The sequence below is a fragment of the Streptomyces sp. NPDC055103 genome (assembly GCF_053607625.1).
Genome location: NZ_JBSGTX010000014.1, coordinates 69,969 through 124,573, shown reverse-complemented (window position 1 = coordinate 124,573; position 54,605 = coordinate 69,969). Strand labels below are relative to the sequence as shown.

62 protein-coding genes and 3 pseudogenes (2 of these 65 cut by a window edge) are annotated in these 54,605 nt (G+C 70.3%); 13 read left to right on the top strand and 52 right to left on the bottom strand.

The features are described from left to right. The 8 genes from ACWFR1_RS12345 to ACWFR1_RS12310 form a co-directional block, all read right to left on the bottom strand. On the bottom strand, positions 1 to 328 hold the beginning of the coding sequence (locus tag ACWFR1_RS12345; protein ID WP_453549610.1) for a radical SAM/SPASM domain-containing protein. It extends 788 nt beyond the left edge of the window; 328 of the gene's 1,116 nt are visible here — the first part of the coding sequence; it begins with the start codon at positions 326 to 328; its stop codon lies beyond the left edge, outside the window. An 80-nt stretch (positions 329 to 408) separates the two neighbouring features. Then, positions 409 to 618: a hypothetical protein gene (locus tag ACWFR1_RS12340; protein WP_453549608.1), complete on the bottom strand. Its 210-nt coding sequence runs from the start codon at positions 616 to 618 to the stop codon at positions 409 to 411. Next, positions 615 to 788 carry a hypothetical protein gene (locus tag ACWFR1_RS12335; RefSeq protein WP_453549606.1) on the bottom strand — a complete coding sequence of 58 codons (174 nt, stop codon included), beginning with the start codon at positions 786 to 788 and terminating at the stop codon, positions 615 to 617. Before ACWFR1_RS12335 ends, ACWFR1_RS12340 begins: the two co-directional genes overlap by 4 nt. Continuing rightward, a complete protein-coding gene (locus ACWFR1_RS12330) occupies positions 785 to 1,336 on the bottom strand; it encodes a hypothetical protein (RefSeq protein ID WP_453549603.1) in 552 nt (183 codons plus the stop codon). Before ACWFR1_RS12330 ends, ACWFR1_RS12335 begins: the two co-directional genes overlap by 4 nt. Continuing rightward, positions 1,333 to 2,025: a hypothetical protein gene (locus tag ACWFR1_RS12325; protein ID WP_453549601.1), complete on the bottom strand. Its 693-nt coding sequence runs from the start codon at positions 2,023 to 2,025 to the stop codon at positions 1,333 to 1,335. Before ACWFR1_RS12325 ends, ACWFR1_RS12330 begins: the two co-directional genes overlap by 4 nt. Before the next feature lie 253 nt (positions 2,026 to 2,278). After that, positions 2,279 to 2,773: a hypothetical protein gene (locus tag ACWFR1_RS12320; RefSeq protein WP_453549598.1), complete on the bottom strand. Its 495-nt coding sequence runs from the start codon at positions 2,771 to 2,773 to the stop codon at positions 2,279 to 2,281. After that, on the bottom strand, positions 2,770 to 2,976 hold the full coding sequence (locus ACWFR1_RS12315; protein WP_453549595.1) for a DUF7848 domain-containing protein: 207 nt from the start codon (positions 2,974 to 2,976) through the stop codon (positions 2,770 to 2,772). The genes ACWFR1_RS12320 and ACWFR1_RS12315 overlap by 4 nt, the downstream gene beginning before the upstream one ends. A gap of 53 nt (positions 2,977 to 3,029) precedes the next feature. Continuing rightward, complete coding sequence (locus ACWFR1_RS12310) at positions 3,030 to 3,419, bottom strand: hypothetical protein (protein ID WP_453549592.1); 390 nt, start codon at positions 3,417 to 3,419, stop codon at positions 3,030 to 3,032. A gap of 185 nt (positions 3,420 to 3,604) precedes the next feature. On the opposite strand from ACWFR1_RS12310, the gene ACWFR1_RS12305 reads away from it, so the two are divergent. Next, entirely contained in the window at positions 3,605 to 4,825 is a 1,221-nt protein-coding gene (locus ACWFR1_RS12305; RefSeq protein WP_453549590.1) for a transcriptional regulator, read from the top strand. On the opposite strand, the gene ACWFR1_RS12300 is transcribed toward ACWFR1_RS12305, so the two are convergent. Beyond that, the gene (locus ACWFR1_RS12300) at positions 4,806 to 5,468 is read right to left on the bottom strand and encodes an HAD family hydrolase (protein ID WP_453549588.1); all 663 of its coding nucleotides are present in this window, start codon (positions 5,466 to 5,468) and stop codon (positions 4,806 to 4,808) included. The two genes, ACWFR1_RS12305 and ACWFR1_RS12300, sit on opposite strands and share 20 nt — an antisense overlap. Before the next feature lie 155 nt (positions 5,469 to 5,623). Between ACWFR1_RS12300 and ACWFR1_RS12295 the strand changes: the two genes are divergently transcribed. The 9 genes from ACWFR1_RS12295 to ACWFR1_RS12255 all read left to right on the top strand — a co-directional run bounded on the left by ACWFR1_RS12295 (position 5,624) and on the right by ACWFR1_RS12255 (position 10,818). Beyond that, positions 5,624 to 5,908 (top strand): DUF6233 domain-containing protein, encoded by a 285-nt coding sequence (locus ACWFR1_RS12295; protein WP_453549586.1) that lies wholly within the window; start codon positions 5,624 to 5,626, stop codon positions 5,906 to 5,908. 19 nt (positions 5,909 to 5,927) lie between these two features. Continuing rightward, positions 5,928 to 6,143 (top strand): hypothetical protein, encoded by a 216-nt coding sequence (locus ACWFR1_RS12290; RefSeq protein WP_453549583.1) that lies wholly within the window; start codon positions 5,928 to 5,930, stop codon positions 6,141 to 6,143. A gap of 541 nt (positions 6,144 to 6,684) precedes the next feature. Further along, positions 6,685 to 6,939, top strand: a complete 255-nt coding sequence (locus ACWFR1_RS12285; RefSeq protein WP_453549580.1) for a hypothetical protein — start codon at positions 6,685 to 6,687, stop codon at positions 6,937 to 6,939. Between the two features lie 147 nt (positions 6,940 to 7,086). Further along, positions 7,087 to 7,320: a DUF4158 domain-containing protein gene (locus tag ACWFR1_RS12280; protein WP_453549578.1), complete on the top strand. Its 234-nt coding sequence runs from the start codon at positions 7,087 to 7,089 to the stop codon at positions 7,318 to 7,320. Further along, positions 7,310 to 7,696: a Tn3 family transposase gene (locus ACWFR1_RS12275; protein ID WP_453549620.1), complete on the top strand. Its 387-nt coding sequence runs from the start codon at positions 7,310 to 7,312 to the stop codon at positions 7,694 to 7,696. Before ACWFR1_RS12280 ends, ACWFR1_RS12275 begins: the two co-directional genes overlap by 11 nt. A gap of 111 nt (positions 7,697 to 7,807) precedes the next feature. Further along, entirely contained in the window at positions 7,808 to 8,125 is a 318-nt protein-coding gene (locus tag ACWFR1_RS12270) for a hypothetical protein (RefSeq protein WP_453549576.1), read from the top strand. Next, complete coding sequence (locus ACWFR1_RS12265) at positions 8,122 to 9,024, top strand: tetratricopeptide repeat protein (RefSeq protein WP_453549574.1); 903 nt, start codon at positions 8,122 to 8,124, stop codon at positions 9,022 to 9,024. Before ACWFR1_RS12270 ends, ACWFR1_RS12265 begins: the two co-directional genes overlap by 4 nt. 86 nt (positions 9,025 to 9,110) lie before the next feature. Next, on the top strand, positions 9,111 to 10,043 hold the full coding sequence (gene hemC, locus ACWFR1_RS12260; protein WP_453549573.1) for a hydroxymethylbilane synthase: 933 nt from the start codon (positions 9,111 to 9,113) through the stop codon (positions 10,041 to 10,043). Between the two features lie 175 nt (positions 10,044 to 10,218). After that, positions 10,219 to 10,818 (top strand): SMI1/KNR4 family protein, encoded by a 600-nt coding sequence (locus tag ACWFR1_RS12255; RefSeq protein ID WP_453549571.1) that lies wholly within the window; start codon positions 10,219 to 10,221, stop codon positions 10,816 to 10,818. 18 nt (positions 10,819 to 10,836) lie between these two features. Here the strand turns inward: ACWFR1_RS12255 and ACWFR1_RS12250 are convergent, their stop codons facing one another. Further along, positions 10,837 to 11,712, bottom strand: a complete 876-nt coding sequence (locus tag ACWFR1_RS12250; RefSeq protein ID WP_453549569.1) for an IS5 family transposase — start codon at positions 11,710 to 11,712, stop codon at positions 10,837 to 10,839. Positions 11,713 to 11,756: 44 nt separating this feature from the next. Continuing rightward, on the bottom strand, positions 11,757 to 12,182 hold the full coding sequence (locus tag ACWFR1_RS12245; RefSeq protein ID WP_453549566.1) for a hypothetical protein: 426 nt from the start codon (positions 12,180 to 12,182) through the stop codon (positions 11,757 to 11,759). Positions 12,183 to 12,305: 123 nt separating this feature from the next. Here ACWFR1_RS12245 and ACWFR1_RS12240 point away from each other — a divergent pair, with 123 nt between their 5' ends. From ACWFR1_RS12240 to ACWFR1_RS12230, 3 genes and pseudogenes are all read left to right on the top strand, one after another. Further along, positions 12,306 to 12,521: a DUF6207 family protein gene (locus tag ACWFR1_RS12240; RefSeq protein WP_453549563.1), complete on the top strand. Its 216-nt coding sequence runs from the start codon at positions 12,306 to 12,308 to the stop codon at positions 12,519 to 12,521. Positions 12,522 to 12,535: 14 nt separating this feature from the next. Then, positions 12,536 to 12,756 (top strand): annotated as a pseudogene (locus tag ACWFR1_RS12235) (hypothetical protein). Positions 12,757 to 13,107: 351 nt separating this feature from the next. Beyond that, on the top strand, positions 13,108 to 14,214 hold the full coding sequence (locus tag ACWFR1_RS12230; RefSeq protein ID WP_453549561.1) for a hypothetical protein: 1,107 nt from the start codon (positions 13,108 to 13,110) through the stop codon (positions 14,212 to 14,214). Positions 14,215 to 14,227: 13 nt separating this feature from the next. Here the strand turns inward: ACWFR1_RS12230 and ACWFR1_RS12225 are convergent, their stop codons facing one another. The 41 genes and pseudogenes from ACWFR1_RS12225 to ACWFR1_RS12025 form a co-directional block, all read right to left on the bottom strand. After that, on the bottom strand, positions 14,228 to 14,602 hold the full coding sequence (locus tag ACWFR1_RS12225) for a hypothetical protein (RefSeq protein ID WP_453549558.1): 375 nt from the start codon (positions 14,600 to 14,602) through the stop codon (positions 14,228 to 14,230). Continuing rightward, positions 14,599 to 14,826 carry a holin gene (locus tag ACWFR1_RS12220; RefSeq protein WP_453549555.1) on the bottom strand — a complete coding sequence of 76 codons (228 nt, stop codon included), beginning with the start codon at positions 14,824 to 14,826 and terminating at the stop codon, positions 14,599 to 14,601. The genes ACWFR1_RS12225 and ACWFR1_RS12220 overlap by 4 nt, the downstream gene beginning before the upstream one ends. A 13-nt stretch (positions 14,827 to 14,839) precedes the next feature. Beyond that, complete coding sequence (locus tag ACWFR1_RS12215) at positions 14,840 to 15,760, bottom strand: N-acetylmuramoyl-L-alanine amidase (protein ID WP_453549553.1); 921 nt, start codon at positions 15,758 to 15,760, stop codon at positions 14,840 to 14,842. Then, positions 15,760 to 16,026: a hypothetical protein gene (locus ACWFR1_RS12210; RefSeq protein ID WP_453549551.1), complete on the bottom strand. Its 267-nt coding sequence runs from the start codon at positions 16,024 to 16,026 to the stop codon at positions 15,760 to 15,762. The genes ACWFR1_RS12215 and ACWFR1_RS12210 overlap by 1 nt, the downstream gene beginning before the upstream one ends. 177 nt (positions 16,027 to 16,203) lie before the next feature. Then, positions 16,204 to 17,139: a glycine-rich domain-containing protein gene (locus ACWFR1_RS12205; RefSeq protein WP_453549548.1), complete on the bottom strand. Its 936-nt coding sequence runs from the start codon at positions 17,137 to 17,139 to the stop codon at positions 16,204 to 16,206. Between the two features lie 41 nt (positions 17,140 to 17,180). Next, the gene (locus ACWFR1_RS12200; protein ID WP_453549546.1) at positions 17,181 to 17,456 is read right to left on the bottom strand and encodes a hypothetical protein; all 276 of its coding nucleotides are present in this window, start codon (positions 17,454 to 17,456) and stop codon (positions 17,181 to 17,183) included. Next, positions 17,453 to 18,604 carry a hypothetical protein gene (locus ACWFR1_RS12195; RefSeq protein WP_453549544.1) on the bottom strand — a complete coding sequence of 384 codons (1,152 nt, stop codon included), beginning with the start codon at positions 18,602 to 18,604 and terminating at the stop codon, positions 17,453 to 17,455. Before ACWFR1_RS12195 ends, ACWFR1_RS12200 begins: the two co-directional genes overlap by 4 nt. Further along, positions 18,604 to 19,845 carry a hypothetical protein gene (locus ACWFR1_RS12190; protein WP_453549541.1) on the bottom strand — a complete coding sequence of 414 codons (1,242 nt, stop codon included), beginning with the start codon at positions 19,843 to 19,845 and terminating at the stop codon, positions 18,604 to 18,606. The genes ACWFR1_RS12195 and ACWFR1_RS12190 overlap by 1 nt, the downstream gene beginning before the upstream one ends. Before the next feature lies 1 nt (position 19,846). Next, positions 19,847 to 23,098, bottom strand: a complete 3,252-nt coding sequence (locus tag ACWFR1_RS12185) for a phage tail protein (protein WP_453549539.1) — start codon at positions 23,096 to 23,098, stop codon at positions 19,847 to 19,849. Positions 23,099 to 23,193: 95 nt separating this feature from the next. Then, positions 23,194 to 24,267: a hypothetical protein gene (locus ACWFR1_RS12180; RefSeq protein ID WP_453549537.1), complete on the bottom strand. Its 1,074-nt coding sequence runs from the start codon at positions 24,265 to 24,267 to the stop codon at positions 23,194 to 23,196. Positions 24,268 to 24,403: 136 nt separating this feature from the next. Then, positions 24,404 to 24,613: a hypothetical protein gene (locus ACWFR1_RS12175; protein ID WP_453549534.1), complete on the bottom strand. Its 210-nt coding sequence runs from the start codon at positions 24,611 to 24,613 to the stop codon at positions 24,404 to 24,406. Between the two features lie 5 nt (positions 24,614 to 24,618). Next, entirely contained in the window at positions 24,619 to 25,158 is a 540-nt protein-coding gene (locus ACWFR1_RS12170; protein WP_453549531.1) for a hypothetical protein, read from the bottom strand. Positions 25,159 to 25,244: 86 nt separating this feature from the next. Further along, positions 25,245 to 25,622 (bottom strand): hypothetical protein, encoded by a 378-nt coding sequence (locus tag ACWFR1_RS12165; RefSeq protein WP_453549528.1) that lies wholly within the window; start codon positions 25,620 to 25,622, stop codon positions 25,245 to 25,247. A gap of 9 nt (positions 25,623 to 25,631) precedes the next feature. Next, positions 25,632 to 25,796 (bottom strand): hypothetical protein, encoded by a 165-nt coding sequence (locus ACWFR1_RS12160; RefSeq protein ID WP_453549526.1) that lies wholly within the window; start codon positions 25,794 to 25,796, stop codon positions 25,632 to 25,634. Beyond that, the gene (locus ACWFR1_RS12155) at positions 25,793 to 26,389 is read right to left on the bottom strand and encodes a hypothetical protein (protein WP_453549523.1); all 597 of its coding nucleotides are present in this window, start codon (positions 26,387 to 26,389) and stop codon (positions 25,793 to 25,795) included. Before ACWFR1_RS12155 ends, ACWFR1_RS12160 begins: the two co-directional genes overlap by 4 nt. Next, positions 26,380 to 27,189 carry a hypothetical protein gene (locus tag ACWFR1_RS12150; RefSeq protein ID WP_453549521.1) on the bottom strand — a complete coding sequence of 270 codons (810 nt, stop codon included), beginning with the start codon at positions 27,187 to 27,189 and terminating at the stop codon, positions 26,380 to 26,382. The genes ACWFR1_RS12155 and ACWFR1_RS12150 overlap by 10 nt, the downstream gene beginning before the upstream one ends. Continuing rightward, a complete protein-coding gene (locus tag ACWFR1_RS12145; protein WP_453549519.1) occupies positions 27,189 to 27,899 on the bottom strand; it encodes a hypothetical protein in 711 nt (236 codons plus the stop codon). Before ACWFR1_RS12145 ends, ACWFR1_RS12150 begins: the two co-directional genes overlap by 1 nt. Further along, positions 27,899 to 28,597, bottom strand: a complete 699-nt coding sequence (locus tag ACWFR1_RS12140; protein ID WP_453549516.1) for a hypothetical protein — start codon at positions 28,595 to 28,597, stop codon at positions 27,899 to 27,901. The genes ACWFR1_RS12145 and ACWFR1_RS12140 overlap by 1 nt, the downstream gene beginning before the upstream one ends. A 136-nt stretch (positions 28,598 to 28,733) precedes the next feature. Then, complete coding sequence (locus tag ACWFR1_RS12135; RefSeq protein WP_453549513.1) at positions 28,734 to 28,949, bottom strand: hypothetical protein; 216 nt, start codon at positions 28,947 to 28,949, stop codon at positions 28,734 to 28,736. A gap of 10 nt (positions 28,950 to 28,959) precedes the next feature. Next, complete coding sequence (locus ACWFR1_RS12130) at positions 28,960 to 30,030, bottom strand: hypothetical protein (RefSeq protein ID WP_453549511.1); 1,071 nt, start codon at positions 30,028 to 30,030, stop codon at positions 28,960 to 28,962. A 57-nt stretch (positions 30,031 to 30,087) separates the two neighbouring features. Continuing rightward, positions 30,088 to 31,077, bottom strand: a complete 990-nt coding sequence (locus tag ACWFR1_RS12125) for a glycosyltransferase family 4 protein (protein WP_453549509.1) — start codon at positions 31,075 to 31,077, stop codon at positions 30,088 to 30,090. A gap of 9 nt (positions 31,078 to 31,086) precedes the next feature. Next, on the bottom strand, positions 31,087 to 31,311 hold the full coding sequence (locus ACWFR1_RS12120; RefSeq protein WP_453549507.1) for a hypothetical protein: 225 nt from the start codon (positions 31,309 to 31,311) through the stop codon (positions 31,087 to 31,089). Between the two features lie 187 nt (positions 31,312 to 31,498). Beyond that, entirely contained in the window at positions 31,499 to 32,134 is a 636-nt protein-coding gene (locus ACWFR1_RS12115) for a hypothetical protein (protein ID WP_453549505.1), read from the bottom strand. Then, on the bottom strand, positions 32,134 to 38,043 hold the full coding sequence (locus ACWFR1_RS12110) for a hypothetical protein (protein WP_453549503.1): 5,910 nt from the start codon (positions 38,041 to 38,043) through the stop codon (positions 32,134 to 32,136). The genes ACWFR1_RS12115 and ACWFR1_RS12110 overlap by 1 nt, the downstream gene beginning before the upstream one ends. A 3-nt stretch (positions 38,044 to 38,046) precedes the next feature. Further along, positions 38,047 to 38,457 (bottom strand): hypothetical protein, encoded by a 411-nt coding sequence (locus ACWFR1_RS12105; protein WP_453549501.1) that lies wholly within the window; start codon positions 38,455 to 38,457, stop codon positions 38,047 to 38,049. Continuing rightward, on the bottom strand, positions 38,457 to 39,299 hold the full coding sequence (locus ACWFR1_RS12100; RefSeq protein WP_453549498.1) for a cupin: 843 nt from the start codon (positions 39,297 to 39,299) through the stop codon (positions 38,457 to 38,459). The genes ACWFR1_RS12105 and ACWFR1_RS12100 overlap by 1 nt, the downstream gene beginning before the upstream one ends. A gap of 79 nt (positions 39,300 to 39,378) precedes the next feature. Next, positions 39,379 to 41,013, bottom strand: coding sequence for a major capsid protein (locus tag ACWFR1_RS12095; protein ID WP_453549496.1), 1,635 nt, complete (start codon positions 41,011 to 41,013; stop codon positions 39,379 to 39,381). 110 nt (positions 41,014 to 41,123) lie between these two features. After that, a complete protein-coding gene (locus ACWFR1_RS12090) occupies positions 41,124 to 41,300 on the bottom strand; it encodes a hypothetical protein (protein WP_453549494.1) in 177 nt (58 codons plus the stop codon). A 34-nt stretch (positions 41,301 to 41,334) separates the two neighbouring features. Further along, positions 41,335 to 44,793 carry a phage minor head protein gene (locus ACWFR1_RS12085; RefSeq protein ID WP_453549491.1) on the bottom strand — a complete coding sequence of 1,153 codons (3,459 nt, stop codon included), beginning with the start codon at positions 44,791 to 44,793 and terminating at the stop codon, positions 41,335 to 41,337. Beyond that, on the bottom strand, positions 44,786 to 45,031 hold the full coding sequence (locus ACWFR1_RS12080; protein ID WP_453549489.1) for a hypothetical protein: 246 nt from the start codon (positions 45,029 to 45,031) through the stop codon (positions 44,786 to 44,788). The genes ACWFR1_RS12085 and ACWFR1_RS12080 overlap by 8 nt, the downstream gene beginning before the upstream one ends. Further along, the gene (locus ACWFR1_RS12075; RefSeq protein WP_453549487.1) at positions 45,024 to 45,248 is read right to left on the bottom strand and encodes a hypothetical protein; all 225 of its coding nucleotides are present in this window, start codon (positions 45,246 to 45,248) and stop codon (positions 45,024 to 45,026) included. The genes ACWFR1_RS12080 and ACWFR1_RS12075 overlap by 8 nt, the downstream gene beginning before the upstream one ends. Further along, positions 45,245 to 46,999, bottom strand: a complete 1,755-nt coding sequence (locus ACWFR1_RS12070; protein WP_453549485.1) for a hypothetical protein — start codon at positions 46,997 to 46,999, stop codon at positions 45,245 to 45,247. The genes ACWFR1_RS12075 and ACWFR1_RS12070 overlap by 4 nt, the downstream gene beginning before the upstream one ends. Then, positions 46,999 to 47,337: a DUF1360 domain-containing protein gene (locus tag ACWFR1_RS12065; protein ID WP_453549483.1), complete on the bottom strand. Its 339-nt coding sequence runs from the start codon at positions 47,335 to 47,337 to the stop codon at positions 46,999 to 47,001. Before ACWFR1_RS12065 ends, ACWFR1_RS12070 begins: the two co-directional genes overlap by 1 nt. Before the next feature lie 125 nt (positions 47,338 to 47,462). Continuing rightward, positions 47,463 to 47,714, bottom strand: coding sequence for a hypothetical protein (locus ACWFR1_RS12060; RefSeq protein ID WP_453549480.1), 252 nt, complete (start codon positions 47,712 to 47,714; stop codon positions 47,463 to 47,465). Between the two features lie 72 nt (positions 47,715 to 47,786). Then, positions 47,787 to 48,824: a hypothetical protein gene (locus ACWFR1_RS12055; RefSeq protein WP_453549478.1), complete on the bottom strand. Its 1,038-nt coding sequence runs from the start codon at positions 48,822 to 48,824 to the stop codon at positions 47,787 to 47,789. A 123-nt stretch (positions 48,825 to 48,947) separates the two neighbouring features. Beyond that, a complete protein-coding gene (locus ACWFR1_RS12050; RefSeq protein ID WP_453549476.1) occupies positions 48,948 to 49,871 on the bottom strand; it encodes a transposase family protein in 924 nt (307 codons plus the stop codon). 276 nt (positions 49,872 to 50,147) lie between these two features. After that, positions 50,148 to 50,903: pseudogene (locus ACWFR1_RS12045) on the bottom strand (IS256 family transposase); the annotation flags it as partial. 18 nt (positions 50,904 to 50,921) lie between these two features. Further along, on the bottom strand, positions 50,922 to 52,082 hold the full coding sequence (locus ACWFR1_RS12040; protein ID WP_453549473.1) for an IS30 family transposase: 1,161 nt from the start codon (positions 52,080 to 52,082) through the stop codon (positions 50,922 to 50,924). A 51-nt stretch (positions 52,083 to 52,133) separates the two neighbouring features. Beyond that, positions 52,134 to 52,676: pseudogene (locus ACWFR1_RS12035) on the bottom strand (transposase); the annotation flags it as partial. Positions 52,677 to 52,852: 176 nt separating this feature from the next. After that, positions 52,853 to 53,374 carry a hypothetical protein gene (locus tag ACWFR1_RS12030; RefSeq protein ID WP_453549470.1) on the bottom strand — a complete coding sequence of 174 codons (522 nt, stop codon included), beginning with the start codon at positions 53,372 to 53,374 and terminating at the stop codon, positions 52,853 to 52,855. Between the two features lie 15 nt (positions 53,375 to 53,389). Then, a protein-coding gene (locus ACWFR1_RS12025) for a polymorphic toxin-type HINT domain-containing protein (protein ID WP_453549468.1) crosses the window boundary here: on the bottom strand, positions 53,390 to 54,605 show its final stretch. It continues 5,810 nt past the right edge of the window; the window shows 1,216 of its 7,026 coding nt (coding positions 5,811-7,026); its start codon lies off the right edge, out of view; the stop codon is at positions 53,390 to 53,392.

The window sequence follows — 54,605 nt, the reverse complement described above, 5'->3', positions numbered from 1 at the left end:
TGGTGCCGTTGGTGCACACGCCCACGGACATGCCGGCCGCGCGGAACAGGCTGATGACCTCGATCAGGTCCGGGTGCATGAACGGCTCCCCGCCCGTGATCGTCACCTTCGTGACGCGGGCCTGGGCGAGCTGCGGGACCAGGCGGTCGCGGACGTCGTCCACGGCCATGTACTTTCCGCGCTTCGTCGCCACCACGAAGCAGTGGTCGCACAAGGCGTTGCACGGCTCGCAGATCTGGATGAGCGCTTTCCTGTTGGGGGCATCCACGGTCGTCCGGAAGTAGCAGGATGCGGCCTGCTCCCCGGTGATGATGGCGCGTCCGGTCACGAAGGACCTCCACAGGTCGAAGGGGGTGTGCATGACCCGCCCCGGCCGAGCGAGCAACAACGCGGCCAGGGGCGGGAGTCTCAGGTGTCGCGCCGCGCGCCGTACTCCGCGACCAGCTCCTCGAGGCGCCGGATGCACGGGTCGCACGCGGAGAACGGGCCGTGCCCGTGGTCCTCGCTGGAGACTGGGCCGAGCCACATGACCGGGAGGCCGGCGACGTCGCAGCGCCAGCACCGCCCGATGACCCACACCCGCCGCGTATCGGTGGTCGGCTGCTCCGGGAGCCTCACCGCAGGATTCCGAAGGCGAGGGAGCCCCCGAGCACGGTCAGGACGACCAGGTAGACGATGACGTCGCGCCGGGCTCGCGCGACGGCGGCCTCCGGGCCGGGCTCCTCGGGGACGGGCGGCACGAGGTCCTCGGCCCACCGGGGCGGCAGCGTCTCCTTCGGGCTGCTCACCGTGTCACTTCTTCCAGGCCGTGACGGTGGGTGCACTCCTGGCAGGCGTACCAGCTCCAGCCCGCGCCGCTCTCCTGCTGGCCCCAGGCCACCAGCAGGGCGCCGGCCGTCACCGCGTCGCACCAGTGGCACACGTCCACCGGCCCCCTTGCCGCGGCCTCCTCCAGCGGACCGATCAGCGTCTCGATCGCGGACCGAAGGCGGGCCGGGTCGATGAACTCCGGCCCGTCCTCCACTGGCCAGATCCAGCACATCCCCGCCGAGAGCGTGTGTCCCGCCCGGGGCACGAGGAGTTCGTCACCGGCCACGTACCGGACGATCCCAATCTCCGTGAGGTCCGGCCAGTCGGCAGCGGCGTCCGGCGGCAGCGGCCACACCACGTGTCGCAGGCCGGGGTCTTCGAAGACCGGCCCGCCCAGGTCGCCCAGGACCACCGGGACGCGGCGCCCCCAGTCCATGGGCACGCCGAGCGCGCTCCACCGGTCGTCCAGCGTCATCGCGGCGTAAGTGCCCTCGGGCGGCAGGTACGGGGGCCTCTCGTCGGTCATCGTGCCGCCCCCTCGCAGAGCCCGGCCCGCGCCGCCTCGGCGACCAGGTCGACCGGGCGGACACCATTCAGCTCCAGGACCGTCTGCCCGGCCAGCAGCAGCGGAAGGCGCGGGTCCTCGTAGGCGAGCCGCGCCGCGCCGTCCACCGCGACCGCGAGCTCGCCGGCAGCCGTACGCCGCCCCCAGGGCGCGTGGAGGATGCCGTACAGGCCCCACGGGCGAGCGGCCGACACCCGGGCCGCCGCGTACCCGCCCAGCAGGTGCGGGCAGTGCCGTACGGACTCCCACGCGCACGCGAGGTGAACCGGTGGGTGCAACGTCAGCTCCCCCTCCTCGACGGGGTCGCGCCCGGCCGCCTCCCCGGCGCCGACGAGGACGAGCTGCCCGCCCTCGGCCGCGGCCTCCTCGACCGTGGACAGCTCGCAGACCTGGCACAGGAAGCGGGTCATCATGCGCCGCTGCCGGGCCGGGTGCAGGTTGGCCAGCAGGGGCTCGCCCTTGCCCCGGGCCAGGGACCACACGCGCCACAGGGCGCCCTGCTGCGTGCACGCGCGGGTCAGCAGCGGGTCGGCGTAGACCAGCCGACCGCCCTGGAGAAGGACGAGCGGGGTGATGTCCTGCTCCGCTGACCAGCGCGCGACGCGCGGAACGCGGAGGCCTCGGTAGACGGGAAGGGTGTCCAGACTCATCGGGTCAGATCCATCGGGTCAGGGCCCTCCGCCCCGGGGCCACGGCGTGGCACGGGGGGAACCTGCGCCTGGTCGTCCAGGGCGGAGGGCGGATCGAGGGGGTGGGGCCAGCCGCCGCCTGTCACGGACGGGACCTGTCGGCGGCCGGGGTGCGAGCCGGTCGGCGTCGGTGTCGCACCGCTCCCTGGTGGAAAAGGGAGCCCCCTGGGCCCTGCCCGTGCCCTGCCGACGCGCACGGGCACGGACGGGACGTCTAGGGGAGGTCGAGCCAGGAGGCTGGGATCGAGCGGCGCCACGCGGTCACGCCGCTCCACAGCTCCCCGGCCCGGGTCTGCCGGTCCATGTAGGCGTGCACTCCGCCCAGGCCGGCGCCGAGTTCGCGCAGGGCCAGGCCGACGGCGACGTGGACCCGGCCGCGCCGCTGGGCGAGGGCGTACCAGGTGCGGGGGTAGGGGACGTTCAACGTGGTGGTGGGGTGGCCGTAGTCCAGGGACGCGACGCCCTGGACCAGGAGGAGGCCGAGCCCGAGCCGGTACGGCTCCTCCCCTCGCCCCAGGCCGAGGCCCTGGGCGATGCCGAGGAGGCCGGGCCGGTAGTGGTCCACGCTCTCGGCCAGACGCGGCACGGCCGGGGTGAGCAGCACGTGACACTCCGGGCCGAGGAACCCGTTCTTCACCCAGGCCGCGACCGAGACGCGGTCTGCGAACTCCGGGCCGGGCGGAGCGAACCCGTGGGCAAGGGCGGTCACCGGACCACCTCCGCCGGTACCGGGGCGCCGACCGCAGCCGGGTCGTCCACCAGGGACGCGCGCAGGGAAGCGGTCGTGATCTCCTCGAACTCGCTGTGTCCGGTGCGGGAGGCGTGGTCCATGCCCCACTTCCCGACGACGACCAGGTCCGTGCCCGGCTCGGACCGCTCCGGACACCCCTTGCACGCCATGATCCGCGTCATAGGGACCCCTGTGGGGTCCAGACGCCAGCGGGCGAAAGTGAACAGACGCCGCGTCATCTGGCCTGCCCCCCTACTGGGCTGTAGGCGTCCTCAACTGCGGCGCGTAGGGCATCTGCGGGGGTGAGGTGGTTGTCCTCTCCAGGGCAGATGCGCCAGTGAGGTCCGGGGCCGATGGTCCGTCGGGCGGGGGGGATCGAAAGCGTTTCGCCGTCGCGGAGAACGCGGGTGCCGACGATGTCCCACTGGGACGCCGAGCGGAGCGGGAGCAGCCAGTACAGGGCCATGCCGTCGTCGATGACGGCGCCGCTGCGGTGGCCGAGGATGCCGACGGCGATCAGGCCGATGCTGCGCGGGACGCGGACGGCGTCCCACGAGACGCCGACCGCGACGGACTCGCATCCAGTCGCACTCAGCAGGTCGCTACGGGCTTGTGGCGTGACCATCCCTGTCCCCCTCGCTCGGTGGGCTGATGGGTCACAACCCTGGCCCTCACCTGCGCGTCGAACGAGGACTTTTAGAGGACTCTTCCGACCAATTACCGGACTTACGTTCACCTGTTGGGCGGAATCCTGGCGTTCATGAGGGCTTTTCCCCACACTGGTCTGCGACGCACACATGGAGGTGAAGCGTGGAACAGAGCGAAGGCAACACCCGACTCAAGGCAGCCCGGATCGCCGCCGGTTACCGCACGCAGGAGGCCTTCGCCTCAGCACTGGGGGTCGGCATCCGGCAGGTCCGCCGCTGGGAGTCGGCAGACCCGCCGTGGCCCAGGGCGGACGTGCAGCAGCAGCTGATCGCTCTCCTCGGCCAGGACATGGAGTCCCTCGGCTTCATCAGACCCGCCGGTGTCCCGCAGCCCCGGGACGGCCAGGCTCGCACCCTACCGAGATCCCAGGGCATGGTGTCTGTACCTGTGCCCGGGCTCTCCCTGCAACCGGCGTCGGTCGCCGCCGATTTCGCCGACATCACCCGTCGCCACCGGCGCCTGTACTGGACGGTGGCGCCGGCCACGCTTCACCCGGCGGCCGTCGCGCACGCCAACCTCGGATGTGCGCTCCTCCAGGAGACGGCCGGCGCCACCCGGCGGACCGTCGCGGCCGCGCTCGCCGAGACCTATCTCCTCGCCGGACGAATCGAGTTCTTCGACATCCAGCAGCCGGATGCCGCCAGGGACACGTGGATGCGGGCGCTCCAGGCGGCCGGGCAGGCGGATGACCAGCTCCTTGGGGCGGCGATCCTCGCGCACACCGCGTTCATCCCGGGGTGGGTGGGGCAGCGCGAGGAGGCCGCGGAGAGGATGGTCGCGGCCCGGACCTACGCCCGCCGGGGCCCGGCCTCGGCCTCGCTGCTGGCCTGGCTCGATGCCGTCGAGGCGGAATGCGAGACCCGGTGTGGCAACACCCGGACCGCACTGAACCTGCTCCGGCACGCCGAGGAAGTCCTCGCCGCCGGGAGCGAGCACGCCTCTCCGGAGTGGCTGGACTGGTTCAGCCAGGTACGGCTCGCCGCGTTCAAGGGGAACACCCAGCTCAAGGCCGGTCACCTCCCCCAGGCTCGCGAGACCCTGCTCCAGGTCCTTGCTGACCTCCAGCCGAGCGAGGACAAGCAGCGCACCGTGATCCTCGGCGACCTCGCCGCCGTCGAGGCGGCGGACCGGAACCCGGAGGCGGCGTGCTCGTACGCCGTCGCCGCGCTCGACCAGCTCAGCACCACCTGGTACGCGACTGGCATGGACCGGATCCGGGAGGTGCGGCGCTCGCTCGCACCGTGGCAGCACGAGCGTTGCGTCCGGGACCTCGACGACCGGCTGTACGGGTGGGAGACGACGGTCAGCGCCCTCGGGCGTTGAACTGGACGATGTTCCCGGACAGCTCCAAGAGGCTCTCGACCCGGAAGGTCGGGAGCTTCTCGGCTTCCTCGGTGTTCCACTGGATCGTGCCCCACGGGCCCCGACGTACGAGCGCGGACTCCATCCCGGCGGCGACGGCAGGGCGCAGGTCGTTGTCGACACGGTCGCCGACGTAGAGGATCTCGTCGTTCTCGAAGGGGACGACCTCGGCGACGCGGTGGAAGAAGTCGGGGTCGGGCTTGCTCGCGCCCCAGTCGTCGGAGGTGCCGATAAGGTCGACGTCCTCGGAGAACAGGGAGCGCAGGATCTTCCCGGCCCGCACGGTCTGGTTCCCGGCGATGCCGAGCCAGAGTCCGTCAGCTCGGAGCTGGGCGAGCGCCGGGCGGACGTCCGGGTAGAGGTCATCCTCGCCGAAGTGCTCAGGCTGGCCGGCAGCCGCGCGGGCCTCGCGCTGTTCGTAGAGGTCGAAGCCCGGCTGAAACTCCTGAAACACCTCCCGGTAGTCCCGGCCCTGCGCGATCACTGCGCCGAACATGGCGGCGAACGTGTGCCGGGGCACTCCGAGCCAGTCAGCCCACGTGCCGTACTCCCTCGTCTCGTCCACGAGGCACTCACCGACGTCGAAAACCACTGCGCGAATCATGGGCGCGATCCTACGTACCGCCTGACGGCGCCGTCAGGGGGACGAGGGTGGCTTCCCCGCGCCATGGCGATGCAACGCCAACTAGAATCGAACACGTGCACGAAGATTTGTCGTCGCCCGCGCTGGAGAAGCTTCAGTTTCTACACAGAGTGCAGGTGCGGAACCTGGAACAGACGGAGCGCTGGATCGACGCGGAGCTCGCCCGCCTTCGCGAGAGGGCTGCGCGCCGCCCCCTGCCGGAAGGGCCGACGATGGTCCTCTCCTACCTACGGGAGGGCGGCCGGGCCGTAGCGGACAGCATTCACCTCGGCGACTGCCGCATGGCGGCCAAGCACACCAAGCCACTCACCGAGGAGCAGGCCCGCCGGGCCCTGGCCGTCGACGGGCTCCGCGCGTGCGAGATCTGCCGACCGGATGCCGAGCTCGGCATCCTCGGCTGACTCGATGCACCCTGGAGGCATGGACGGCGCCCCGATAGTGGTCCACCCGCCCTCACCCAGCGGAGGCCGGCGAGTCACCGTGCACGGCGGCACCATCCTGGGCCTCGCGCACAGCGACAGGGATGTCGTCGAGTTCCTCCGGCGCGCTGGACTCCCAGAAGCCGACGACCTGCTCGATGACCCCGCCTGGGTGAAATGGAGGGGCGGCCGCGCGCACGAGTACGAGGCAGCTTGAACTGATCACCGCCGCATGTCAGACCCGACCCCTACCGTGATGGGCATGCCTCCGCGCTCCCGGCCCCGCAGCCCTCTGCGGCCTGCCGCCGACGAGATCAACTCGTCCATCCGCCAGCTGATGGACGAGGAGCCCGACGGGGAGCCGCGCTCCGAGAAGTACAGGCGACTCCTGGTCCAGTGGGCCGCGGCCACACGGAGCCCTCAGAGCGCCCGGACGCCCCGACGGACACCCTGTCCGGCCAGTGCCCGCGCAGGTCAGAAGCAGAGGGCGGGGTCGCGGAGCACACCGTGTCCGGACAGCCGGACGACCGGCGCGGACGCACTGTCCGGACACAGCAGTGCGCCCCGCCCGGGTTCCACCGCCGGACGAGGCGCACAAGGGCCCGAGTAGCGCGGACAGCACCGAAGCTAGTGTCCGGGTCGGACACCGCCCCGGAGCGCCCCCGGCCATGGCGGATCTCTCCGGGCACGCGCCCACGCCCTCACGTGCTCCCTCGCGCCTCTGTTTGCCGACACGCTGTCGGTATCTACTCGACCGCATGACCATCCTCACTGAGCGCGACGCGCCGACTCCCGATGGCATCAACCCGGCACGCGCACGCCGCGCCGTCCGGGCCCTGTACACCGGGCCGGCCCTCACGGCCGCAGACCTCAGCGCCCCCCTCCTGGCCCTGCCCGACAGCTCTATGGGCAGCGGCTCACTGCCCGGCGCAACATCGCTCGCCGGCGTCCCGGCAACCGTCGCCCGCTGGGGTCCCCGTAGTAACCGCCGCGGAAACAACGAATATCGCTGACCTGGGACGATGCCGCTCGCCGCTGACGATCAGCAGCCGCCATTGCGCCGTGTCTTGAGGAGCGGCCGGGTCGTTCACCATGCAATGCGGTAAGCCGCCGATACGACGGGACGGCCCGCACACGAGTGGTTGTGGTGGGGGTTCTCGGTGGCAACCCGTGTGTTCGCGGACGACGAGCTGGCGAGGCTGCGCGGCTTTCCGGAGATCAACAGGGAAGAGCTGATCCGGTTCTTCACCCTGACGCCGGCGGACGTGGGGTTCATCGACCCGGGCCGCGGCCGTAGCCCGAAGGACCGGCTGGGGCTGACGGTCCAGCTGTGCACGCTGCCGTGGCTCGGGTTCGTCCCGGACGACGTCCGCCGCCCGCTATCTGGCGGATGAGACCTACCGCAGGAAGATCGCCCGGCAGCTCAACAAGGGCGAGTCCCTGCACTCACTGCGCCGCAGCCTGCTCTACGCGCACGAGGGCGCGATCCGCCACCGCCACCTGGCCGCACAGACCGAGCAGGCGTGGTGTCTGACGCTGCTGACCAACTCGGTGGTGACCTGGACGACGGAGTACTACGGCCTGGCCATCGCGCAGATGCGGGCCGAGGGCCGGGCGGTCGACGACGAGCTCCTCGCGCACATTTCCCCGGCCCACAGCGAGAACGTGAACTTCTTCGGCACGATCAACGTCGAGGTCGACACCGAGCTCGCCAAGCTCGACCCGGCCGGCTACCGGCCGCTGCGGGCCCGCCGCCGCGAGCGGCCCTAGCGTCACGGACGCTCATTTGTTTGGTCTGTATGTGTGCAAGGGCGTTTCACAGTCGGGGTGTTGCTGCGATCGTGGGGGTGGACACGGATGGTTGGCGAGGTTGGGGGCGGCATGGGTTGGAACCTCAGGTGGGCGGTGGCGGGGCTGGTGACGACGGCGGCTCTCGCCGTGCCGGTGTGGCTGGGCGGAGCGGTGGTGCTGCCGCCGCTGGTGGAGGATCCCGCGATCCGCTGGCCGCTGGCCTCCGCGCTGGGTACGGCACTGGCGGCTTCGTGGGGTTACGGCTTCGCCACCCGGGGCCGGCCAACGACCGGGCAGGCGCCGTCCAGTCCGTCGGTGCAGGCCACGGCTGAGCGCGCCGTCGCCATCGGCGGGAACATCTCCGGGTCTCTCTCCACTGGCGACCAGCCCGGAAGCAGGCACTCGTGAAGTGGCCCTTCCGGCGCCGCGCGGCACAGCCGGAGCCGCCCGCCCCCGTACTGACCGGGGACCACCCCGACACCCTGATCTCCCGCAACAACCTCGCCGGCGCCTACGAGTCGGCGCGGGACCTGGGCCGGGCCATCCCGCTGTACGAGCAGACCCTCACCGACTCCGAGCAGGTGCTGGGCGGGGACCACCCCACCACCCTGGCCTCCCGCAACAACCTCGCCGTGGCCTACAAGTTGGTGGGGGACCTGGACCGGGCCATTCCGCTGTACGAGCAGACCCTCACCGACTCCGAGCAGGTGCTGGGCGGGGACCACCCCACCACCCTGACCTTCCGCAGCAACCTCGCCGTCGCCTACCAGGTGGCGGGGGACCTGGACCGGGCCATCCCGCTGTACGAGCAGACCCTCACCGGCAGGGTCCGCGTGCTGGGCGGGGGCCACCCCTCCACCCTGGCCTCCCGCGACAACCTCGCCGTCGCCTACGAGTCGGCGGGGGACCCGGAGAAGGCCATTCCGCTGTACGAGCAGACCCTCACCGACTCCGAGCGGGTGCTGGGCGGGGACCACCCCGACACCCTGACCTCCCGCAGCAACCTCGCCGGCGCCTACGCGTCGACGGGAGACCTGGACCGCGCCATCCCCCTGCACGAGCAGACCCTCACCGACCGGGTCCGTGTGCTGGGCGGGGACCACCCCGACACCCTGACCTCCCGCAGCAACCTCGCCGGCGCCTACGCGTCGGCGGGAGACCTGGACCGCGCCATCCCCCTGTACGAACAGACCCTCACCGATTCCGAGCGGGTGCTGGGCGGGGACCACCCGTTGACGGGAGTGGTCCGAAGCAATCTCGCCTTTGCCGTCGCCGAACGCGATGGCGGTGAGCCCGGGCATCCTTGACCCATGCCCAACTGGCGCGCCACGCCGATGAACTGGGCATCGGGGCTGGTGGTTGCCGCCCGTATCTGAGGGTCTATCGTGCCTTCATGCCCAGTGATCTGATTCGCATCGTTTCCCGCGATTCGCCGATGGCGCTCGCCCAGGTGGAGCGTGTCCGCGCCGAACTGGCCACGCTCCACCCGGACGTGACGACCACCGTCCTGCCGGTCAAGACGACGGGCGACCGCTGGATGGGCGACCTCTCCCAGGTGGAGGGGAAGGGAGCGTTCACCAAGGAGGTGGACGCCGCGCTCCTCGCCGGTGAGGCCGACCTCGCGGTGCACTGCGTCAAGGACGTCCCCGCCGACCGGCCGCTCCCGGCCGGGACCACGTTCGCCGCCTTCCTCAAGCGCGACGACATCCGGGACGCCCTGATCCACCCCGGCGGCCTCACCCTCGACGAACTGCCCGCTGGCACGCGGATCGGCACCTCCTCCGTACGACGGATCGCTCAGCTCGCCGCCTCCCACCCGCACCTGGAGTGCGTCCCGATCCGGGGCAACGCGAACAAGCGACTGGAGAAGCTGGCCGACGGCGACGCTGACGCGCTACTCCTGGCCGTCGCCGGCCTGGAGCGGATCGGCCGGAGCGACGTCATCACCGAAGTCTTGTCCACCGACGTGATGATGCCGCCGATCGGCGCCGGCGTCCTGGCGCTCCAGTGCCGTGAGGGCGACACGGACCTGATCGACCTGGTCAGCGACCTCGGTGACCGCAACGCCTACCGGGAGACCCAGGCGGAGCGGATGCTCCTCCACGTCCTCCAAGGGCACTGCAACTCCCCGATCGCCGGGTATGCGCGGGTCGAGCGCAGTGGGGAGCTGTCGCTGCGGGCCACCGTGTTCTCGCCGGACGGCAAGGTCATGCTCCACGCCCACGAGTGGGCGGGCCGTCTCGACCCAGCCACTCTCGGCACCTCCGTTGCCGTCGCCCTCCTCCGGCAGGGCGCCCGTGACGTGATCGACGGCATCCCGCACTAGGTTCCCGCAGGGGCGCGGGCGGCCGCTCCGGTCGGTGCCGCGCCCCCGCCGGTTCGCTGCCTGGTGCTAGGGCCTGTTGGGAAAGTGTTGGCCCCGGCCAGGAACGTCTGGCTCCGCCGTGCTGGTTGTCAGTGTGTTCTCGTAGGCTCTCGGCGGTCTGATCGAAGGGATTGCCATGGAAGACCCGACGGGTATCGCAGCGCTGGCCAGGATTCTTCCTCCGGATCTTGGTACTGACGAGGAGATCGACTGGGCGGCCACGGAGGCGCGGTGGGGCACGCGGTTCCCGCGGGACTACATGGCCTTCATGTCCGTGTGGGGTGCCGGTTCCTTCGAGGAAGTCTCCATCCTCATGCCCTTGCCGAAGGAGTACATCCAATGGGATCCCGGGACCTTCGAGGAGGAGACGGAGAACGCCCGCTACACCTGGGAGATGTTGGACGGTCAGGAAGGTCTCGACATCAACCCAGACCACATCCTCGCCTGGGGTGTCACCTCCGGCGCGGACATCCTGTGCTGGCTGACCACCGACCCCGACCCCGACCATTGGCCGGTCCTGGTCTGCGGTCGCCACACCCGTGAGGACTTCACCCTGTTCTCCTGCGGCATGGTCGAGTTCCTCCGCAAGCTGCTCCTGGACGAGTCCGACCCTTACCCGATCAGCATCGATCTCCGCGACGCCTCACCACGCTACGTGCACTGGGTCGAGCAGCAGCGTCGCTGGAAGGCGGGCTTGGACCGGTACTCCGGTGAACTGCGGTCCGCCAACCAGTAGGGCGCGCGGCCCTGCTGGTCACAGCCACTCATTGATGGCCGCGATCAGCACGATTGCGTGATATCGGACGGCGAGCTTGTCATACCTCGTGGCGACTGCGCGGTGGCGCTTCAGGCGGTTGATTCCGCACTCGACAGCGTGGCGCTCCTTGTAGTCGTCCTTGTCGAATTTCGGCGGGCGGCCGCCCCGGGAACCGAGCTTCTTGCGGTTGCGGACCTGGTCGGCCTTCTCCGGGATGGTGCATCGCACACCTCGTTTGCGCAGGTAGGCGCGGTTCGCGCGGGAGCCGTACGCCTTGTCCGCGCGAACCCTGTCCGGTTTCGTGCGTGGTCGGCCCGGTCCGGTTCGGGGCACCCGGATACCGTCCAGGACCAGCTGGAACTGGGGGCTGTCGTGTCGCTGGCCGGCGGTGACGAGCAGGGACAGTGGTTTCTGTCCCTGCTCGACCGCCAGATGCAGCTTGGTCGTCAGGCCGCCGCGCGAGCGCCCGATGGCGTGGTCGTCGGGCTCGGTGTCGATGCCTCCGGGAGGCTCCTTCTGCAGGTCCCCTCTTTTGCGTGCTCCGGCGGCGTGCTGGTGGGCCCGAGAGATTGTGGAGTCCACGCTGACGTCCCATGTGATCAGACCTTGTGCGTCGGCTTCAGCCTGCAGCTTCTCGAAGATCCGATTCCAGGTGCCGTTGCGCTGCCATCGCCGGAACAGGTCATAGGCTCGGTCCCATGGTCCGTAGCGCTCAGGGAGATCCCGCCACGGCGCCCCAGTCCTGGTCCGCCACCGTATGCCGTCGATCAGCTGCCGATGTGTCCAAGTCCGAGGGCGGCCGGGCTTCTTTCCCACCGGCAGCAACGGCTCCAGACGCTCCCACTGGTCGCCCGTCAGATCACCACGTCCCACGGCTGGGGATCATCCCCGACCTTGATCAACTTTCGCAACAGGCCCTAGTGCGCGGTAGCGGGCCACAGCACCTTGTCGGTGTCTATGTCCACGACCGAGACCCACTCGGCTGCGGAGACGGCCCCCTCGACCACGTGCCAGTGCTTGCTGCCGAGATTCCGATCGTTGACGTAGGAAGGATCGTCGGGAGTCCAGACCGGCACGCCGAGCGACTGAAATGCGTTCGGAGGCACGTTGACCTCTGCCCAGCCGAACCAGTGATGGGCCTCGGCCTCGGGTATCCGCAGCTCAAAACGGATGGTCCGGCCGTCTCGGAAGCCCCACGGAAGATCCTCCGGGTCCGTCGACTCCATCATGTGCACCGTCATCGGCGCAGACCCGTCCCTCGGCCATCGGGGCTCAAGGGCCCCCGCGGCGAGGATCTGCTCCCAGGACTCGGGCTTCGTGAAGTGGTACAGGGTTCGAGTCATTGGATCACCGTAGCGACGTCACCCCGGCCGTCGGGCATACCTTGAGCCATCGCGCGCTCCCTCGTATGGATGCTCGTTGGGCCACCTGGTGAACCGGCGGGCCGGTGCAACCGTTGGCGGGGCATGAAGATCGATGATCAGCACATCGCCGAACCGGGACTCGTCGTCCTCGACGTCACCGCAGCAGACGAGGACACCCTGCGCACCGTAATGGACAGCCTCCAGCAGCAATGGGCGACCTCCGGGATTACCTCAGTGCGGCGCACGCCGGGTGAGCAAGGGGTCACGGCCCGGATCTACGCGGACGTACGCCGCCACCCCTCCCCAGCCGGAACCTGAGGCACCCTGGATGCATGGACAGAGCGCCGATAGTCGTCCACCGCCCTTCCCCCACCGGGGGTAGGCGAGTGACCGTGGGCGACGAGATCCTCGGCACTGGCGCACAGCGACCAGGACATCATGGAGTTCCTACGGCGGGCCGGCCTACCTGACTCCGAGCTCCGAGCACCTGCTCGATGACCCCGCGTGGGTCGAATGGCGAGGAGGCGGCGCGCACCACTACGAGGCGGCTTGAGCTCGCCAAGTAGGCGCCCACCTGATCCGGTACGCCCCGCCCGGGTTCCACCGCCGGACGGGGCGCACAAGGTCCGAGTAGCAGCAGCATGGACGGGTCCGAAGCTAGCTCCCGGGTCAGACAGCGGCAGGAACCGGGCGCCAGTCAGACGGTCGCCCTCTTGGGCTTCAGCTTGCTGCGGACCTTGGCGAGACAGGCCACGTAGAGCGGTTCCCACCATGGCCGTACCTCTGGCAGGGGCGCGGCACCTTCAGCAGTCCCGGACCCGCAGGCCCTACATGCATAACCTCATGCAAACGGGCCGACGAGACACCTATCCTGCTCTGTTCACCACCAGAGAGGTGCCCCGACATGACCGGCCTGACAGAACCCCTCGACGACGCCCAACAGTTCGTGATCGATCTCCTGTGGTCGACCTTCGCCGAACACCAGCAGTTCCCGACGTACTTCTACGTCAACTACCGGATGCGCCAGCAGGGCCACGACACAGTGGCCGTACTCAACAGCTTCCCCGCTGCAGGCGCTGTCCTGACCCACAAGTACCGGGCAGTCCGATGGTGGGGCGCAGACCACAACCCTGACGACTCGGGACCGGTCTCTCTCACGCTCGGCGGACTCCACCACGTCCGCGACGATCCGGCCGCAGAGGTGATCGGCCTCGGTTTGCTGGCCTTGATGCGGGACATATCCCGGGCCCAGGAGGCGATCCTGAGCTCACCATTCAACGTTCCCGACATCTCCGTCAGCTTGGACGACTCCGTGAAGGAGATCGACGGAGCGCAGGACTACCTTCCGCACATGGGGGTGATCGCCGACCACGAATGGCCCGGCATGCGATTCGACAAGCACAACCGCCGGGGGCGCCTGGGCATGCTCATCAACCCCACATTTCATAGCCTTTCAGGCTATCTGGACGCAGTGACCGCCGCCTTGGCCCCGCCTGCACCGGTGGACGAGCTGCCCTTCACTGAACCGCGCGCTCTGCTGCGCGCCCTGAACTACCTCGACGTCACCAGCGAACTGATCCTCGGCCGCCCGCTCGTCTCCCGGCCTCCGATGGAGCGCTCCAGTCTCCTGGCTCTTGATGCTGACGATGAAGCCATGTTCCAGGCTGGCCTCGTCGTCCTCACGGACATCCTCCGCGATCTCCAGGTACCTGGCGGGACGCCCAGCAGCGGCCTTAGCCGTCTCGCAGGCCACCTCGCCCAGCGCCTGCCGGCCATCAACCAGCCCGTGATTCAGCAGACGGTGGAACTTCTCGATCAGATCCGGGTCCTTCGGAACTCCGCCGTCCACCCCAAGCCGTCGCTCAGGCTCCTTGCAGCGCACCAGGCTCTTGGCCTGCCCTTCCCCGTCCGCGACTTCACTGCGGCCTGGGACAGTGTTCGGGCGCACGCCGAGCGCGCGATCAACCGCCTACAGGAAGAAATCCAGGCCGCCCGCCCCTCGGAGTCGTAAGGGCGGGCGGAGATCAAGACGCCCCATGAGGCCGTGGCGGGGCTTGCCCCGGCTCCTCCTCGTCGGGACAGAGACGGGAAAGCCTGCGATTGGCGAGGTCCACGGCATCCCGCAGCGACCCGCCCGAGTTGGGATACAGCTCGTGCTCGAACCGGGTAAGCCGCTCCTCCATGCCGGACATCCGCTCCATCACGCCCGGCCGAGCAGGAACCCCCGGCCGCTCCGGCTCGCCCGCCCAGTCGTCCATGAAGTTGTTGAACTTCCGGCCGAGATGGAGCAGCGCGCGCAGTCCTCGCCAGCCCACTGCGAGCAGGCCGGCGAGGACAGACACCACGCCGCCCCAGACAAGCGCGGTGTCCAGGGCAGGGATGCCGGTCTCGATGCTCACCGGTCGAGGTCCGGGCGCGGCGTGTGCCTCACGGCCCAGCCGGACACGAACGTGACCGCAGTCGGGACGAGCGCGAGGACGAACGGGGCCAGCGCGTCCGGCATCGGGGCGAGCAGGCGCGCATTGTCCTGGACGGCGGCGAGGACAGCGAGGACACTGGTCGATCCGAGGTAGGCCGCGGCCGATGCCCAGGTGACCTTCTTCTCTACGGGGACAGTCGTCATGATCAGGGTCCTTTCAGGCGGTGACGGTGAAGGTGTGCTTGGCGGCGAGGCGGGTGAGGCTGGTCCGGCCGGGGATACCGTCGGCCGGCTGACCCGGTGACCGGCCCTTGTACCCCAGGCGCTCCTGCCACCGGCTGTATGCGGTGACCGTCTCCCAGCCGTAATGCCCGTCGCCGTACCGCTTGGACAGCAGCCCCTCGTCCACAAGGGCGGTCTCCACGACGCGCACCCCGGCGTAGGACACCGGCGTACCCGCCTTGTAGCGGTCTGCCAGGGCCGCGGCGACGAGGAGGGACAGGTCCACCACGGGACGCTGCGGGGCCGGCAGAGGTCCAGGCACGGCCACGCCGAGACGGCCGGCGACCCGCTCCCGCATGTCGTCCATGCCGAACCCGAGGGGGTCCGGCTTCCCGGGCTGCCACTCCCGGTGACCGAGGACCGAACCCGCCCCCCAGTCGTGGAACCGGCACAGCGCGGCGGACGCCCGCTCGATCGCGTCCAGTTGGACATCCGGCCACGGGTCCTCGCCGTCGCCGAAGTTCTCGCACTCGAACCCGTAGAACGCGCGGTTGCCGTCGACCGTGGCCTCGTCGTCCTTCGGCAGGCGTGTCTCCGCGATGACCGCCCGCAGGACGTCTGGGTCGCCGAGCCCGGCGTGATTCGCGCGGCCGTGGCCCACCAAGTGGACCGTGCCGTCCTTCGCGATGACCCCATGGCACAGCGGCCCCGGCAGACCGGCGTACCCGTCCCGGCACATGGCCACGGTGTGCGCGGTGCCCCGGGTCACGGTGTGGTGGATCATCACGCCGTGGACCTCGCCCCACGGCCCCATGTGGTTCCGGGACCTGCCACGCCAGGCCCCGACCTCCACGACGTTCAGGCCCTCGCCGCGCAGCGCGCGAAGGAGCTGGTCCACTCCGATCGGCGGGGCCATCAGACCCGCTCCGGCCAGTGCCAGGACCCGCCGAGCATCCCGGCCGCGTCCGCGTGCACGGAGCCGCCGACCGCGAGTGGGTGGAAGAACTGCCCGGTGGGGTTGAACACGGCCAGGCCGACGCGGCCGGTGTCCTCCTGGTCGACCTCGGTCACGATCGCGGCCCGGCACGCGGGCGGGAACTGCTGGGAGCCGTCGCTGCGCAGCGGGGTGCCGTGCGAGACGTAGTGGACGATCCGGCCGACGGCCGCGGTGGGTTGAGACATGGGCACCTCCAAGGGAGCGGAACAGACGTGTCCGGACACTGTTCGGACACCGGTTGTGGACATGTCCGGACAGCCGTCCGGGCTCCGAGGCGTAGGGCTGTGACCTGGGCGGACACTGTCCGGACACGGTCTGTCCGGGGCGGATAGCTGCCCTCGCCCGAGGGGTGGGTGTCCGGGTCATCCGTACAGCTCCACGATCACGATTCCGCGCTCCCCGGCGCGGCCGGCCTGGGCTGCACCGTTCGCGGAGATCGACCCTCCGCCCCCGCCGCCGTAGCCGCGCGGCACGTTGCCGACGCCGGCCGACGCCCGGGAGGCGCCACCGTGACCCATCTGGGAGTCGCCGCCCGCGCCGCCGATCCCGGCACTGGCGCTCAACCGGATGGCGCCCTCGCCGCCCCCGCCGCCGATGGCCCAGTCACCCGTACCGGCAGCAGGGCCTGGGGTGCCGTTGGCGGTCGTCGCCGTGGTGCCCGTCGCCATCTGCGCGGGCCCGCCGGGGCCGCCGAGGGCGGTCGCGTGCGCCCCGAAGCTAGAGTTGCCCCCGTTGCCTCCGGCTCCGTTGTTTGAGGCCCCTGCCGCGCCCCCGGCCCCCACGGTCACGGTCTCCGGAGCGGCGAGCGCGGCCACGTCGATCAGGGACTCCGCGTACCCGCCGCCCGCACCGCCGGCCCGCCAAATGGACTGGGCGGCCGCGGCCGAGGCGCCGGCCGACCCGCCGCCCCCGGCCTGGACGCGCACCTTCACCCGGGCCAGCCACGGATACAGCGACTTGTCGAACTGGAACGTCCCGGCCGTATTGAAGATCAGGGTCTCCCGCAGCCCCATAGTCCCGGGCTTGAGGCAGATGTCGCCGTCGGCGTTGGTCTCGAAGTATTCGTCACACAGCGCCAGCGGACCGGACGCGCCGCCGAAGGTGAACACCCCGTCGTCGCTGCCGAAGGTCGTGGCGTTCGCCGGATCCGTCGACAGGTTCACGCTGATCGTTCCCGTGCCCGCGTCGTACGTGATCCCCGGCCCGGCCTGGAGAAGCTGCTCCAGGTCGACGCTCACCACGAACGGATCGTTCGCGGACCCGTTGCCCGAGACGTTGATCGCCCCGGAACCGCTCATCGCGCAGGAGCAACCCCCCTGGCATCCACACCGAGCCATGCCTATCCCTGCCTCTCCTGCGTTTCGCTCTGCTCTCCGGGGCTCTCGTCATCACAGCCGCATTCGACCGCGCACCCGCACGGCAGGATCGGCCGCGCCTGCTGCCCCGGCGGGGCCGTGAGATCGATGTCGTACCGCTGGCCGTTGACCCAGCCGATCCCGGCCGGGAACGCCAGCACCCCGGCGCTGGCCTGCGCCGCTCGTCCCAGCGCCCGCTGGGCCGACGTGCCTGCGCGGAGCGGCTGCTGGACCGCGCGCTGTCCTGGAAGTGGGCTCATGGGGGGTCTCCTACGAACGGGTCGCCGATCGGAACGAGGGAGATGCCCACGTTCTCGCCGCTGTCGCCCCAGTCCACGTCGACGTCGGACAGGCGGTAGGGCTGGCTGACGTTCATGCACATGCCGGTCGCGGCGACGTCCACGCGGACGCCGGCGACGAGCTGCCGCATCGAGATCGGGGCGGTCGTCGCCAGACCGGCCCCGTCGGGGATGCGGATGCCGGTGGGCACCGGGTTCCGTCCGGCGTACGAGGCGCGGGCGATCTGCCACAGGTCGTACGCGGACAGGCCCTCAGCGGTCGAGCGGATCAGGGTGTCCAGCCGCCCGTACACCGAGCTGACGACGCCGGAGACGCCGAACTGGCCGCCTGTGATGTCCTGGTCGTCCTGGTTGGTGACCCACACCAGCGAGGCCGCGTTCGTGCCATCCCGGACGATCTCGATGTCCCCGGCGAACGCGTCCAGCGTCAGCCGCGCCTGCGGGCGGTCGGCGGTCGTCTGCGGCCGTCCCAGGATCAACGAGCGGCCGACCGTCGTGTACTCCAGCCCGCGGGGCACCAGCTCGTCGTCCAGGATGCGCAGGATCGGCACGATCCAGATCTCGTTGTTGAGACTGCCGTCCTTCTCGAACCTGGCGTCCACGGTGTCGTCGTCGCGGACGATGTAGTCCAGCATCACCGGCCAGTCCGGCTGGGACGCGAACAGGCCGGCCTCCAGGTTCAGCCGGATGATCGTCTCCGCGATCTCCTGCACCGGACCGACGTGCATCGGGTCGGCCTGGTTGGTCGACAGGTACCGCAGCAGCGTCGTGTTGTTCGTCCGCGCCAGCCACTCGGTGACGTCCCGCGCCTCGATCAGGAACCGCGTCCGGTTCTCCGTCGACCGGATGATGGGCCCCTGCCACACCAGCTCGCTGTCCCGGTAGATCGACAGCTCGTGCGCGTACGGCTCGATCTGCCCGAGCTGCCCGCAGCAGCTCGCCCCCGCCATGCCCTTGGCGATCGTGATCGACGCCTCCGACGTGTCGTTGACCGTGCGGTTCCACTTCACCGACGTCAGCGCGCTCACGGTCGGCGAGGTGAACGGCAACGAGCCGCCCCGCCAGTGGATGACGGCCCGGTACTCCTGGGCGCAGCCGAGGACAGCCATCAGCCCACGTCCGATCGGGGAACGAGGAGGACCCGGGCGCGGGCGTCGGCGGCCGTCGTCGCGGCCGTCGACAGGATCTCGATGCACACGCCGGCCGGGCACGAGAACACCGGCCACTCGAAGGCGGCACCGAGAGGCCCGTACAGGATCGGCGAACTCGTCGCCGACCCGGACACCCCCGACGGGCAGTCGACCTCAGCAACCTGCGTACGGCCGTCCACGGTCAGCCTCGCCCCCGCGGGCAGGTACGGGATCTGGATGTCCGTACAGGCCGAACACGGGTCGGCCAGCTCCGAGCAGTCCGTGCCCAGCGGATTCGCCCAGAACCGCACGATCAGCCGGCGCAGCGCCGTCCCGCCGGTCTCCAGCTCCAGGACGGGCACCGCCTCCAGCCACTCCGGCTGATCGACCGGGGACACGGCGACGACCGACCGGCGGAACTGGGCAACACCCGTCGGGTAGCAGGGGTCGACCGGCACCGGCGCCCGGATCGGCAGCGGCGGAGGCGGACACAGCGGGTCCTCCAGGCACGGAGTCGCCTCGGCGCAGTCGCCGTAGATCTCGTCCGGGTCGAACGTCACCAGGTCGCCGTCGGCCAGGTCTACCCAGTCCGTCAGGGTCGTCAGCGGCTCCCGGTAGATCCACGGCACCGACGCGGCCAGCGTCCACGTGACCTCGCCGATGATGCCCTCGGGCAGGTGGCGCACCGCCGTGAGCTGCGGGCCGGACATGAGGCCCACCCCGTACAGGTGCCGCAGCTCCGCCGTGCCGTCGCCGGTCGGGCAGCAGGCGAAGACGCCCAGCTCCTCGCCGTTGCAGCTCCCCTCACACGGGGCGCCCTGCAAGGCCGCCGACAGCCACTCCAGCGCGTACGACAGGGCGCACTCATCGAGGACCAGGAGCAGCGCCGTGTACGTGATCTCGCGGTGCGAGCGGCGGGCCACACCGAGCGCCGCGCCGTCGCCGACGAGCTGCACCGCGTCGCGGGTGAGCGTCGACTGCGAGAAGCCGATGGCGTCCAGGCCCATGACGCCGAGGAACCGCGCCGACTCCGGGACGGCCGGGTCGTACCAAGGCGCCGGGTCCGACACCGGGTCGACGTACTCCAAGTCGTTCAGGACCGTCGCCAGGTCCGGGCACGGGTCACACCCCGTCAGCAGGCAGTGCTCGGCCGCGTAGACCGATGCCCTGGCGGAGTTGACGATCTCCGTACACCCGAAGTCGGCGTAATCGCTGATCACGTCACACCCCTGCCGCTCGTGCCATTTGCCCGTACAGGTACTCGGCTAGGACCCGCGAGTCCTGCGCCGGCGTCGAGATGTTCCAGTTGTGCGTTACGTGCCGGTCTCCGGCGACGGTCGCGGACCGGCCCCCGCTGTCGATCGCTCCACGGCGGGCCAGGAGGTCGAGCAGGCCGGACTTCTGGGCGAGTTCGACGGTCCGGGCCGGCCGGGTGAGGGGCAGGACGACCTCCTTGCCCGCCTCGCCGATCAGGGCGGCCGTCGGCTGCGTGACGATGCCGCCGTTGGCGAAGGGGAGCAGGTTCCGCACCGACGACGGCAACCCGCTCTTGATCTTCGAGACGATGCGGGCGCCGATGTTCCCCAGGCTGCTGACGATCCGGCCGGGCAGCGTCGAGAACAGGCTGACCACGCTGGAGATCAGCGAGCTCACGGCGGACCGGGCGGAGCCGACCGCGCTGCGGAACGCCCCGGCGATCCGCGAGCCGATCGAGCGGAGCGCGGAGGCGATCCGGCCGGGTAGGCCCGAGAAGAAGCTGACCACCGACGAGCCGAGCGACCGGGCCGCCGACAGGGCGGAGGAGCCGGCCGAGGTGAACATCGCCCGCACCCGGCCCGGCAGCGCGGCCAGGGCGGACGCCACCCGGCCGGGGAGCTGGGAGAAGAACGAGGCCGCCTGCGACAGGAACGAGGTGATCGCCGCGCGCGCCGAGTTGAAGGCGTTCCGGAAGGCCGTGAGGATCCGGGAGCCCAGCGACGCCAGCGCCCGGTAGACCCGCCCTGGCAGCTCGGTGAAGATGAAGATCACGGCCGCTACGGCGGTGAGCAGCGCGATGCCGACGGCCGCGACCGCGTTCACGAACAGGTCGACTAGCAGGCCGGGCAGCGCGGCCAGCCCGGCGAGGATCCGGCCCGGCAGCAGCACGAAGAAGTTGATCACCGCGTTGAAGCCGGTGGTCAGGGCGGTGCCGAGGGTCGTGAACAGCGATGAGAAGAAGCCGGTCACCGTCGACGCCAGCGTGGTCAGTGCGCCGGTGATCCGGCCGGGCAGGCCGACGACGAACGTGATCGCCGAGGCCAGTCCGGCAATCAGCCCCCCGAGGACGCCGACCACGGCCTGGATCACCGGGACGACCGCGTTGATCGTCAGCCAGGAGACGAACCCGGCCACGATGGCCAGCAGCGGGGCCGACATCCGAATGAACAGGGCGTTCAGCGGCGCCATTACCCCGACGAGCTGGACGATCGGAGGCAGGAGCGGCAGGAGCGCCTGCACCACGGCGTTGAAGGCCGCGGTGATCGGCGGCAGGACGGGCAGCAGCGCGTCGACCAGCGCCTGGATCACCGGGACCAAGGCGGCTGCCACCTGGGCGAGGACGCCCGCCAAGGACGACAGCAGCGGGGACAGGCCCCGGACCAGCTCGGCGACCGCCTGCCCGATCCCAGTCGCCAGCGGGGTCAGCGCGCCGACCAGGGCGACGAACGCCGCGGTGATCGGCGGCAGGATCGGCATCAGCGCGCCGACCAGAGCGGTAATAGTCGGGGCGAAGGCCGCAGCTAGGGCGGACAGGACTGGGGCCAGTGCCGTGGCGACGACGTTGACCAACTGGCCGACCAGCGGCAGCAGTGGGGCCAGCGCGTTGATCACCGCAGCGATCGACGCACCGAGCGGGCCGAGGCTCGGGCCGATCGCGGCGAAGGCACCGGCGAGCGCACCCGCGACGGACTGGAGGCTGGGCGCGATGGCGGCCAGCGCGGGGCCGAGCGCGCTGACCAGGCCGACGATCGCCGGGCCGAGGGTGGAGAAGACGGGGCCGAGGGCGGGCGCGATGGCACCGACCTGGGTGACCGCCGCGGCGAGGATCGGGCCGAGCTGCGCCGCGATCGTGGCGACCGTCTGGAACAGGCCAGTGATCGCCGTCTGGCCCTGGGCCGAGTTGACGAACGCCGCGAACGAGCGGGTGATCTCCTGGATGTTGCCGAGGAGCCCGCCGCCGGACACCTGTGCGGCGTTGAAGACGCCGGACAGGATCGAGCCGACGTTCCCGATAATGTCGCCGAGCTGCGCGAAGACGTTCAGCGCCTGGTCGACCCAGCGCACCGCGTCGCCGCCGGACGCGATCCGCTGGAGGAACAGCCCGAACCGTTCACCGACGCCCGCGATCCCCGACGCCAGCTCGGCGCCGAACCGGTCGCTGATGACGGCCGCGACCTGGAGGAAGCCCGCGGTGAGCTTGTTCGTCGTCTGCGCCAGGCCGCCGACGGCCGCTTCCGCGCCGCCGAGGATGCTCTTGACGTTGGCGACGCCCTTCGCGCCCTGGAGGTAGCCGGTGACCCCCAGCGCCGCCCGCCCCCAGGCCGCCGCGATGCCGGTCAGGCCCGACTGGAGCGGCCCACGCAGCGCCGACGCGACCTTGGTGATCTCCCCCTCAAGCTGGGAGAAGAAAGCTTCCTGGACGCTCTCGCGCAGGGCCTCGAAAGCCGGCTCGAGCGCCCGGACTTCCCGCGCGGCCGACTGCGCCGCCGGAGACAGGTCCTCCAGGGACTTCTGGAACTCCTCGGCGGTCCCTGTCAGCGCCGCACCGAACGCGTCCTGGACGCCGGACAGGGCCAGCTTCAGCGCGCCGAGCGCGGCCTGGACGCCGAGGGCGACCGCCGGGTAGGCGGCGAGGATGCCGACCGCCGGGGCGAGAGCCGCCGCCAGGCCGATGAAGCCCTGCGCGGCGCCCGCCGCGGCGATGCCGATCGCGCCGATCCGCAGCAGCCCGCCGAGCGCCCCCGCCGCCCGGCCGGCGATGCCGCCGAGGCCGGCCAGCGCCCGGGAGAGCCGGTTGGTGTCGACGTCGACGCCGACCGTGACGTCCGGCGCGTTGTGCGCCCGGATCCGCTCGTCCAGGCCATCGAGATCCGGGACAACCCGGATCGAGACCTCTTCGCCGGCGAGGAGCCCGCGGATGCGCTCCAGAAAACCCGTCAGGTCGGGGGCGACCGGCAGGTTGATGGACTCCAGCGACCGCAGGCCGGTGAGGAGCGCCGAGTCGAAGCGGCGCAGGTCCGGCAGGACGGTGACGCTGACGGCCGCACGATTCAGACCGCGCTGGACATTCCGGCGAATCGCATCGCCGACATTGCGGGTGCTGCGGTCCAGAGCCCGCTGAATGCGGATGCCCAAGTCCCGGGCGTCGGCGACCGCATCAGTCGAGTCCAGGACAATCCGGATGACCCCGGACCCGTAGTCCTCGTCCTCGGCCAAAGCAGAACCTCACGCGTGTGCGTAGATTCGCCTGGCCCAAAACCAACAGCGGTGCCCCCAGAGTAGCCGCTACGCCACCCTGGGGGCCGTGTCTCCTACCGCGTGAGCTGCTCGTCGACCAGCGACAGGACAAGCGGGAGCACGCGCGCCGGAAAGTACTCCTTGCCCCTCACCGACTTCTCGCCCGCGCCGCCGAGGGCCTCGAGAACCTGCCGCTCAAGGTCCGGCGCCACGGTGCCGGTGAGGCCGGTGTGGAGGCGGACAACTCGCGACAGCCCGTCACGCGCGTGGTCGGCGAGGCGCGGGCGCGGGTCGCCGGACGTGATGCCGAGCTTCACCGTCTCGTCGTCTTGCACGACGTAAAAGACGTCCCACACCTTGCCCCGGCAGAAACGGCAGATGCCCCCTCCCTGCTTGATGCTCGACGGCCACGGGTAGGTCACGTGCCCCGCGGCACACCGGACCTTGTGCGGGGCTAGGGCGCCCTTCCAGGCCGGTTCAAGGACCACGCCGCCCAGCTCCGCCACTCGGGCGCGGAACAGCGCCTCAACGGCCTTCGGGTCCCTGCCGGAGCACGTCCGGCACAGGCCGCCGTAGCGGCCAGCGTTGCCCGGGAAGATGTCGAACTCGTGGCCCTCGGCGCAGGCGATACAGACCGCGGTCGCGTTGTTCACCCACGCTCCGAGTACGACACCGCCCCGCTCCTCCACGCGCTCCCGGAACGCGGCCTCCGCCACCAGGGGTTCGAGACCGACACAGGTGCGGCAGATGCCGCCGCCCCTCTTCACCCCGGACGGGAGCGGAGTGCTCTCGTGGCCGAGGCCGCAGCGGATCCGGTGGGGCGTCTTGTTGCCCAGCCAGGTCGGTTCCAGGACCGTGCCGCCGAGTTCTTCAACCCGGGCCCGGAAGGCGGCCTCTGCCGTCCGTGGGTCCTGCCCGGCGCAGGCTCGGCAGAACCCGCGCCCTCGGGCGATGTCGTTCGGCCACGTCGTGCACTCGTGTCCGTTGCGGCAGCGGGTGCGGTGCGGCTTGTTGCTGCCGAGGTATTCGGGCTCCAGGAGCGTCGCGCCGAGTTCCGCCAGGCTCGCGCGGTACGCGGCCTCAGCGCGGTAGAACTTCGGGCTTCGCCGCTTCGTTGGTGGGTCAGGGGGTGCCGTAATCTCGGCCACTGGCTGGCCTCTTCTCTCTCAAGGGGTTCGGTCAGGACCACCGGTGTTCGAGCACTGGTGGTCCTACCTATATCGACTCCGGGGGATGCCGGATGGTTTCCCTCTTGAGAGTGAAAAAGCCCAGGTCGGAGGCCGTTTACCCGGCTCCGAGGCGGGCGTCTTCCGCAGCCAGACGGGCCATCATGTCCTGCACCTGGCTGCGGTTCATGGCGGTCCCGGCCGGCCGCTCCCGCCGAGCCGGAGCCTTCGAGCCCTTCGGCGGCGCGTACAGCTTCGCCCGGTTCCTGGACCGCTCGTTGTCATCCTCCGCGCTCGCGTCGATGGACGCCTCGGCGGCACTGAGCATGACCCTCAGCGGCCACGAGTGGACATCGACCCCCTGGAGCGCGAGCCCGCCCTCCCACTCGGTCCAGGACTCGATGATGCTGGCGCAGAGGCGCTGGACGACGTAGGAGGGCGCTGGCCGCCTCCGTACAGCTCGACTACCCACTCCAGCAGCTCGACCAGGACCCGGTCGGGCAGGCGCATCCCGGCGTCCACGACCTTGGCGTTCTTCTTCGTCTCGGCCGCCTCGCGGGCCTCGTCCGGGTCGAAGTGGCTGCTGACGACCTTCGCGCCGACCTTGACCTCCCAGCGGGCGAACTTCTCGGCGGACTCCGGCAGCATCAGCTTCGCCAGGAAGACGCGCAGCGCCTGGGTCGTGTCGCGGACCTGCGCCAGGTCCACGTTCGTCATGTCCGACAGGTCGATGCTCAGCCGCTTCGTCGTGTCCTGGAGGCTGGCATAGGTGTCCAGGAACTCGTCGCCCATGACCTCGGGCAGGAACTCCAAGGTGACGTCGCCGATCTCGGCTTCGTGGGGGCTCGTGTTGAGCGCGAACTGCTTCTTCACGGTGGTGGCCCTTCCGTCCTTCGCGTACGCCCGGCCCACAACCAGCGGCGTGTGCGGCCGTAAGGGTAGAGCACGCACGGAACCGCTCAACGGCCCTGACGTAGCGCTCTGGCCAAGAAGTTGTTCGCCCTGGTGCCCGGGTGCCGGACGTACGCGGCGAACACCTCCCGGCCCCGGACCACGAACCTCAGCGCCTTCTTCCTGCGAGGCCGGATGATGTGGGGCCGGGTGCCGTCGAGGACGAACCGTGTCGCCGGGTGGTCGCACACGATGACCCCCTGCAGACCCGTCGGCCCGCTCTCCACCTTCCACGAGATGTAGCGGCCCATCGTGCCGGGCGCCTCCCGCTCCGCGATCCGCGCCGTCCGCTGCGTCCGCTCCGCGAGCCGTCGGGCCACAACGCCGTTGCGCAGCCGCAGCGTCCGCGCGATCCGGCCCGGGTCGATCCTCACCTCAACGGGCATGGCAGCCTCCTACGGGCGCAGCAGGGCGTACTTTTCGCCCGCGCCGTTCGTCTCGACCTCGGGCGTCTCGACCGGCGACGGGCTGATGTCGGAGTAGTCGTAGGCCCGGACCTCCAGGTCGCCGTGCTCCTCCCACATCCGGTGAAGACGGGCGATCAACTTGCTGATCTTCACAGTGACTCCTCGCCGGGGCACACGCCGCAGCCGGGCAGGGCCACCGTCGCGCGCTGCTCCAGGCCGACGCAACCGCCTTCCGGCCCGACCGTCCGCTGAACGCCCATCACGAACCGGCGCCCGCGCCGCCTCTGCTCCGTCCCGGGCAGGCAGCACAGCAGCGCGTTGTAGACCGTGACCATGTCGACATGCAGGGCCTGCGCCGCCGCCGACAGCTCGGCGCACGACGGGGGACAGCCCTGCTCGTTGAAGGTGGGCGCGCACCGCAGCAGCGTGACCACGACCTCCAGCGCAGTGACCGAAGGCGGGACACAGCCGCGCACGCCCTGCACGATCCGCGCCTCGCCGGGGAACTCCAGGTCGCTCGAAGGGTAGATGCGGGCTACCGACACGGTGAGCTGCCCGCCGGCCGCCTCGTCGCTGCACGGGTCGTCGCACGCGTCCCACGCCGGCTGTCCGGGCACGACGCAGGTCCGGCACGAGGGACAGCCGGGCTGCCCGTCGACCAGGGCCGCGGTCTGGTCGAGCGCGACGCACACGCAGCCGAGGACCGCTTCCGTCAGCTCGTGGATCGCCAGCGGAGTCAGGGCCACGTCGTCACCCTCGGCCTCTTGTAGTCGGGGCTGTAGACCCTGCTCGGGCTGGTCAGCCGATACGGGTTGACCATGGCCAGCCACATGTCCGTCAGAGGCAGCCCGGTCCGGCCCTCGCTGTAGATCAGCGTGGGGTCCGGCATCTCCATCTCGACGCCCTGACGGACCAGACGCGTCAGGTTCCGGTTCGACTTGCAGCCGCACGAGCCGCTGGGCGAGCAGCCCTTGAGGAGGTGGCAGGTCAGCTCGGACACGGCGGCGATCGCCGCGTCGTCGAGCGGCAGCCCCCACCGGTATGTGACCGTGAACGTGCCCGGCCAGCCCGATGGTTCGGCCATGTCCTGGCAGTCCGGCCAGCACTCGCCGTCGGTGCGGACGAGCTTGCCGGGGGCGTCGACCCGGTACTGCTCGGGGAGCAGGACCTCGCCGCCGACGTCCACCTCGACGACGTCGTACACCGGGCCGGACAGGTACACCTCGCACAGCTCCGAGCACGAGCAGTCGGACTTGCAGCCGCATGCCGTTGAGGCGTTGCGCCACTGGCCGTCGGCTCCGATGTACGGGATCCACGGACCGGTGCCCACGCCGGCCTGGAAGCTGGTCACCGTGCCGTCGAGGCACGAGCGACGGCACGGCCGCACGGTGACCGGGCACGGCCCCCAGCGGCGCCCGGACAGGCCCCACAGGATGGTCGAAGCCACGCGCGCCCACCGGTCGACCTGTTCCTGCTCCATCCCCTCAGGGATCTCGCAGCACAGGTCGACGGGCCACGCGTCACACGGCCCGACTTGGATCGGCATCAGCGCCTCCCGGTCTCGTAGCGGCACGGCGTCGGGAAGGCGCGGCGGATGAACTGGCCGACGTGCCCGGTCGCGAAGCTGTCGGGCATCGTCGACAGGAACGGGGACTCCGGCCCGAAGCCGCGGGGGGCCCGGTGGAGGATCTTCACGTCCTGGACCTCCTCGCCGCCGAGGCCGGCGAGATTGCCGTACAGCGATCGCTTGTGGACCGCGTCCAGGTGCCGGCCAGCGTCGAGCGCGGCCAGCATCGCCGTCTTCTCCACAAGCAGCGGGACGTGCAGCTCGTACGACAGCGGATCGTCATGTCCGAGGCTGGCGAGGAGGTCTCGTGTCTCGCGCATTCCCCGGAGGTACGGCCCGGAGCGGCGGGCGGCGTAGTACGCCTCCACCTGCCGCACCGGCCCCCGGTGCAGCACCGGCATGCCGTCCGGCTGCGGGTGCATCACGAAGAAGTCGTCGTTGCACAGCACGACGGTGTCCGAGACCTCGGGGTGCTCGCATGCCGCCCGCATGGCCGTGGTCGTGTTCTGGTACTTCGTGCCGCTCTGCGCGGTGGGGATGTGCCGGACGCCGTCGAGCCACGGCAGGCGGTGCCCGATCACCCATACCTGGCCGTGCGGGAGGTGAGCCGCCCACGAGCGCAGCGCGTATCGCAGCTGCTCGTTGGCGGCCCCCTCGCGGACGGGCACGACGATGTCCGGCGCTCCCATCAGGACGCCAGGCAGAGGTCGCCGAGCACCGGCGTGTACTCGCCGAGCGGCTCGGGGGGCTGCACGGTCGTTTCGAACGTCCTGCGGTGGCAGGCCGAGCCGAGCGGGGTGAGGAGCGTCCCGGGCGTGCCGGCCGCGTCGATCGGCATGACGTCGTACGGGCCGACGCCCCAGCCGCCACCGGCACGGGTCGAACCGGACAGGGTCAGGGACGCCGCCTCGCTGCCGACCTCGAGGTCGCCGAGCATGCCGTTGGTGACCCACGGCATCAGGAAGTAGATCCATGCGCCTTCGCCCGCGCCCGTGGCCGCACAGGCGTCGCCGCCCAGGACTTCGGCCCACAGCTCCAGCGCGAAACCAGAGTTGCAGCGGATCGAGCAGTCGTCGTAACCGATCGCCTTGCCGTCCCACCCGTACACGACCGGGTTGCCGGTGGTGATCTCGATCAGCTCGGGGCTGACCTCAAAGAAGTTGAGCTCGATGTCGTAGCCCTTGAAGGCGGGGCAGCCCTTCTTGAAGCCGCAGATGCGGCCGTTTGCGGCCTTGTACTCGACGTCCTCGCCCTCGTCCACGTTGGCGCTCATCGAGAGGTTGGCGAAGCAGTCGAAGACGTAGCCGTTGTCCTCGCCGCAGACGGGACGGCCACAGCCGTCGACCCTCGTGACCCGGATGACGTCGGCGTTTGCGATCAGTGGCACTGCGGCCTCCAACATGAGTTGGTCGGCCCGGCCCAGAACCAGCGGCGCTCACACCCAGCATAGCCGCGCAGAGCCCGCCAGAACCGGGCGTAGCAGCGCGGTACCGCCGGGGAAGGGCCCGCCGGTACCGCGCCAGTCACACGGCAGTCGGCGGGATCTCGGGTCCGGGTGCCCCATTGCTGGCGATGAACTCCTCCGCTCGCGCGTCGGCGGCGGCCCTGCCCTCGGCGATCCGGGCCTCGTACTCCTCGGCCGTCACCTCGGCCCACCCGTCGGGGACGGACGAGGCGCCGAGGGGGCCGTCAGTGGTCTGCATGGCGGACGTGCCGTCCGGCGCGACGTAGTACTTCACGATGGTCTCCTCAGTTCTGGGTGGTGGTGTGGAGGTCGGCATCGGACAGCCACGAGTTGATCGTCAGGCTCCCGGCGACGACACGGACGGCCGGCCACATCACCAGCTGCATCGTGCTGCCGGCCGCGATGTTGTAGCCGGACTCGAACAGTGAGCCGCCGTCACGCTCACGACGTGCCACACCAGGGGCCGTGAGCAGGCCCCACATGGGCCGGACCTGCGCCGGGCCGCCGTTCTCCGTGTAGATGTAGCCGAGCTCGAACACGGCCGTGCTGGTGTAGTTGATGTCCCAGGTGCCGTAGAGGTTCGCGGTGTAGGACCACCAACGGCACATGTTGCCAAGGAAGTTCGCTGGCACGTTCCACTGGACGTTTGCACCGCCGCTGATAATCGCCCAGCCGCCGGTGGGGCCGATCGGCTGCACCCAGCCACCGTTGAAGTGCTCGACGTACACGTGGTCAGCGGCAGAGTAGTGCTCAGGCGGGGTCCACAGCGCGCCCGACGTCGGATCACAGTGGAGGGTGGACTGCGTGGCCGGATCACAGGTCCAGTCGGTTGCCCATGCACGCTGCCCGGCGACCGGAAAGGCCGCGAGCGGCGCGGCCGCGGTGCCATCGCCCTGGAGGCCGCACCCGACCGTCGGGGGCGGCGCCGGGGGCACGAACAGGCCGCCGTCGGTGCCGAAGGTCACCCGGTTGGTCGCGTCGGTGGACAGACGCGCTTCGACCTCGCCGACGGCCGGGTCGTACGCGGCGCCGTCCCCGGCGGAGAAGCAGCCCCGCACGTCGGCGCATTCGAGCGAGAGGCCGTCAGCGCCGGTCTGGATCAGGTTGGTGCCGCCGCCCGGCGGGGCCGGGTCGAGGCGGACGGCTCCGCTCACGGTGTAGGGCGCGCCCGCGCTGCCGTCCCCGGTGAGCGTGAGGTCGACCGTGTCGGTGTCGGTGACGGCGAGCGCGGTTGCCGCGCCGCCCGAGCCGCTGATGATGTACGGCGCGGCCGAGGAGCCGTTGCCGTCGACCGTGATTCCGGGGCCGGCGACGACCCGGCAGGTGCAGCGCTGGCTTCCGCAGCAGGAGCTCATGGGCATCCCTCTCATGCAGGGTGCCCGGCCCAGAACCAGCGGCGTACAGCGTCGAGTCTAGGCCGCTCGTGCCGGGCGGCGCCGGGGCGCTCGTTGAGGCCGCGTCGGGGGCGGTCGGCGTCGGCGCAGGCTCAGGCACGCCTGCTCGAAGTGGCCGAGGTTCGCCTCGTAGTTGAGGGCGTCGGCGTGGGCGCGGGCCCGCTGGGAGGCAGCGGCATACGCCGTGGGGGCTGTGAGCCGCGCGACGGCGCGCACCCAGCCAGGGATGTCGCTCCGGTTGGCGTAGGCCGCGGCCACACCGAGGGCTTCGCGGATTCCGGGCAGGGGCGCGGCGATCACGGGGATGCCGGAGAGCATCGCCTCGATCCCCACCCGGCCGTAGGACTCCGTGGTAGACGGCATGAGCAGGATGCGAGTACGGGCATAGACGTCTCGCGGAGCCGTCCGCTCGACCACGGTCACGTTCGGGAGCTGGGGGCCGGGGTCGTGGCTGGCGGCGCGCACCATGAGGAACTGCTCTGTGGGCAGCCGCTCGGCGACTGCGGCCAGGACGTCCGCGCCTTTCTCCGGAGTGGAACCGTTGAGAGTGATCAGGCTGCCCGGCCGTGTGCGATACACGGCCGGGTCGATCGGCGGGGGAAGGACGAGGACCTGGCCGTGATATCCGGGGTAGTGGTCGCGGCAGGCATGTGACGGGAACCAGGCCAGCGACGGGTCTCGGAGGTCCTGGTCCTGCGCCATGCCGTGGACCATCAGCAGATGCGGGATGCTGCTGGCCAGGGCGGTGATTCGGGCGGCTTTACGGTCGCCGTGGTGGGAGACCAGCAGCTCCGGCCGTACCGCCTGGAGGGCGCGGCGCCAGTGCGTCAGCGGCCACACCCGCACACCGCCCTCCTGGCGGGGCCGGCCGGGCTCGCGGATCGTGGTGACCACGTCCACTTGGTGCCCGGCTGCGGCGAGCCCCCGCACGTACTCCCGGGAGGTGACGAACGCCCCCGTGGGCAGCACCTGTTCCCCGTAGACGGGCAGGATGAACAGGATGCGCATTGTGGCTCCTCAGGGGGCAATGGCGTGCACGTGGACGGTGACCCCGGCGGCCGGAGCGCCAACGGCCAGGACCCCGATGCCGAGGAGTGTGACGCCTGCGGAGGCGTCGACATGCACTGTGGTCGAGGCCGCCGAGTTGGCCGCGATCCGGACAGAGCGGAAGCCGTCACCGGCCTGGACGGAAGCGGTGACAACCGGGGGCGCGGCGAAGGCCGGCGACCAGGTGGAGACCACGTCCCCGGAGGCATTCGTAACGGCCGTACGGCGCTCGACGCGGGGGCCTGCCGGAGCCGGGTCCCCAGGGAGCCCCTGGGCACCCGCCGGGCCCGGCGCACCAACAGGGCCAGGCGGGCCCGGGAGGCTCATGACGCCGCTTGTGCCAGCCATCAGGGCGCCCCGTTCCTGCCTGGGTTGGTGGTCCTCATGCCGGTGTGTCTCCCGTCTGCGCAAGCCAGTGGAGCGAGATCCGAACACGGCCGTCGGGGTTGGAGACGACCGAGGCGCTGCTGGCCTGGCCGATGCGGTTGGCCCATAGCTGGACGGTGTCGCCAGTGGCGAAGGTGTGGAGGAACGACAGTCCGCCGGTGGCCTGGGCGGCGCTGCCTGTTCCCGCGATGCCGACGACCATCGCCTGGGACCCGACGATCAGGCCACCGTTCTTGTAGAGGCCGGCGACGACGTACCCGGCGCCGGCCGTGGCCGCTGGCATCCCCACGACCCCGCGTACGTTGTAGTCGACCTCCCACACCCCGGCACGGGGGATCGTCAGCGTGGGGACCTCGGTGATGTGCTCCCACGCCCGGTCAGCGCCCGTCAGGCTGTGGGTGAAGGTGAGGACGCCGTTCTGCGTCCATGACGCGTCTACACCGATGCTCCACGTCTGCGGGCAGGCGTCGGCCGCCGGTGCCGTGGCCGTGAGGCCCGGTTGTGCCTGGAGCTTCACTGCGGGCGCGAGCAGTCCGGCTTCGGTGAGGGTGAGCGAGTTGCACGAGGCCGGGTCGACGGTCGGGTCGCTCCGGTAGACCCGTGTGCCTCCGGAGCGGCAGCAGTCGGTCATCAGAGCGTTGCCCCTGTCGTGAAGGACACGGCGATGGTGCCGGTGTCGGCGGCGATGGTGAGCGGTCCGGTAAGGACGGCGTCGTCGTCACGGGCTACGGACCAGGTGGCGGACTCCCCGGCCACGAGGCTGGACGTTCCGTCAGCGGTCGTGATCGTGCCGGTGCCCCGGGCGACGGCCGTGACGGACTGGAGCGTCGGCCAGGCCGCCGCATTCCACGTCTGACCGGCAGTGAGCTCGACGCGCCGCGCCTGAACACCCGTTGCCGGGTCGGCGCCGGCCGTGTCGCACTCGACCGGCGCGAGCGGCGTGTACGGCTCGTAGTCCGGGGTGTAGGTACCGAGAGACGTGAGGACGCCCTCGCAGTCGACGCCCAGGAGTTCCACGTAATCGGTGTCCGCGATGCCGTCGCCGTCCGTGTCGTCGCACCGGCACGCCTGGATGACGTTCTGCACGTCGCACGGGGTTACTGCCGAGGCAGTCCCTCCGTCACTGGTGCAGTGGCCTGCCTCGCCTTGCACCACGTACGGCGTGGCACCGTCCAGGGCGAGGTCCTGGGTTGTGGTGAGGTCGCCGTCGCAGTCGAAGGTGAAGCGCCGCAGGAACGGGGTGCTGGTGAGGGTCAGCGTCTCCGTCCGCACCTCCAACGGCATGAGGAAGAGGTCCCGGTCGTTGATCGGGCCGCCGGTCGTCTGGTCGGTGAACCGGATCGTGACCGCGCCGGTAGGGGGCGCGGTGAACGCCACGGGCGGCAGGTCTTCGGACAGCACGCCGCCGGGGAAGACGTTCGACCCGTTGGAGACGTTGCGGGTCCTGTTGGCGAGGACCGTTGTGCCGTCCAGGATCTCCAGGAGATAGACCGCGTTGTTGGTGGCCGGGGTGGGGTTTCCGGCGCCGATCCACGCGGAGGCGAACCGGAATTCGTACATCACGGCCGGGAGCAGCCCGCCGACGGTGAGCTGCGCTACGCCGTTGGCCGCCTGGTTGGCCTGGGCGAACCACAGGGTGGTGCCGTTGTTGGCGGCCACCACGTTCCCGGTCAGGGCGAAGTCTCGGGCCGGGGTCGCAATGGGGGCCTGCGGGTCGTACGTCAGGTCACAGAGCTGGGCGAGTTCGGTGTCCCCGCACGGCTGCTCCGGGCAGCAGGAGCCGCCGCCGGCCGCCGCACATTGGCCCGGCTCACCGGTCGGCGTGTACGGCTGCCCGTCGAGGGTCGTGTCCGACGTCGCGGTCACGGCGCCCGTCTCGCAGTCCGTCGTGACCGTACGGAGGAACTGCTCCGCACAACCGGTCTGCTCGTACAGGACGCTCGTGGTGAAGCCGGACAGCTGCCACGAGGTCTTGCGCGGGCTACCGGGGCACGCGACGGGCGAGTCGTCGTACACATCGAGCGCCAGGAGGACGGTGAGGTTCCCGGCGGCGACGTCGGCGGCCGGCACGTCGGCTTCGACCGTTAGCGTCCCCGACCAGCCCACTGGCGCGTTGTTCGCCGGCAGCGCTGTGGCGAGGATCGTCGTGCCGGTGAACAGCCGCAGGGCGCCCGTGACGGCACACCCGGCATCCGGGCCCTGCTGCTCGGCATCGACCGACACGGTCACCCGCGCGGTGCCGGTGTCGCATCCGGGGCGCGGGGCCTGGATGCTCGCGGCCATCGTCCGCACGGTGCCCGTCGTCCCGGGCTGCGGCCCGGACCCGGGCGGGACGGTGAGGGCGCTCCCGTCCCATAGGGCCTGAGCACCGGCCATGGGCAGGCCGGTCGGGTACGGGTAGTACGGGGTCGGCGCGGTGTCGGTGACCGTCGGGGCCGGGGCGCCGTCGGTGGGGACGTCGCAGAGGAGGAGCGTGCTGCTGTTGCGGCAGTCCTCGGCCGGCTGCTGGCAGAGGCCGACCGTGCCACTCGCGGAGTACGGGGTCGTGCCGTCCAGGGCGGTGTCCGTGACCGTCGGAGCGGTGAGCCCGTCGCGGTAGGTGAGGGCCCGCAGGAACGGGACCACGGTCCCGGCAACGGGGTCGACATCGCAGAGCTCCAGGACCTCCACGTCCGGGCCAGCCTCGCCGCCTGCGCCGCAGGACACCACCGGCCCTGCCGGCGGATCGGTCTCCACGCCCTGGGCGTCGAGCCAGGTCACGGTGACCGTGCCGTCGCACTCCTGCGTGAAGACCTTCGTGTACAGGGTCTCGGTGTAGGAGTGCTCCGGGCCGAGCGTCCACACCTGCGCCGTGTTGCCCGCGTTGCGGATTCGCATGGTGCCGTACACGCGGTCCGCCGGAGCATCGTCGCTGCGCACGTACCAGGCACACCCTGGGGCGTACGCGGTCACCCAGGTCGCGGAGGGATCAAGCTGGGTGAGGGCTCCGGCCCAATGGTCATGCAGGCCGTTGCCCGACTCGTCGCCGCAGGGCCCGTTCTGGAACGTGAGCGGGCTCGTGACGAGTTCGACGCCGTCGATGATCCACGAGGTGATCTGGTACGCCGTCGGCAAGCCCGTGCCCGCGCACGGGAACTGCGGGGTCGTACCCGGGCCGACGATTGGCCCCTGGACGGAGCCGCAGTTGGACGCGGACGCCGTGGTGTTGTCGTACGACCAGCCGTTGACGACCTGCTTGACGCACTCGGTGTCGAAGCTGGCCGGGCAGTCCCGGCACGCCCCGACCGTGCCCGTCGGCGTGTACGGGGTGACCCCGTCGAGCGCCAGGTCGATGATGCTCGGGGTGGCCGGGTCGGCGTCGTTGAAGACGAGCGCCCGCAGGAACCGCACCTGGCTTCCGTCCGGCTGGACGTCGCACAGTTCCACGAGCTCGGCGTCCCGCCAGGGGCAGCATTCGCCACCTCCGCCGCACGACACGATCCGGTCGCCCGGCGGGATGTCCGCCTGCTGGTCGCCGTTCTCGTCGAGGTAGTAAACCCGGCCGTCCTCGATGACCTGCGTCCACACCCGCGGCTCGTAGTCGTACGAGGCCGTGACGTGCAGGATCATGCCGGCCGAGTTGCCGCTCGGGCAGGTGACTGCGGGCTGCATCTCCAGGATCTGGACGATGATCTCGTTCTGCCCGGCCCGGCCGCCAGGGACGGCGGTCGGCGGGAACGACCAGGCCGGCGGGGCAAGCTGACCGCCCGCGACCGGCTGCCAGGCGCCGTCGTTCAGCCTCCACTGCACGACGTCGTTGTCCGCGTTGAGGATCGAGGCACCGATCCGGATCGTCGCCGGATCGACGTTGGCCGGCAGGTTCCAGGACGCGCGGGTGTACCAGGTGCCCGGGACCAGCGGCGAGGTCTCGCCCGCAGTCGGGCAGACGGTGCGGTCGGCGTGCGGGCCCACCCAGTGCGCCTTGTTCGGCGCCGGGTCCGTCACGGTCCACAGCGGATTCGGGGAAACCCGGTACATCGGGTACCAGGGGCCGGTCTGGTTCGGCGACCACACCCAGTCCGTGTCCTGCCCGGACGTGGCGTTGGCGGCGTTGGTCAGAAACTCGTTGCTGCCGGAGGAGACGACGCAGACCTGCCGGGTGATCCGGTCCGGCGACGGGCAGCGCGCCAACTCCGCGCCGCCCGGCAGGGTGACGGGAGCGGCGGTGGTCGGGTCGGTGATGCGCTGCTCAACGAGCTCGCCGGTCTGGTCGTCGTAGACGCGCTCCACGAGCACCTGGTCCAGGACCTCGCCCGTGGCCGTGTCACGGATGCACAGGAGCGTCGTTTCGACATCGAGGCGCTGCTCCGGCGCCGCCTGCTCGCAGCACTCGGCCACGGGCTCGCACTGCCCGACCTCCCCGGCGACCGTGTACGGCTCGCCGTCGAGGGTGGTGTCGTGGGTGGCGATGACCTCGCCGGTCGCGCAGTCCACGGTCTGCCGGCGCATGAACTGGGTGGTGTGCGGCAGGGAGACGTCGAGGCGCCCGGTGACGTTGTTGATGCCGTTGACGTCACGGACTTCGATCTCGATGGTGTTCGGGCCGGCCGTGACGGGGATCTGCGCCGTGCCAGAGGTGGCGGGCTGGTTCCACTGCCCGTACATCCCGGCATCCTGGCCGTTGACACGCACTCGGGCGCCGCCGTCGCCTCGGAAGCCGACGGACTGGACGACCGCGACGCCGTCCTCCGGCGCCGTGAAGGTCTTGCGGAGGACCCAGCGCACCGGAGCGTTGTCGTAGCCACTCCACTGCACGCCGTTGGAGCCTGCGTTCTGGTCGGACCGTGCGCCCAGCGCCGGATATCCGAAGAGCGCGCCGTAGGGAGCGGGGTACGGCATCGGCGCCTGCGGCCCGTAGCCGGGGTTGGCGCCGGTGAAGGAGACGACCTGCCAGCCGTCCGCGTTCGGCCGGTGCGCCGGGTCGAGGACGGTGATGACGTCGGTGGTGGCGGTGTCGCACAGGAGCGTGCTGGACGTGTCCCGGCACGGCTCGGGACAGGGAGCGAGGTGTGTCCCCGCCGGGATGGTGACGGCGCCGCTGGTGACGGGGTCGATGTAGCTCTGCCCGATGAGAACGCCGGTCTGGTCGTCCCAGACGCGGACGGTGAGCACCTGGCCGACCACGTCGCCGGTCGCGTCGTTGACGATGCACAGGGGGCTGGTCTCGGTGTCGAGGCGGGTCTCCGGCGGTACCGGCGGGCAGCACTCCCCGGCCGCAGGCTCGCACTGCCCGACCTCGCCGGCGACCGTGTACGGCTCGCCGTCCAGGGTGGTGTCCGTCTGCGACACGGTCTCACCGGTCTCGCAGTCCGTGACGAGGGTGCGGAGGAACTGCACGGCGCGGGTTTCGTCGCAGCCGGTGAGCTCGACGGTTGCGGTGAACTGGTCGGCGGTCCAGCTCTTCGGGGTGCCGTGGAAGGTCTCCAGGATCAGGGCGCAGGCCAGGTCACCGGCGGCGAGGTCGGCGGCGGTGACGGGCGCGGACACGGTGAGCGTCTGCACGTGCCCGGGAGGGGCGTACAGGGCCACGTCGTCCGTCGCCAGGGCGGTCGTGCCCCGGAAGAGGCGCAGCGCGCCGTCCCAGAGCTGGCCGGTGCCGGGGCCGTTCTGCGTGACGCGGACGGACACGGTGAGGGTGCCGGTGACGTTGTCGCAGCCGGACGGGCTGGCCGTGAACTTGCCGACGGCCGCCCGGTGCGACTGGGCCGGGCCCGGGTCGGCCGGGTAGAGGAGACTGCCGCCAGTCCACAGCGACGTGTACGGGCCGGGGAGAGCCGGGAACTGGGTCTGCCCGACGTCGGCGGGGGTGCCGTCCGTGATGGCCGGCTCGACTGTGACTGTGGTCGTCGCGGGGGCGTCGCACAGGAGGACAGTCGCAGTGTCCCGGCACGGCTCGGCCTCGGGCTGGCACACACCGACCATGCCCGTCGGGGTGTACGGCGTTGCACCGTCCAGGGTCGTATCGCGCGCGGTGCTCGTGTCGTCCCCGTTCGGGGTGAGCGCCCGCAGGAACTCGGTCACCGTGCCGTCCGCGTGGACGTCGCACAGAATGACGTACTCCACGTCATCGACCGGCCCCGGGCAGATCCCGAGCGTCCCCGCCGGGGTGTACGGGTCACCGGCCGGGGTGAGGGTGCGGACACCGGTCAGCTGCCCGTCCTCGCCGTACTCGTACTCCACGAGGACGGGCGCGATCACCTTGCCGTCGGCGTCAAGGTCGCACCACTGCCCCACCTCGAACTGGGCGGGCTGCCCTGTGCAGGCCTCCGAGCCGACCGGCGGCGGCCCGGCCGTGAAGGCGCCGGTGAGCAGGTTGAGCCATCCCGTCTGCTCGGGCGCGGCGGCCGTGGTGCCGCAGTCGGCGCAGGCGGTGACGGCGAGGACCGCGATCGGCGTTCCGTCCGCGAGGCACAGGCCGGTGGAGGCCAGTCCCGGGGAGCAGCACGGCGGGATGGGCGGCTCGGGCTCGGGGGCGGCGCAGGGCAGCGGCTCGACGGGCATCGGTCACGCCTCCGGGTGTGCCTGGCGGCGGTGGGTGTCCCGGCCGCGCTTGGTCGTGTACTCGCGCTCGCAGAGGCCGCACGCGAACGGCGCAGTCTCGTCAGCGGGCTGGACGCCGATGGCCTCGATGTCGTCCTGGCCAGTCGGGGCGAGGCCGGTGTCGTCGTGCTCTTGGTCGTGAGGGGCGCCGGGCTCGGGCCGGCCCTGGGCGGCGTCCTCGACAGGCGAGACGTACCGGTGGCCGTTGACCAGCGAGCCGATCAGGATCTCCTCGGGCGCGTCGACGAACAGGGCGGCCGGGACGGCGAACTCGTTCGTGCTGGCGGTGCGCAGCTTGGGCGTCTGGGAAACCGCCCAGCGGGCGAAGTCGCGGCGGCGCTCGGCGGCCGGCTGGATGCGCAGGAGCTCGGTCATCAGTCACACACCTGGATCTGCACCGCGCACACGGTGCACGTCGTGCCGACGACGTAGGTGCGCTCGACGATGACGCGCCGGTCGTTGGTTCGGATGTTCACGGACGCGGACCGGTTCGGGATCGTCTCTGCCGAGCCGCGGCGGATGACGAGCGGGCCCGTGATGTACAGCCACGCCGTACCGGGTTCGGCCGGGGTGCCGCCGGGGCCGGTGTTCATGGCGGAGTACCCGGCGCCGATGATCACGCAGTTCCCAACGAGGGTCTCCAGCGTGCCCTTCGCCGGGTTCTCGCGGACGAGGTTGCAGCAGCCGAGGAGCGCCCCCGCACCAGCGGGGACGTGGAGGGTGCCGCGGCCTCCGTACGACTCGGCGAGGCAGCCCTCCAGGACGGCAACGCCCTGGGCGATGCTCACAGGCCCGGCTTCCGGGGTGAGGTCGATGGCGTCGGCCGTCAGCTTGTACCGCCAGAACGCCGCTTCGAGGCCCTGCTGCTCGCCGAGTTCGAGCGTCGCCTCCGCGTGCGCGCGGGCCTCGGCGTACGACCAGCCGAGCGCCGAGCACTCCGCGCCCGAGTACACCGTGAGCGGGGCGGCGTGCTCGGTCGCCGGCCGACAGAAGTGCTTCTGCGGGGGCGAGCCCGGGGACTCGTCACCAGGAGACTCGTCGTCCTCGCACGGGTCGATCCACTCCCGTACGGGGCAGCAGCCGAGGGCGAGCCACTCGACGCCCATCAGCTCGTGAACGTTCTTGACGTCCTTCACGGTGGCGCAGCCGCCGAGGATGCCGTGCGGCAACGGCTCGCCGGGGATCGCCTCTACCGCTTTCCGCATCCCTGCGGGCATGGCCCACCTCCGTGGGGGTGATCGGGCTGTGGCGGGCCGGTGTTCAGGTCACGGGCCCGCCACGGTCACAGGGGTGGGGTCAGCTGGCGTCGGCGGCGCAGAGCATCTCCAGCTGCGCGCCGGTCGCACCGTCCGGGCAGACGGGGACGGTCACGAGGCGGGTGTCCACCGAGCGGTCGACCAGGGCGACGCACTCCTCCGCGAAGAGGGCCGTGTAGTCGTTGGTCGAGAACTTCGTGCTGTCGTGGATGACGCCGAGGTTGACCTCCTCGCCGCGACCGATCTGGACCTGGCCGGCCGGGTACATGAGGAACTTCACCTGGTCCGGCCAGGCGACCGCGGCATCCTGACCGCCGATGTCGTCCGGGACGGCCGGGTTGAGGCCGCGGGCGAACTGGGTCCGCACGCCGAGCTTCGTGAACGTGTCCTGGACACAGTTCGGGTCCAGGTCGCAGATGTTGGCCCCGTTCTGGCGGGCGAGGTCGGCCAGGAACATGTTCTTGCTCCACCACGGGAACACGACCTCGAGCGCGGTCGTCTCGCACAGGGAGTGGCGCTCGATGGTGTCGGCGGCCTGGAGCGCGACGGCGTTGAACACCGCGGAGAGCGCGCCGAACGACGGGCCCATGGTGACCTGCTGCGCCGTGTTCAGGGCCTGCTGGAACAGAACCTGACGGAGCCGGATCTCGTGCGCGACCATGCTGTTGCGCAGGTACCAGGAGACGAGCTCCGGGAAATGCCTCTGGGTCAGGATGCCGGCCTCCAGGCAGACACCGACGGCGTCGCAGCGGACCTCGACCGGATCCGGGCACGGCACCCTGTAACAGGGCTTCGTCGCACCGGAGATGTCGTCGGCTTCGGTGTGGACCCAGGTCATCGCGCCGACGTCGAGGGACGGCGTCTTGTAGTACCTCAACCCTCCCCTCGCGAGCTGGATCTCCGGGGCGTCCCACAACATGTCGGGGCAGGCCACGTCGGTCAGCTCGTAGACCGTCTCCGAGGGGGCGCACCAGCCGCCGGAAGCGACGAGGTCGCCCTGCGGGAGCCGCCTCTGGTTCGACGCGGTCAGCGCCACGGTGGTGCCCTCGGGCGCCGACGACGAGTCGGTGACGATCAGCTCCTGCGGGTACGGATGCCGATACGAGATGACCTGGCCCACGCCACCGCCCGCGGTCTTCAGGGCGTTGGCGCGGCTGATGATGCCGGCGGTGATGCTGCCGAAGTCGAGTTCCTGGCCCGGCGTGTAGCCGGGGACGTCGACCGCCGCGGTGATGGACGTGGTCGGCGCCGGCGGCTCGGGCAGGACGCGCGGCTGACGTCGGCGGACGCCGGACAGGTTGAGCGCGGGCCGCTGGACGACCACGGCGGCGCTGACCTTCGGGGCCTCCGGCTCGGGCTCCGGCTCGGGCTCGACCGCCGCGGCGGTCTCCTCGGCGTCCTCGGCTGTCTCCTGCGCGGGCTCGCCGCCGCGTACCTGCGCGGCCAGTGCGTCGATCTCGGCGGCTGCCTGCTCGGCCGCCTCGCGGCGCGACGCCTGCTCGGTGCGGATCGAGTCGACGCAGGTCGCCAGAGACCGCAGCGATTCGAGGTCTCGGGTTGTGACGGTGGTGCTCTGGGACTTGGCGTCGAAGGCGGCGACCGCGCCCTCAAGAGCGTCGTTCAACTCGTCGTCGTTGAGAGCGGAAACGTCCTCGGGAATCTCGAAGTCGGCCATGGCCGGGCACTCCTGTGATCGATCTTGGAGTGTCCGGCCCAGAACCAGCGACGCTGCGGACCAGCATAGCCCGATCCCGTTCCCACCATCGGGCTCGTGTCAAGCCGGGATCAGCCCTGCTGGGTGACGGTCGCGGGCTTCGCCTTCTCACGGACAGCGCTGCCCGGGTACCGGTTCGACACGGCCTTGGCCGTCGACTCCGACCCCGAGGTGAAGAGCACCTTTCCCTTGCCGTCGTCCGCGACCACTTCGAACTGCTGACGCTTCTTCTGGCATGCGCAAGCCATCGGTTTCCCTCTTTCGTTCAGGTTGGACAGGGGGTCAGAACGTGGCGGTGACGGGAGGCGCGGCATGGACCCGGCGCAGGAGCGCTTCGACTTCGTCTTGCGCCCACGCATCCTCGGGCTCGCTCGCTGCCGCGAGTTCGGCGCTCTCCTCCTTCAGGTGCTCGGTGTCGCGCTGCTGCAGCGCCGCCGCGAGGACGTCGAGGAGCGGGCCGTTCGCCGCGAGCGCTGAGACCACAGCGTCCAGCTGCGTGCTTGACGAGGCCGAAGGTCCGGACGTGTCCGCCGGGTTGTCCGGGACGGTGTCCGGACGCTGTCCGGGCAGGTCAGGCCTGGTGTGGGCGGTCGTGTCTGCCGGGTTGCTCGGGTTGTCCGGAACGACGTCCGCAGCCTGTCCGGACGCGTCCGCATGGTCGAGGACGGCACCGGCCGCCGAGGCCGCGAGGGCGAGGTTCGACCGCTCGGCGACCGCTGCGGCGAGCAGCGGCGAGGAGTGCCCGGGTTCCGGGACGGACAGGACCGCGCGGAGCTGCCAGCGCCCGTCCGGCCCGGCCTTCATGTGGTAGCTCGGCTGCGTGGCCTGGAACACGGCCCGATCCCACTCGGAGAGCCAGGGACCGGCCGCACCGGAGAACCAGAGGCCACGGTCGTTCATGCCGACCGTGACGATCCCCGCCACGGTCCTCGTGTCGTCGAATTGGCAAGCGGCGGTCTCACACTCCGCACCGTCGCGGTGGTGCCCGACGTTCATCGTGAAGGCTCCGGCCTTGACGAGCCTGCCGTCGTCGAGCCTGAAGCGGGCCCGAAGGAAGTGGGTCAGGTTGAGCGCGCCCAGGGACTCGATCGTCAACTTCTTCCCGGGGTAGCCGGCGTGCGGCTCACCGGCCTGGGCGACCCAGCCGTAGATCCGGCCGTTGGCGTAGTGCACTCCCCCGGAGCCGGGCGGCAGTTCCTCCTGGGTGGGCTCCTTGAACCAGCCGGCGGGCATGGGCGGCAGGTCCTTCATCGCGGTCCAGGCCGACGCGACCAGTTCCTCGTCGCCGTCCATGTCCAAGTCGGCGGAGGCTGTGGCGTCGGGGCCTTCGGTGGCGGGGCCGACGTACAGGCCGGGGGCGAGGCGGACGATGCGGCCGGCCTTCGCGGCGCGGGCCAGGTGGCCGCGCACGGTCTCCATCTTCATGTCGAGGGCGCGGGCGACTTCGCGGGCTCCGACGGCGACCGGGGCGGACTTCACGTAGTTCACGACCCGCATGTGCGCGGGGCTCGGCCCGGACGCGGCCCACTGCTCGTCGTCGTCCGGCACGGTGCTGGGGGCGGGCTGGTCGTCGAGGACGATGCGGGCCTGGTCGTAGGCGGGCATCGCGACGAGGGTTGCGCCCCGCAGTCGGGCCCGGGTGACGCGCATCAGGAGGTCGCCGGACGACTCGCGGTGTACGACGGTGCCGAGGTCCTGGTCGTCGTGGTCGCCGGCCGCCGCGGTGAGAGTGCCCGTATCGCCGAGCGCGGCGTGTACGGCGGCGGCGGAGATCCGGCCGTCCTTGCCGGTGACGAGCTGCACGGAGTTCGCCGTGCGGGACAGGGCGGCGCCCGACGCGGTCCACTCGGTGGCCGCGGTTGCGGTCAGCGACCAGGAGCCGTCGTCGAGGCGCAGCAGCGACGCCGACGGCAGTGACGCCAGGAGCACGACCTGGCCCTCGTCCTCGTCTCGGGTGATGCGGTCCACGAACTCCACGCTCACGTCGTCCAGGTCCACGGACACGCCAAGCGGCGCGCCCTCCTCCAGCAGCATCAGGGCGTCGGCACCGGCCGGGCGGCCGGGGTAGATGACGCCGCTGCCGGTGATCCGGCCGCCTTCGCGGCCGAGGGCCTGGATGGAGCCGGCGAGCTCGGCGCCCTGGTGGCCCATCAGCATCTCGTCGGCGTACTGCAGCGGCCACGGCCCGGCGCCGGACCAGTACAGCGAGCCGGGCCTGAACACGCGGCCGTCGCCGGTCTCTTCGTCTTCGAACGCGAGCGCCGTGTCCCCGGGGGTGGACCAGGCGCGGGCGGCCAGGCCGGTGTTGGTGGACAGTTCCTCGGCTTCGTCCATGGTCGTCTCCTGTTCTGGGCCGAGCGGGATGTCGGTGTGCTCGCCGGCGAACGCGATCCTGAGCCTGTCGAAGCGGATCGGGCCGAGGCGCTGGTTCATCGCCGTGAGCAGTGAGGGGCTGCGTGTGTACGCGGCGGCCACGTGGGGCTGCCACGGGCTGTGCTGCGTGGGGAGGTCGGGCTGACGGTGCATGTCCTCGAGTGCGTAGACCGCCGCGTAGCGGGCTGTCTCCAGCGTCGGGGCGTCGTGGGCCCGGTCGCGGTCGTCGCCAACGGACCACACCCAGCACGGATCGTCGCCGTCGGCGTTCCACTGGTTCGCGCCGAACGCGCGGGCAGCGACCGGCTCGCCGATGTCGGCGACGCGGGCGCGGACGCGGCTGATGAGGTCGGCGCGCTGCTCCTCGTCCCAGCCAGCTCCTTCCCCCAGGTAGAAGAGGGTCAGGTGCAGCTCGTGTGCGGGTTCGGAGCCGGTGGCGACGAGCGCCAGGCGCTCGGCGTCCTCCGGGGTGGGCACCAGGGCGATCATGGCCCCGGTGTGGCCGCCCGCTGCGGCGGTCAGGGGTCCGTCCATCCGGGTCTCCTCGGTTTCCAAGGCGTCAGTGCGCGGTCTGGTCTTCGATCCGAAGGCCGAAGAGGCAAGCTGGGGTTCGACTGCGAGGCGACAGCGGCAGTTCACGACCTGGCTGGCCGGGGCCGAAGGGTCGCCGGGGGTCTGCATGGGCACGCCGCCGACGGTGAACGGCTCGACGAGCAGCCGGATCTGTCCGTCGACCTGGTCGTGGGACTCGCGGACTCGGGTGTCGTGGCGGGTGACCCACTGCTTCACGATCGGGGCGTCCAGGCCCTCGGCGGCCTGCGCGGCGGCAAGCGTCGCGGTGTTCCAGGCGCGGGACGCCTCGGTGCGCGCGATCCGCTGCTCCCGAACGGGGCCGAGCTGCGCACCCTCACGGGCGAACGCCTGGCGGAGCCGGGCGCGGAGCTGGTCCAGGTCCTCGCCCGCGTCCAGGCCGGCGGCGAGTTCGCGGCGCGCGGCCTCGGCGAGCCGGTCGCCGACCGCGCGCAGCAGGTGCTCGGTCGTCTCGACGTACTCGCCCATGCTGTCGGGAAGGGTGCCGTCGTCGTACCGGCCAGGCAGGTCGTCCCAGCCGGCGGGGAGTTCGGCGCCAATGTCCTCGAGGGCGGCCTGGACGGCTGTGTCGGCGGTTCCGAGGAGGCGCCGTACGAGCCGGCGGGTCCGGTTACCCCACATGCGTGCGATCCGGCCGACGGAAAACCGGGCCGCGACGAGTTCGGTCGCGGCCTGGACGGCGTCGGCGAACTCGTTGGCGGTCTCGGTGAGCGCGGCAGCGACGGCTTCGGCGAAGTCGTCCTCGGTCTGGGCGAGCTGGCGGTCCCGGTCAGCCATGGTCGGCCCTTTCCATGACCGGGTGCGGGGCGGCGTGGCAGTTCGTACACAGGGCCCATCCGCCGATGGGCTTCACCTTTGTATCGGGGCCGAAGCCGACGGAGACGGTGACGGTGACGATTCCGAGAGTCGGTTTCCGGCACTCGGGGCACGACTGCTCGGTCTCCGACGTAAGCAGCATGTGCGGATCCGGAAGGGACCGGACCGCTTCCTGGCCGGTGGGCGTTGCGTCATCCACGGTCGATCCTCCGCGCGGGGAGTGGACTGTCGGGGTCGTCGTGGACCTCGCACCACGCCCACGTACCGGCGGTGGTGACACCACCGAGGGTGAGGAGCAGCAGGTCCGCGCTGATGCGGGTCCACGCCCGACAGTTGGCGCACCAGCCGGTCCGCAGGCTGCCGGGGTGGAGCGCGACGCCGGTCGGGGCGGAGTGCCTCGTGGGCCGGGGTGTCATGCGGCCGCCCCGACGCAGGAGGTGAGGACGGACGGCACGATCCGGAACTCGTGCTCCACACCGGCGGCGATCAGCTCGCGGGCGTAGTCGTCCAGGGACGCGGTCAGGCACTCCGGGTCCAGGCCGTACCGGTCGGCGATCTCGGGGACGCGGGACCAGGCGCCGTCGAGGAGACGCCACTGCTCGACCTGCACGGAGTCGACCGGGAGGAGGGTGTGCAGTCTGGCCGAGGCAATGTCGCGGGCCTTGGCGCGTTCGCTGCGCGGGCAGGCCGGGGTCTTCCGCAGCTTCTCGCCGGCGGAGGTGAGGGCCTGCCAGATCAGGCCGTCAGCAGCGGCAAGGAGGCCGTCACCGGGGCCGATCGAGGCTGCGAGGGTTTCCGGCGGTGCCTCGGACTCGTCCACCGGCAGATCGGGTGGCGTCGGCGGGGTCTCTTCCTCGTCGGGGGTGTCGTTCTGGTTGCTCGGGTTGTCGTCGGGGGCCAGGTTGCGGCGGGCAACCTCTTCGGCGTCGGGAGCGTCGGACTCGTCGAATCCGGTCTCGCGGCGCAGCGCCGCATCGGAGATGACGCCTCGGTCGTGCGCCTGCAGAGCGGTCTCGCTGCGGTTGGTGCGCACCCGCAGCGGGCTGGTGTCGTACCAGACGAGCCAGCGGTGCCAGTCCTCGACCTTCTCGAATTCAAGGATCGGGCGCAGCCACTGCTGTGTGAGGGCGTACGAGACGGTGGCGAGCTTGGGTTCGATGCCGAGGCGGATCGCCTCCGAGGTGAGCGCCCAGGCCCCCCAGTGGTTCACGTCGCCCAGGCCGAGGAGGATTTCGGCGGGGATCTCCAGGCCCGTGGCGAAGCGGCGTACGGCCTCGTCGCGGAGCTTGATGGCGAGTTCGTCAAACTCCGACTCGAACTTGATCAGCTTGAAGTCGGAGATCGCGTCAGCGGGGAGTTCCAGGATGATCGGGACCGTCGCGGCGGCCGACTCGGGGTCACGGATCGCCGTCTCGGCGATCGTCATGAACACCTCGATCAGGTCATCCTCCGCGTCGCCGGCCGCGCCGGACGTCGGGAACCTCGTGCCCTTCGGAATAAGGAGCAGCCCGCGGCCGGTGATCCTGCTTCGGGCGATGGCCTTCACGGCGGCATTGAGGAGGAGCAGTTCCTCCAGCAGCTCCAGCGACGAGCGGACGGGGCTGTCGGCCTCGATGGCCCGCTCGGGGTCCGGCTCCCACACACGGATCGCCACGGGCCCGTCGGGGCCCATGTTGTCCGGGTCGCCCTCGAGGATCGGGACGTCTTCGCCGTCGATCTCGGCCATGAGCTTGCCGGACCGCTGCTTAACCTCCTTCACCGACAGGACCCGCCAGTCGTGGCCGTCCTCGGGCGAGTAGGGGCTGAGGACTTCGTCGTTGGGGCGTACGACGATCCAGCCCTCGCCGGGGACGGTCAGGTGCCGGCCGAACGCGCCGAGCATCTTCGACTGCCCGTCAGGGCCTCCGGCGATCTGGGAGACGATCTCGTGCGCCCGGTGCCCCTCGGGTGCCGGTTCGATCGTGCCGTCGTCGGCGCGGCGGCCGGCGAACAGGCGGGCGCCGCCCATGGCGTTGCCGATCCATGAGGCGGCGAACCGGACTTCGGGGACGGCGTGGTACATGTCGTAGGCCCTGGACTGCCACGACTGGTCACCGGCCCCGCGCCCCCGGATCTTCCGCGACGTGTACCGGGAGGCCGCCGCGGTGATGGTGCGGGGCGCCGCCATCAGTGGTCGTCCTGGCGCGAGTCGTCCCAGCGGTTGAGGAGGACGGCCGCGCCGGCGACGGCCAGCCACTCGATGCCGTGGACCAGGACGGGCGTGCCGTGCCAGGAGTCGGTGACGAGGAGCCACGTCAGGAGCAGGGCGCCGGATACCCACCAGCCGGTGCAGTAGACGCAGGAGATCAGCGTCACGACCGCGTCGCGGAACGCCGAGGTGGGGCGGCGCTGCTGCCAGGCGTCGATCCGGGCGCGGGCCGGATCGAGCAGGGAGTCATGGACGACGAGCTGGGTGCCGCGATATCCGGCGAGCGCCAGGACGGCGAGAACTACGAGATTGATCATTTCCGTACCCCGAAGGCAGATCATCCGGCCGAGTGTGGCGGGGATGATAAGCCATCCGGAACAGGGGCTCCCGGAGAGATCTGTGCAGGTCAGGCCACGTTTTTAGATCATAAACAGGGGTGGGGTCAGAACAGGGCTATCGCGACGGCTGGCTCCGCGTCGGTCTCGGGCTGGCCGACGGCGATCTCCATCTGCCCGTACGTCAGGTCCACGATCTCCAGCGATCCGGCGCATGACAGCAGGTGTCCCTCGGAGTCGCGGCGGGCGTCGGGGGCGTCGTGTCGCCAGATCCGGCCCTTGCCGAGTCGGCCGGCGACCATCCCGGCCGCGATGGACCGGGTGCAGCTCGGGCATTCCACGCGAGTCAGCTTCATCACGGGACCAGTGTGGCGGGGCCGGCCCCGCCAACGTGGCTATGTACACGAGTTGCTGTTTCCCGGCCGCTCGCTCTACTGGACCAGTTCGATGTGGGGGTGGGACGGGGACACCGGGCAGACATAGAGCTGGAGGTCGTAGCCGCTGGCGATGTCGATCATGGTGAAGTTCCCGGGAAGGTAGCCCGGAGGAAGCGGAGCCGGGTTCGTCCGTTCCTCCTCGGGGATCCAGCTCTCACTGCCGGAGTCCCATTCCGTGGACGCGATGGTGAGGAGCGGAACCGCCTCGGTGTCGCATTCGGGGCAGGGCCGGGGAATCGGGTCGGTGAGTCCCCAGCGCGGCCAGCCACCGGTCTTCCAGCCGGGGGCGAGGGACAGGTCGTTCCCGTAGAACTCGGCCGGGGCGGCCGCATACCTGCTGTCCCACGCCGCTCCAGCTGTCTCCCACCGACTCACGTCGCCCAGCTGATCCTGCTGCTCCTCGCCTACCTCCATGGCGTTGGGGTACTCGGTGACCTGCTCCGGTGCGAGCAGGCATGGCTTCGGCAGATAGCAGTCGAACTGGACGATGGGCGGTTCGGGCGGTGCGTCGAGCACGTTGATAACGCTGGCGCAGGAGCGCCAGAACACTGCGGTTCTGGGGTGTGTCGGGTGGTCGAAGGGGCACCAGAGGACCTGGAGGAGATCGGCTCCGGGCGGGCCCGGCAGCGGAACATCGCGGGCGTACACCTGGGCCACGGGCACCATGGCGATGGGGCCGTCGAACCACGGGCGCCCCGCTCTGATCCGCTCTGAGGTCTCCAGTTCCTCGGGTGTGACCGCGAGGGCCTGGGGGTCGCGGCGCAGCCGCTCACCCGCTGTCGCACGGTCGCGGCGAAGAAGCCTGATGTCGTCCGGAGAGTGGACCACTCTCGCCGCGCGACTGTCGTGCGGCCCTTCGCAGAGCGGCCACGGCTCGTCGGCGGGCCACAGCAGCGGCCCGCCGACGGAGCTGTCGTGCGGTGACGGAGACCCAGGCCGGGGATGCAGCCGGGTCGCCGTGCGCGCCAGCGGGGCCAGTTGAGGGAAGACCGCGGTCACGTCGAGTGGCCGCGGCGGGGTCGTGAAACTCATGCCGGCTCCCAATGGCGCGAACTGGTTGTGATCAATTACCGAGGTTGAGCAACCCAGTGTTCCCCTTAACGAGCTCGTGCAGGGTAAGTGGTGAGACGTCGAGGGCTTCAGTGGGGCCGGTGCTCACCTCTGTCGTCGAGGGTTCAGGTCCGCGGTCTGCTGGTGGGAGAGCAGGCCGGCGACGGCCTGGACGGTGTCACTCATGTGCTCGCGGTGGCCGAGGTGGCGGGTCAGTGCCCGCCAGTTCTTGAGGTGGGCGATGCCGTGCTCGACGCGGATCCGTCGTGAGGAATGGGCCTTGCGCTGTCGCTCGTGCATTTCCTCGTACCAGTCCGGGGCGTTCTTCTTGAACTTGCGGTGCGGTGGCGTCACCACGCGCCCACCGGTCTGGGCGCCGAGGCCCTGGTAGCCGGCGTCCGCGAGGATCTCCACCGCTGGGCCGTCGGCCAGGAGCTTGACCAGGCCCAGCTGGCGGGCATGGGTGATGTCCGCGCAGCTGCCTGGTCTGGCTGGGCTGCTGAAGAGCACCCTTCCGTTCTGGTCGGTGAGGACCATGGTCTTGACGGCGTTCTGCTTGTTCTTCCCGGAGATGAACGCGTCCCGGTCCTTGCGTCCAGCGGCCGGCCGGCGCACCCGGATCTCGGTGCCGTCGATGATGCCGCTCTGCCCACTGGTGCCGAGGTGGTCGATGACTTCGGCCAGTGTTTGCAGCCGGACGCCGGGGCTGATCGTGCACCCCCGCTCGGCGGGCAAGGGCCGTATCTCGCCGATGGCCCGGGTGATGGTGGAGCGGTCGACTCCGAACCAGCAGGCCAGCACATCGTGAGTGGCCCCGTGGCGGAGATGGACGAGGGTGGCCAGGAGCCGGTCGACGAACACGAACCGGTGCTTCGCACCGGCGCCCACAGCGCGCTTCCGCGGCCGAGAGGCCAGCTTGGCCTGGTGACGCTCATGCCATAACGGGCCCAACTCGGCGCTGAGTTCAGCGATCACATCGGTCGACAGCCCCGTGATCCGGCGATTGCTGACGATCACTGCACGAGTCACGGTCCCCACCACCCGACCATGATCAACCATCCCGGGCTCGACGTCTCACCACTTACCGTGCACGAGCTCGTAAGGGCTGTCCCGTAAATGATCTCTGGGTCGCTCGGACATGCATGGCCGCCGTGTGGCCCGCCGGTCTATCCGGCGGGGACTGTAAATCGTTCGGCTCTGTCCCGTAATCGGTGGTGACGAGGGGTGACGGTCAGTGCAGGAGGATGCGGTGGCGGAGGAGGTCGAGGGTCTGTCAATCGAACGGTGTAACCAGGGTGGTTGGGGTTACTGGCGGGCTGCGGAGAGCCGGCCGTCGAAGGTGATGTCGAAGGCGTTCAGGGCGGTCTTCCAGCGCATGGTCCAGCGGGCCTGTCCCTTGCCGGTGGGGTCCAGGGACATGATGGCCATGTAGACGCACTTCAAGGCGGCCTGCTCGTTGGGGAAGTGTCCGCGGGCCTTGACCGCCCGCCGGATGCGGGCGTTCACGGACTCGATCGCGTTGGTGGTGCAGACGATGCGGCGGATCTCGGTGTCGAAGCGGAGGAACGGGGTGAACTCCTCCCAGGCGTTCTCCCACAGCTTCACGATGGCGGGGCACTTCTTCCCCCAGGCGTCAGCGAACTCGGCGAACCGCTCCAGTGCCGCTTCTTCGGTCGCCGCGGTGTAGACGGGCTTGAGGAGCTTGGCGATCTTGTCCCAGTCCTGGCGGGCGGCATAGCGGAAGGAGTTCCTCAGGAGGTGGACGACGCAGGTCTGGACGGTGGTGCGGGGCCAGACGGTCTCGACCGCGTCGGGCAGGCCCTTGAGTCCGTCGCAGACGAGCATGAGGACGTCGTTCACGCCGCGGTTCTTGATCTCGGTCAGGATGTGCATCCAGTGCTTGGCGCCCTCGCCGCCGTCGCCGGCCCACAGCCCGAGGATGTCGCGCCGGCCTTCGGTGGTGACGGCCAGGGCCACGTATATGGGCCGGTTCGCCACGGCGCCGTCGCGGATCTTCACGTGGATCGCGTCGATGAACACCACCGGATAGACCGGGCGGTTTCCATCAGTGATTGCGAATCAGCTGGTCAATGGTCCTGTGAGCCATCCTCGCATGGCCTCGGCGGGTGTCTTGTCGCCGAGGACGAGACGGGGCCTGCGGTTCAGTTGGGCGGCGACGTCACGGAGGTCACGGGCGGTGTGGACGGACAGATCGCTGCCCTTGGGGAAGTACTGCCGCAGCAGCCCGTTCGTGTTCTCGTTCGTCCCGCGCTGCCAGGGTGAGTGCGGGTCGCAGAAGTAGATCCGGAAGCCGGTGACTGCCTCGATGTCCTGGTGCAGGGTCAGCTCACGGCCCTGGTCCCAGGTGAGTGACTTTCGCATCTGGGGCGGAATGTCCGCGGTCTGCGCGATGAGCGCGTCGCGGACCTGCGGGGCCTTCCAGCCGTGCGGCAGGTGGATGAGCCGGACGTAGCGGGTGGTCCGCTCCACCAGCGTGCCGATCGCCGAGCCCTGGCCGCGGCCGATGATGAGGTCGCCTTCCCAATGCCCGGGTATTGCACGGTCGTTGACTTCGGCGGGACGTTGGTGGATCAGCGTCATGTTTCTGATCTTGTTGGGGGTGGGGACGCCGCGTCGCTGGCGCTTGCGGCGGGTGCGTCCGGTGCGGAGCTTGGCGTTGCGTCGGCCGAGGAGGCCGGCGAAGAGGGCCCGGTAGATCGTCTCCGGGCAGGTTCGCATCGCCGGGTCGTGCGCGTGCTCGCGTGCCAGGTAGCGCGAAATCTGCTGGGGCGACCACTTCTCGGTCAGTTTCTCGCGGATGGCTGTCCGAAGCGGCTCGATCGCCCGGATCTTCTCGCTCTTGGGGCGTGCGCGTCGCAGCAGGGCTTGGTTGTGGGCCCACCAGGGCTGGTAGCGGCCGTCGTGCTTGCTGCCGCGCTTGATCTCCCGGTAGACGGTCTGGAAGCTCTTGCCGATTGACGTGGCGATCTCCTTGACCGGCAGCCCCGTCTGGAGGCCGTCGGCGATGGCGATCCGGTCGTCCTGGGTGAGGAAGCGCGGCGATATCGGGCCGGGGTCTGGAACGATCATGCTGCCAGCATCGATGAACCACAGGGAACCGCAGCTCGTGGAGACCCCGACCAAACGGGCGGCCGCCGCACCCTTGTAGCCCTCGCGCAGCAGCTCGAAGTACCTCTTCTTCACCGAACTCGGCAGCTTGTTGGGGGCGTACTTCGGCATCCGAACGCTCTCTTCAGAAGCGTTCGCAACCACCGATAGAACTCAAGCCGCGTCGAGCGGCCGGTTCTGCCACTCGGCCATGCCGTCCATGACCTTGTCGGTGATCGTCGAGATCGTCTGACGGGAGACCTCGGCGCCATAGACCTCCGCGAGGTGGGCCTGGACCTCGCCCGTGGTCAGGCCCTTCGCGGACAGCGAGATCACCATCTCGTCCACCCCGGACAGGCGCTTCTGCCGCTTCTTGACGATCTTCGGCTCGAAGGAGCCGTCCCGGTCGCGGGGCACGGATATCTCCACCGGGCCGACGTCCGTCAGCACCGTCTTCGCGCGGGTGCCGTTGCGGGAGTTGCCGCCGTTCTTCCCGGCCGGGTCGTGTTTGTCATAGCCGAGGTGGTCGGTGATCTCGCCCTCCAGAGCGGACTCCAGCAGCCGCTTCGTCAGCTGCTGGAGCAGCCCGCCCTCGCCGGTCAGCTGCAGGCCCTCGGCCTGGGCCCGGGAGACCAGCTCGTCGATCAGCCGGTCATCCACCGCCTTCGACGGCTTCGGCTCAGACGGCTCGACGGTCTCGGCCTCGGTCACGTTCTCACTGGTCATCGGTGCATCTTCCTTGATCGGGAGTTACACCGAACGATTTACAGTCCCTCCGCTGACGTTGCCGTCAACTACTGCCGTCAAACGGCCAGAAGCCCCACCGGACCGAAATCCGGCGGGGCTTCTGGTGAACGTTCTCAGAAACACCTGCTTGACGGGCGAACCGCCTAAGAATTGCGCTAGTCGAGCTGGTATTTAATCCAGTCCGTTCCACCCATCAGCGTCACACCGGTATCCGCGAGGCGCTTGGCTTCTGTCGTGTAGTAATGACTGGCTGCCCGCGACCGGGCACCCGACATGATGTTCTCCGCCCAGGCTCCTTTGAGCATGGTTTTCCTGGCGCGCTCCCGCAGCTTCTTCCAAGCCGCCGCGAGGGGCGCTTCATCGGTCATGGCTGAAAGAAAAGACTCTCGCAGGATGGCGTCCGACTGCTCACCAAGAGTAATGAACAGTGAGTTCGGATTCTTTTTCGAGTATTCGAGGGATGAGGTGACGTTCAGGTCAACTGGGGACGAATTCAAGGAAATGCGGCGAACGTCGCCACCGCAGTCCAGCGCTACCCCAGCTTCTCCCCCATCTACCAGTTTCACCTGGTAGATGGGGGAGAAGCGCTCCTCAGTCAAGAGCATCCCCGACTCTCTGGCCCACTCCCAAGCCATGGCATAGATCTCCTGACGGCCACCATGGAACTGAAGTGTCATTTTCATCGAGACTCGCTAATTGTAGGCAACGAAGTGCATCTCCATCCCGATCCCTTCGAGATCTTGCAACGCTTCTGCTTCTCGCTTGATCGGGGCGCCGGATCGCATCGTCTGCTTTCCAACATTGATTCCATACTGGGTGCCATCTGGCCGTTCCACTAGGACATCTGGCCGACGAGAATTCTTGAATCCGCCAGGCGTAGCAAACTCCCGCTCAGGCAGCCTGCCACCTCCTGCAATTACCTGGCCATCCGTTACCTGGTCGCCAACCTCGGTAATCTTCAGGTTATGCGGACCGGTGCCAGCCGGCTTGGGCCCGCGCATCATTGCAGGCTTCCCGCCATTAGCGCAGTCGCATATCGACCTATGCCGAGGGACAGATCCACCGCAATTGTGGACGAGGACCGGCGTGGCACCCGCCAGCACATAGTACGTATGGAAGTCGGCGACCGTGAGGTTGCGGACGCCGGCGGTCTGGGTCCAGGCCTGGACCGCGGTGATCTGGACGTCGGTGCCGGCGCTGGTGCGGAGCCACTGGCCGGGCTTCAGGGCCTTGGCGTCGATCCACTTGTTGAGGGCCGGGATCCAGAAGGGGTGGCCGTCGGTGGCTGTGATGGGGGCCGTGGCCGTGCCCTTGGTGCCGTCGGTGTCGACCGTGACGCGGACGAGGTGCTTCTCGCCTTCGCCGACGATCGTCGCCGCGACGTCCTTGCCGGCGGTCTCGCCGGTCTTCTCGTCGGTGGAGAGGACCTTGTCGCCGGGCTTCAGGTCCTTGATCGGCTTGGTGGTGCCGTCGGCGAGGAGGACCTTCGTCTCGGGGGTGAAGCTGTTTCTGATGGCGCAGGATCCGGCCCCGCCGCCGTCGGATTTCTTCGCCGCGTCGGCCGCCACGTCGTCGGCCTTCTTCGCCGCGGATTTCGCCGCGTCGGCTCTCTTCTGCCAGGCGGCGTAGTCCTCGGCGTACTTCGCCATCGCCGCGGCCTCGTCGTCCGCCCGCCTCAGAGTGCTGACGGCCCAGCGGACCTCGTCCTCCCAGCGGTTGTACATCTTCCAGGCGGCTTCGAGCGCCTTGATCGTGCGTTTGGCCTTTCCGGCGAACGGCATTGCCGCGTCCAGAGCGAGCGATCCGCACGCCCAGACGTCGCCGCCGAGGCATGCCTGGATGTCGTCGAATCCGCTGATTCCCTTGGCGACCTCCAGAGCGATCTCGAGGATGATGTCCGTCTTGGAC

Excerpts from the sequence above, each read along its gene's own strand:
- ACWFR1_RS12105 (WP_453549501.1), bottom strand. The coding sequence starts at position 38,457 with ATGACCGAGCTCCTGCGCATCCAGCCGGCCGCCGAGCGCCGCCGCGAC.
- ACWFR1_RS12300 (WP_453549588.1), bottom strand. The coding sequence starts at position 5,468 with ATGATTCGCGCAGTGGTTTTCGACGTCGGTGAGTGCCTCGTGGACGAG.
- ACWFR1_RS12110 (WP_453549503.1), bottom strand. The coding sequence starts at position 38,043 with ATGCCCGTCGAGCCGCTGCCCTGCGCCGCCCCCGAGCCCGAGCCGCCC.
- ACWFR1_RS12055 (WP_453549478.1), bottom strand. The coding sequence starts at position 48,824 with ATGAGTTTCACGACCCCGCCGCGGCCACTCGACGTGACCGCGGTCTTC.
- ACWFR1_RS12195 (WP_453549544.1), bottom strand. The coding sequence starts at position 18,604 with ATGGCTGTCCTCGGCTGCGCCCAGGAGTACCGGGCCGTCATCCACTGG.
- ACWFR1_RS12240 (WP_453549563.1), top strand. The coding sequence starts at position 12,306 with ATGAAGATCGATGATCAGCACATCGCCGAACCGGGACTCGTCGTCCTC.
- ACWFR1_RS12270 (WP_453549576.1), top strand. The coding sequence starts at position 7,808 with ATGGGTTGGAACCTCAGGTGGGCGGTGGCGGGGCTGGTGACGACGGCG.
- hemC (WP_453549573.1), top strand. The coding sequence starts at position 9,111 with ATGCCCAGTGATCTGATTCGCATCGTTTCCCGCGATTCGCCGATGGCG.
- ACWFR1_RS12315 (WP_453549595.1), bottom strand. The coding sequence starts at position 2,976 with ATGACGCGGATCATGGCGTGCAAGGGGTGTCCGGAGCGGTCCGAGCCG.
- ACWFR1_RS12245 (WP_453549566.1), bottom strand. The coding sequence starts at position 12,182 with ATGACTCGAACCCTGTACCACTTCACGAAGCCCGAGTCCTGGGAGCAG.
- ACWFR1_RS12310 (WP_453549592.1), bottom strand. The coding sequence starts at position 3,419 with ATGGTCACGCCACAAGCCCGTAGCGACCTGCTGAGTGCGACTGGATGC.
- ACWFR1_RS12115 (WP_453549505.1), bottom strand. The coding sequence starts at position 32,134 with ATGACCGACTGCTGCCGCTCCGGAGGCACACGGGTCTACCGGAGCGAC.
- ACWFR1_RS12230 (WP_453549561.1), top strand. The coding sequence starts at position 13,108 with ATGACCGGCCTGACAGAACCCCTCGACGACGCCCAACAGTTCGTGATC.
- ACWFR1_RS12210 (WP_453549551.1), bottom strand. The coding sequence starts at position 16,026 with ATGTCTCAACCCACCGCGGCCGTCGGCCGGATCGTCCACTACGTCTCG.
- ACWFR1_RS12040 (WP_453549473.1), bottom strand. The coding sequence starts at position 52,082 with ATGCCGAAGTACGCCCCCAACAAGCTGCCGAGTTCGGTGAAGAAGAGG.
- ACWFR1_RS12100 (WP_453549498.1), bottom strand. The coding sequence starts at position 39,299 with ATGCCCGCAGGGATGCGGAAAGCGGTAGAGGCGATCCCCGGCGAGCCG.
- ACWFR1_RS12290 (WP_453549583.1), top strand. The coding sequence starts at position 5,928 with ATGGACGGCGCCCCGATAGTGGTCCACCCGCCCTCACCCAGCGGAGGC.
- ACWFR1_RS12090 (WP_453549494.1), bottom strand. The coding sequence starts at position 41,300 with ATGGCTTGCGCATGCCAGAAGAAGCGTCAGCAGTTCGAAGTGGTCGCG.
- ACWFR1_RS12285 (WP_453549580.1), top strand. The coding sequence starts at position 6,685 with ATGACCATCCTCACTGAGCGCGACGCGCCGACTCCCGATGGCATCAAC.
- ACWFR1_RS12130 (WP_453549511.1), bottom strand. The coding sequence starts at position 30,030 with ATGAGCTCCTGCTGCGGAAGCCAGCGCTGCACCTGCCGGGTCGTCGCC.
- ACWFR1_RS12150 (WP_453549521.1), bottom strand. The coding sequence starts at position 27,189 with ATGCCGATCCAAGTCGGGCCGTGTGACGCGTGGCCCGTCGACCTGTGC.
- ACWFR1_RS12205 (WP_453549548.1), bottom strand. The coding sequence starts at position 17,139 with ATGAGCGGTTCCGGGGCGATCAACGTCTCGGGCAACGGGTCCGCGAAC.
- ACWFR1_RS12200 (WP_453549546.1), bottom strand. The coding sequence starts at position 17,456 with ATGAGCCCACTTCCAGGACAGCGCGCGGTCCAGCAGCCGCTCCGCGCA.
- ACWFR1_RS12255 (WP_453549571.1), top strand. The coding sequence starts at position 10,219 with ATGGAAGACCCGACGGGTATCGCAGCGCTGGCCAGGATTCTTCCTCCG.
- ACWFR1_RS12095 (WP_453549496.1), bottom strand. The coding sequence starts at position 41,013 with ATGGCCGACTTCGAGATTCCCGAGGACGTTTCCGCTCTCAACGACGAC.
- ACWFR1_RS12030 (WP_453549470.1), bottom strand. The coding sequence starts at position 53,374 with ATGACACTTCAGTTCCATGGTGGCCGTCAGGAGATCTATGCCATGGCT.
- ACWFR1_RS12070 (WP_453549485.1), bottom strand. The coding sequence starts at position 46,999 with ATGGCGGCGCCCCGCACCATCACCGCGGCGGCCTCCCGGTACACGTCG.
- ACWFR1_RS12330 (WP_453549603.1), bottom strand. The coding sequence starts at position 1,336 with ATGACCGACGAGAGGCCCCCGTACCTGCCGCCCGAGGGCACTTACGCC.
- ACWFR1_RS12145 (WP_453549519.1), bottom strand. The coding sequence starts at position 27,899 with ATGGGAGCGCCGGACATCGTCGTGCCCGTCCGCGAGGGGGCCGCCAAC.
- ACWFR1_RS12175 (WP_453549534.1), bottom strand. The coding sequence starts at position 24,613 with ATGCTCAGTGCCGCCGAGGCGTCCATCGACGCGAGCGCGGAGGATGAC.
- ACWFR1_RS12165 (WP_453549528.1), bottom strand. The coding sequence starts at position 25,622 with ATGCCCGTTGAGGTGAGGATCGACCCGGGCCGGATCGCGCGGACGCTG.
- ACWFR1_RS12085 (WP_453549491.1), bottom strand. The coding sequence starts at position 44,793 with ATGGCTGACCGGGACCGCCAGCTCGCCCAGACCGAGGACGACTTCGCC.
- ACWFR1_RS12220 (WP_453549555.1), bottom strand. The coding sequence starts at position 14,826 with ATGACGACTGTCCCCGTAGAGAAGAAGGTCACCTGGGCATCGGCCGCG.
- ACWFR1_RS12075 (WP_453549487.1), bottom strand. The coding sequence starts at position 45,248 with ATGACACCCCGGCCCACGAGGCACTCCGCCCCGACCGGCGTCGCGCTC.
- ACWFR1_RS12215 (WP_453549553.1), bottom strand. The coding sequence starts at position 15,760 with ATGGCCCCGCCGATCGGAGTGGACCAGCTCCTTCGCGCGCTGCGCGGC.
- ACWFR1_RS12125 (WP_453549509.1), bottom strand. The coding sequence starts at position 31,077 with ATGCGCATCCTGTTCATCCTGCCCGTCTACGGGGAACAGGTGCTGCCC.
- ACWFR1_RS12065 (WP_453549483.1), bottom strand. The coding sequence starts at position 47,337 with ATGATCAATCTCGTAGTTCTCGCCGTCCTGGCGCTCGCCGGATATCGC.
- ACWFR1_RS12325 (WP_453549601.1), bottom strand. The coding sequence starts at position 2,025 with ATGAGTCTGGACACCCTTCCCGTCTACCGAGGCCTCCGCGTTCCGCGC.